The sequence below is a fragment of the Nonomuraea sp. NPDC003201 genome, assembly GCF_053590415.1.
Genome location: NZ_JBSFTC010000049.1, coordinates 1 through 52,601, shown reverse-complemented (window position 1 = coordinate 52,601; position 52,601 = coordinate 1). Strand labels below are relative to the sequence as shown.

Sequence of the window (52,601 nt, the reverse complement as noted above, 5' to 3'; positions counted from 1 at the left end):
CCGACGCGCACGTGGCGCCGCGCACGCCGGTGGAGCGGCGCCTGGCGGAGATCTTCCAGGAGCTCCTCGGCGTCGGCGACGTCGGCGTCCACGACGACTTCTTCGCGCTCGGCGGCTCCTCCATCGTGGCGACCCGGCTGGCCGCTCGGGTCCGCGAGGTGTTCGCGGTGGAGGTGTCGCTGGTGGACGTGCTCGCGGCCTCGACCGTCGACGAGCTGGCGCGGCTCGTGGACGAGGCATGACGAGCTCCCCGGGCGGGTGCGTATGATCCCCGATGAGACCCGGCCGGACGCCCGTCCCGATCTGCCGGAACCCGGCGGCCCCGTCCCGCGCCGTCGCCGCCGGCTGTGGAGGGTGGTGCGGTGGACGGGCGCCGTGGTCGTGGTGCTCGCGCTGGTGGCGTCCGGGCTGGCGGTGTGGTCCGTGCGGCGCGGCTTCCCCCAGTACGACGGCACGCTGTCCTTGCCCGGCCTGACCGCGCCGGTGAAGGTCTTCCGGGACTCGTACGGCGTCGCCCAGATCTATGCGGACTCGGCCACGGACCTGTTCCAGGCCCAGGGCTACGTCACCGCGCAGGACCGCTTCTGGGAGATGGACTACCGGCGGCACCTGACCTCGGGCCGCCTGGCGGAGTTGCTGGGCCCCCCGCTCGTGCGCACCGACGCCTTCCTGCGCACGCTCGGCTGGCGGCGGACCGCGGAGCGGGAATGGCAGCGGATCTCACCCGAGGCGAGAAGCTACCTGCGCGCCTACGCCGACGGCGTCAACGCCTGGATCGCCGTGAACGGCGCCGCCGCGGCCTCCGGAGCGAAAAGCCTGGAGTACACCGTCCTCGGCCTGCAGAACCCCGGCTACACGGTGGAGCCGTGGGACCCGGTGGACTCCCTGGCCTGGCTGAAGGCGCTGGCGTGGGAACTGCTGGGCAACATGGACGCCGAGATCGACCGCTCGCTGCTGCTGGCCCAGGGCCTGAGCAGGAGCCAGATCGAGCAGCTCTACCCGCCCTACCCGTACGCGAGGAACCGCCCCATCGTGGACACGCCGGGCACCCCGTCCCGGCCGGTTCCCGCTCGCGTGTGGCGGGAGGCGGCCCCCGCGCTCGACGCGCTGCGCTCACTCCCGCTCCGCGCTAGCGGGGATACGGCGGGCATCGGCTCGAACTCCTGGGTGGTGAGCGGCGCGCTGACGGCGTCGGGCAAGCCGCTGCTGGCCAACGACCCGCATCTGGCGGCGTCGCTGCCGGGGACGTGGTACCAGATCGGGCTCCGGTGCTCCTGCGCGTACAACGTGCAGGGTTTCACGATGCCCGGCCTGCCCGGCGTGGTCACGGGACGCAACGAGCGGATCGCCTGGGGGCTGACCAACCTGCCCGCCGACGTGTCCGACCTGTACCTGGAGAAAGTCGAAGGCGAGCGGTACTTCGACGGCAAGGCGTGGCGCGCGCTCGACTCGCGGCAGGAGGTCATCAAGGTCGCGGGCGGCGAGCCGGTGACGATCACCGTGCGCGCCACGCGGCACGGTCCCCTGCTGTCGGACCGGCGGGCGGACATGCTCGGAGTGGCGGCCCGGCCTCCCCTGGACCCGTCGGGCGGACCGCTGCCGAGCTTGACGCCGGGGCCGCTGCCCAGCCTGGACACCGGCGAGCCCGGGGTGCCCGCGCCGGCGAAGGCGGAGCCGTACGCGGTGGCGCTGCGCTGGACGGCGTCCGAGCCCGGCCGCACGATGGACGCGCTCTTCGGCATCAACAAGGCGGCGAACTGGACGGAGTTCCGGGCGGCGGCGGCGCTCTTCGACGAGCCCGCGCAGAACCTGGTCTACGCCGACGTGGACGGCCACATCGGCTACCAGGCGCCGGGCCGCATCCCGGTCCGCGGCAAGGGTGACGGATCCTGGCCGGTCCCGGGCTGGGATCCCGCGTACGACTGGACGGGCTTCATCCCGTTCGCCGAGTTGCCGACGCTGTCCGACCCGCCCGGCGGCGTCATCGTGACCGCCAACCAGGCGGTGGCCGGGCCGTCCTACCGGCACGTCATCACCACCGACTGGACGTACGGCTACCGCGGCCGCCGCATCCTCGACCTGATCGCCGAACGCACGGCGCGCGGGAAGCTCGGCGTGGCGGACATGCGGCGGATGCAGTCCGACAACCTCAACGGCGGCGCCGCCGCCGTGGTGCCCGCGCTGCTGGCCGTTCCCCTGAACGACGGCGCCGCCGCCAAGGCGCGGAACCTGCTGAAGGGCTGGGACTTCCAGCAGAGCGCCGACTCGGCCGCGGCGGCCTTCTACAACGCGACCTGGCGGAGCCTGCTCGAGCGGACCTTCGACGAACTCCCGCAGGACCGCAAGGCCGGCAACGGCGACCGCTGGTGGGAGGTCGTGGCCGCGCTGCTGAGGTCGCCCGGGTCGCCGTGGTGGGACGACCGGCGCACCGGCAAGACGGAGTCGATGGCCGACATCCTCGCCGCCGCCATGGACGAGGCCACCGTCGAGCTCACCGCGCGGCTCGGCCCCGACCCGGCCGCCTGGCGCTGGGGCGACCTGCACACGCTGACGTTGCGGGGCTACGGGCCGGGCCAGTCCGGCATCGCGCCGGTGGAGTGGCTGTTCAACCGCGGCCCGGTGCCGATCGCGGGCGGCGGCGACGCGGTCAACTCCACGAGCTGGTCGGCCGCGGGTGGGTACGACGACGTCGTCTTCGTGCCGACGATGCGAATGATCGCCGACCTGTCCGATCCGGACGGGTCGCGATGGGTTCTGCTGGCCGGCACCTCCGGCCACGCCTTCCATCCCAACTTCGACGACCAGCTGGAGCTCTGGCGTACGGGACAGGACACCCCCATGCGCTGGAGGAGGAAGAGCATCGAGGCGGCGGCAGAGCACGTCCTCACCTTCGCACCGACCGGTAAAGGATGACCGTTCATGAAGCTCGCGATCGCGAAACTCGAAGAGTGGATGCGCCTCTACTACCACAACGTCGACCACGACATCGGCAGCAGCGGCGTGCGTGACCTGACCATCGACGAGCTGAGGACGATCTGCGGGTTCGACCTGTCCGAGCTCGGCTCGATGATCTTTCATGACAGCGAGTGCTTCGGCGGCGGCGCGTTGCGGGCGGCGCTGGCCGACCGGTGGACGGGCGGCGACGTGGACGGCGTGATGGTCACCCACGGCTCCAGCGAGGCGATCTACATCGTCATGCACACGCTGCTGGAGCCGGGTGACGAGGTGATCGTGGTCGATCCCGCCTACCAGCAGTTGTACGACATCGCCGCCGGGATGGGCTGCCGGATCACCCCGTGGCCGCTGCGCGCGCAGGAGGGCTTCTCCGCCGACCTGCCGCTGCTGCGGAAGCTGGCTTCCACCGGGCCGAAGATGATCGTGGTCAACTTCCCGCACAACCCGACCGGCGTCTCCATCACGCGCGAGCAACAGCAGGAGCTGATCGACATCGCCGCCGAGGCCGGCGCCTGGCTGGTGTGGGACCACGCCTTCGGCGAGCTGACGTACACGGCCGGCCCGTTGCCGCTGCCCTTCGGCCGCTACGACAGGTGCATCACGTTCGGCACGTTCTCCAAGAGCTACGGGCTGGCCGGACTCCGGGTCGGCTGGTGCCTCGCGCCGCCCGAGCTGCTGTCCCGGATGGCGGTGCTGCGGGACTACATCGCGTTGTACGTCTCGCCGGTCCTGGAGTTCTTCGCCGAGAAGGCGGTCAGGAACGCCGACCGGATCGTCGCGATGCAGCGCGAGCACGCGCACGGCAACCTGCGGTTGCTGCGCGACTGGGCCGCGGAGCTCCCGGACCTGGTGCGGGTGAACCCGCCCGACGGCGGCGTGACCGCGTTCGTGGAGTTCCCCGGCCACCCCGACGCCACCGCCGTGTGCCGCCGGCTCGCCGAGCGGGACAGGGTGCTGCTGGTGCCCGGCGAGTGTTTCGGCGACGCCTTCACCGGCTACGCGCGGCTGGGCTTCGGCGGCACCACCGCGGAGCTGACGGCCGGGCTGTCGAGCGTACGGCGGGCGCTGCTCGAAGGCGTGCCGGTCTCGGAGGCGCGGTGAGCGGCCCCAGGCTCCTGGCGGTCAGCGACCTCCACGTCGGCCACAGGGACAACCGCAGGCTGCTCCTCGACCTGGAGCCCGGGTCCCCGGGCGACTGGCTGATCGTGGCCGGGGACGTCGCGGAGCGGCCCGGCGAGATCGAGTGGGCGCTTCGGCTGCTCACCGAGAGGTTCGCCAAGGTGATCTGGACGCCGGGCAACCACGAGCTGTGGACGCTGCCCGGCGACGTGTACGGCCCGCGTGGCGAGGACCGTTACCGGAGCCTGGTCGAGATGTGCCGCCGGCTGGGCGTCGTCACCCCCGAGGATCCCTACCCGGTCTGGACGGGGCCCGGCGGGCCGGTGACGGTGGTGCCCATGTTCCTGCTGTACGACTACAGCTTCCTGCCCGAGGGGACGACGACCAAGGAGGAGGCGCTCGCGCGGGCGTACGAGTCCGGTGTCGTCTGCACGGACGAGCTGCTGCTGCACCCCGACCCGTACGTGAGCCGCGAAGCCTGGTGCGAGGCGCGCGTCAAGGAGATGGAGGAGCGCCTGGCCGAGCTCGGACCCGGGGTCCGCACGGTGCTGGTGAACCACTTCCCGCTGGTGCGCGATCCCACGCGGGTCCTGCGTCACCCGCTGTTCGCGCAGTGGTGCGGCACGCGGCGTACCGCGGACTGGCACCTGCGCTTCAACGCCGCCGCGGTCGTCTACGGCCACCTGCACATCCGCAGGACCACCTGGCACGACGGCGTGCCGCACATCGAGGTCTCCGTGGGCTATCCGCGGGAGTGGTCCAGGCGCGGCGGGGCCGACGGCACCGGGCCGCGCCAGGTGCTGCCCCTTCCCGTCGAGCCGTCGTGATCGAGCGGCTGCTCCCGCCCGCCGTGGCGGCGGCCGAGGCGTACGGCGACGCGCCGGGGGTGCCGCTGCACCCGGAGGAGGTGGTCTGCGTGACGCGGGCGCTGCGCGGCCGCCGCCAGGAGTTCGCGACCGGGCGCCACCTGGCCCGGTCCGGCCTCGTCCGGCTCGGGTTGCCGCCGGTCGGCATCCCCAAGGGTGAGCGTGGCGCGCCGCGCTGGCCGGAGGGGGTGGTGGGCAGCATCACGCACTGCGCCGGCTACCGGGCCGCCGCGGTGGCGCGAACGGACGACCTGCTCGCGCTCGGCATCGACGCCGAGCCGCATGGGCCGCTGCCTTCCGAGGTGCTGAAGCTCGTGGCCACGCCGGCGGAGGGCGCCAGGCTCGAAAGGCTGGCCGGCGGCAACCCGCGGATCGCCTGGGACCGGGTGCTGTTCAGCGCGAAGGAGTCGGTGTACAAGGCGTGGTATCCGCTGGCCGGGTCGTTCCTCGACTTCGACGCCGTGGAGGTGGTGTTCGAGGAGGCCACGGCGTCCTTCGCGGCTCGCCTGCTGGTGCCGGGGCCTTTCGTGGCCGGTGAGCGGCTGCGGGAGCTCACGGGGCGCTTCGCCGTGCAGGGCGGGCTGGTGGTCACCACGGTCACCATTGACGCGGCCTGACGGGGAGTTCCCCGTCAGGCCGCGTGGGGTGCTCACTTCCGGAGCGCCGAGCTGTCGTGGACCGCCACGAGCTTCTTCACGTGGCCGTTCTCGGCTCATCCGTTCTCGCTACCGACCAGACGGCCCAGCAGGGCCGCGCGGGTGAGCTCGGCCTTGTTGCCCACGCCGAGCTTGGTCCTGATCCGTTTGACGTAGGTGTCGACCGTGTGGGGGCTGATGCCGAGCCGCGTGGCGATCTGCCCGTGCGTCAGGCCCCTGGAGATCTGGCGGAGCACCTGTTCCTCCCGCTCGGAGAGGTGGTAGCCGGGCGCCTCCTGGCGTTCGAGCATGGGCCGTACCTCACACTCGACGGGAACGAAGCGGGAGCCGGACGCCACGGCCCGCACCGCCGAGACCACGCGCTCGGCCGTCGCCCGCTTGCCGATGACACCCGACGCTCCCGCGTGCAGGTAGCTGTCGGTGTCGTCCCCGTCGTTCAGAACCAGTACTTCGGTGCGCTTGGCGACTTCCCTGATGTAGGCGAGATTGTCGGAGAGCGGCAGCGCGTCCACGTCGATTAACGCGGCGTCCGCTATCCAGGAGGGTTCTTCGTCGGGAGAGGACCTCTCCGCGACCACCTGAATACCGGCACTTGTCAGAGCCTGGACGAGCCCAGCGAGGAAGATTGGCGAACTGATAAGGACGTCTATTCTGATCACGGGGCCCCCGTACATCCCGCCGGCCGGGCATCATCATGGATTTCCATTACAAGCGAGGAAATATACTTCTGACTCGCTTTTCACCTTACCAGCCTTTTCTAAGCCGTTTTCTCGTCGATGTCAACCTCTCGGCGTGCCTGTCGAATTTCACATCGAGTGATGATTCCACGCCGGTCGGTAATTCTCCGAGTTGACCTGGAGCTGGCCCGATAAGGCCTATAGGCAGCGCCGCGGGGGAGATGATAAGGTCCCGCGCGGCCTGCGCTTCTGGATGAATTCGGGATCTAGGTAAATGTGATCAATTCGCAGGTATGGTCATGTACGACATTCCCGCGGCAGTCAGGCGACCGGCGAAATCAGTGAACGATTCCTGATCCACATTGCTAAAACTTGCCCGCAGCATCCGACCATCTTCAGGGAGAAATGCCGTACCGGGAATGACGAGCGTGTCATACGTGATCGCCAGGTCCCGGACGACCTCCTCGGTGGGACGCCCGGCGAACGGATGGCGTATCCACCCGTAAAAGCCCCCGGCGGAGACCAGCTCGAAGCCGCCCGGCCGCTCCGCCATCACGGCGGCGAAGCGCCGCCGCTTCTCCTCCATCTCGCGCGCCCGCGCGAGCTTCCACTCCTGGGCCAGCGTCAGGCCCGCCCAGGCGGCCTCCTGCCCGATGCGCGGCGCGCAGATCGCCACGCAGTCGAGCAGCTTCATCACCTCGCGGTTGAGCAGCGGCGAGGCGACCACCGCCCCCACCCGGTAGCCGGGAATGGCGTAGTCCTTCGAGAAACTGTGCAGGCTCACCACCGTCTGCTCCCATCGGGGGTCGGACAGGAGCCGGTGCGCCGGTTCGGCGGTCTCGCGGAAGGAGCGGTAGGTCTCGTCGAGGATCAGCGCCAGGTCATGCCGCCTGGCCACCTCCGCCAGGCGCTCGATCGCCTCGGGGCCGGCCGTCACCCCGCTGGGGTTGCCCGGAGTCACCAGGACGATCGCCCGGGTCCGCGGGGTGATCAGCGCCTCGGCCGTCTCCGGGCTCGGCAGGAGATCCGGGCCGGGCTCCAGGTAGACCGGCCGGATGCCGTTCAGGCGCAGCCACATGTCGTGGTTCGGGTAGTACGGCACCGCCAGCACCACCTCGTCGCCCGCCTCCGCCAGGGCGGACACCACGAGGCAGAAGGCCTGGTTGCAGCCCGCCGTGATGACGATCTGCTCCGCGCGCACGTGGCTCAGATAGCTTCGGGAGAGGTCGGCGGCGAATGCCTCGCGCAGGTGCGGCAACCCGGCGATGTCGGTGTAGTCCCCGCCGTGGGGGTCTCGCGCGATGGCGGCGATGTGCTCGACCACGGCCGGAGCGGCCGGATAACACGGCGCCGCCTGAGAGAGGTCGAGCAGGTCACGTTCCCTGCGGCGCTGATTTTCCAACTCGCGTGCCTCGCCGAACGGCGAGTCGATCTGGCGCACCGTCCTCGGACTCAGTCGCAAGTGAATGCTCCCTTCGTATGGCACTGAGCATCCCGAGCACCGCGTGACAACACCATTCCCTCCTTCAGGGGACATTGATCCCGTATATCAACAAACCTTGTGAATCCAGGCGAAAGGGTCGGGGGTGCGGCCGTACTGGATGTCCATGAGGCTCTGGCGCAACATGAGCGTGACCGGCCCCACTCCGCCGTCGCCGACGAGCCAGTCACCCGAGGTGCTCCTGACCGCGCCGACCGGGATCACGGTGGCCGCCGTGCCGCAGGCGAACACCTCGACGAGCTCGCCGGACGCGCACTGCGCGCGCCACTGGTCGACCGAGATCCGGCCCTCCTCGACGTCGATGCCGAGCGTGGGCGCGAGGTGAAGCAGCGAGTCACGGGTCACCCCCGGCAGCAGCGTCCCGGTCAGCGCGGGCGTCATGATCCGGTGCCGGCCGTCCTCGGTGGCGTAGACGAAGAACAGGTTCATCCCGCCCATCTCCTCGACCCAGACGTGCTCGGCGGCGTCCAGCCAGACCACCTGGTCGCAGCCCCGCGCCACGGCCGACTGCTGGGCGGCGAGCGCGGGAGCGTAATTGCAGGCCGCCTTGACGTCGCCGGTGCCACCGGGAGCGGCGCGCGTGTAGTCCTCCGACAGCCACACCGTGAGCGGCCTCGGCGTGCCTCCGCCGAGATAGCTCGCCGGGGAGGCGATGGCGCACAGCAGGTAGCTGCGCGAGGGCAGCGTGAAGCCGAGACCGCGCTGGGTCGCGATCACGAACGGGCGCAGGTAGAGGCTGTTGCCGTCGCCCGACGGCACCCAGTCCCGCTCCTGGGTGACCAGCAGCTCCAGCATCCTGATGAAGACGTCCTCGGGCAGCTCGGGCGCCGCCAGCCGGCGCGCCGTCCGGTTGAACCGGGCGGCGTTCCGCCACGGCCGGAACATCACGATCGCCCCGCCGTCCTGCCTGTACGCCTTCATCCCCTCGAAGAACTCCTGCGCGTAGTGGAAGACCACGGTCGCCGGATCGAGGCTCAGCGGCGCGTACGGCTCCACGCGGGCGTCATGCCAGCCCTGCTCGGTCGTCCAGCGCAGCGTGGCCATGTGGTCGGTGAAATGCTCGCCGAACCCCGGCGCGGCCAGCACGGCCTGCCGTTCCGCGGCCGGCACGGGGTGGTCGCTGGGACGGATCTCGAAAGAGATCGACATGGGGTGCTCCTCAGGCGGCGGGCGACGGTTTGGGGCGGAGGGTGAGCTCGGAGGGCAGCGAGGCGAACCCGCGCTGGTGCGGCGAGTGGACGCGCCGGGCGGCGGACAGGTCGAGGTCGTAGTCCGACACCACCGCGCCGACCTCCTGCAGCACGACCGCGATCTCGAGCTGGGCCAGCGCCGCGCCGAGGCAGAAGTGCGGGCCGTGGCCGAAGGCGATGTGCCGGCTCGTGTCGCGGTCCAGGTCGAAGGTGTCCGGGTCGGGGAAGACCCGCCCGTCGCGGTTGGCGGAAGCGGGCAGCAACGCGATCCTGGCGCCTTCGGCCAGCCGGACGCCGTGGATGACGCTGTCCTCGGTGAGCGTCCTGCCCGTCATCTGGCTGGGCGAGTCGTAGCGGAGCGTCTCCGCCCCCCAGTCCGTGGCCCGCCCGTTCAGGCCCGCGCGGCCGACGTCGGGAAGGCGCCACCCGTGATACCAGGCGTTGCCGATCAGCTTGCCGGTCGAGTCGTTGCCCGCGCTGACGAGCAGGAAGAGGAAGGCCACGAGCTGCGAGTCGGTCAGAGGCCTCCCGCCGACCCGCGCCTCGATCATCATCGAGGTGAGGTCGTCGCCCGGCCGCTTGCGCCGCTGCGCGATCAGGTTCACGTAGTAGACGGCGAGGCGCAGCCCCGCGCCGATGGTCTCGCCCGACCTCTCGTCGGTGCCGTCCTCGCAGTGGTTGAGCAGGTCGTTGTCGGCGCGGATCCGGTCCCGGTCCGCCGCCGGTATGCCGACGACCTCGCACATGACATCGTTCGGTACGGCTGCCGCGAAGTCCGCGAAGTCGAAGACCCCGCCGTCCCGTACGGGCGCCAGCCTGGCCCGCGTCAGCTCCCGTATCCGGGGCTCCAGCGCCGCCACCCACCGGGGCTTGAACGCGTTGCCCAGCAGGCGGCGCATCGTGCCGTGGTCGGGAGGGTCCATGGCGAGGAAGAAGCTGGTCTTGACCGCGGCCTGCCCCCACAGATCCGGCTCCAGGGAGATGCCGTTACGGCTGGAGAACAGCCCCGGGTTCCGCAGCGCGGGCAGGACGTCCTCGTAGCGGGACAGCGCCCAGAAGTCCCGCTCGGCGTTGTGGTAGAGCGGCGCGTGCTCGCGCATCCAGGCGAACACCGGATACGGGTCCTCGTGGATCCGGTAGGAGAACGGGTCGTAGACGAGCTCACCCGGGGCCAGGTTGCGCATATTCGGAACGTACGGACATGTCGCCCGGGTCGCCTGTCACGCGAACCAGGGGCTACCCCGGAAGCAGCGTGGTCTCCAGGTCGGGAAGCTTCTCCCACCAGCGGTCGTAGCGGCGATAGGGATGCGGCTCGCGCCCGGCCAGCAGCGCCACCAGGGCCTTCGCCTCGGCCGCGAGCCCGTCCCACGCCTCGTCCGGCAGCGGATGGAACGCCGCCGCCTCGATCCCTCCTTCGGCCGGCCGCCACACCCCGGCGACGTAGCCGTCGACGAGCAGCGTGGGCAGCACGTCGCCGTTGGCGCGGATGACGAGCTTGCGGTAGGCCGGCGGGAGCAGGCGGTCGCGCTCCACGTGCGCGAGCAGCGTGTTGTCCCACATGGCCATCAGCCGGGGCGGCGCCGGGACGTCCTCGGGCGGGCGGGACGCGCCCCGCAGGTCCCACATCACCTTGCCGCCGGGGCCTTCGAACTGCTCGACCTCGCCGTCCATGGCACGCAGCGCCCCCTTGACCCGGGCCTGCTGGACGAGCGCGAACTGCGCGACGTCCGCCACCGACGCCGGTCCGAACGCCTCCAGGTAACGCCGCGTCAGCACCCGCAGGGCCTCGGCCGAGGCGTCCAGGTCGAGCGTGGGCCGGGGTGAGGAGGCCACGCACGACACCCGCGTGGTGAACGACCACGACCCGCCGGTCGGCACCCGCAGCAGCGGCGTGTACGAGCGCAGGATCGCCCACACCCCCGCCGCCGACAGCTCGCCGAGGCGTGGCTCCAGCCAGTCCTTCATCTCCTCCACGGTCCGCGGCTCAGCGGCGAACTCCAGCAGGTCCCTGACCAGGATCCGCCCCGCCTCGACGGTGAGGCCGCGCGGCGTGAAGCGGCCGTTCAGATGGGTGGCGTACATGGTCGGCTCGATGGCGTCGCGGAAGGCCGGATAGTCGTCGACGTGCACGGCGTGCAGCGTCATCCGCATCATCGTCCCCCGCACGACCGTGTAGCTCGAGAAGGCGGCGTCGAGGTCGGCGAGGTCCAGGTCGGCGACGCGGTTCCACAGCGCGACATACGGCGAGGCCGCCTGCTGCGCCTGCAACGCCATCACGCGGCGCACCGCCTCGGCCACCTCCAGCGGCTCCCTCCGCAAAAGGAGCTGCCGATCGAGTGTGGCCCGGTTGAGTGCCCGCGCGGTGAGCTTCATGCCCGGATTCTCTCAGTCCCCGCCTCCCGGGCAGATCCCCCGGAGGTCCCCAGTAGAGGGGACAGGTGCGCGACCGTGGCTCGACCTAGGCTGCCGCTGCGGCGGCATATGCCGCGAAGCCCCATGTCATGCCGCTGGGAGGGCCACAGATGATCGAGGTTGGCAACCTCACCACGATGGAAGTCGACGCGCTGACCGACGTCGATGGCGGCCTCAACCTAACCGACGGTCACGCGAGGCTGGTCCTCTCCGAGCAGCAGGCGGCCATCGTCGCCCGGATCCCGGAGATGTTCGCCGAAGCGTCCCGCCGTCCATTCCCCGACATCGAACGCGAGGCGCACGCCACGTTCCTGAAGGCGATCGGGCAGCACAGCGCCCCGGTCGGCACCGGTCGCATCCTGAGCTGCTACTCCTCGACGCTCGCCACCGACATCGTGGCGCGGGCGCTGCCCGCCGGGTCGACCGTCGCCGTGCTGCACCCCACCTTCGACAACATCGCCGACCTGCTCGTCACCCGCGGGCTGAAGCTGGTGCCGCTGGCGGAGGAGGAGCTGCTCGACATGAGCTGGCCGGGGCCGCCGGTCGGCGCCATCGTGGTGACGCACCCGAACAACCCGACGGGGCTGGTCACCCCCGAAGGCCATCTGCGCTCGCTCGCCGAGCACGCCGTACGGCACGGCCAGATCATCATCGTGGACGCCAGCTTCCGCGGGCAGGTGCGCGACGCGCAGTACGACACCTACGCCGTCCTCGACGAGGCGGGCGCCGACTGGATCGTGATCGAGGACACCGGCAAGTTGTGGCCGACGCACGAACTCAAGATCGGGCTGCTGGCCTACAGCGCGCGGACGAAGCTGCCCATCGACCGGGCGTTCTCCGAGTCGCTGCTGTCCGCCTCGCCGGTGGTCCTGCTGCTCATCGCGAACCTCGCCGGCGACTGGGTGAACGGCGGCTACGAGCGCGCCCGCGACCTGGTGACGCGCAACCGGACGGTGCTCAGGGAGACGATCGGCGAGGTCGATCTGCGGCTGGCCGACCCCGCCTCGCAGATCAGCGTCGCGCGGATCGAGCTGCCTTCCCACGGGCCGGACTCGTCGCTGTTGTACAAGGACATGGTCGGGCGCGGGGTGCACGTGCTGCCGTGCGCGCCGTTCCACTGGGCCGACTCCGACAGCGGTCTCCGGTTCATCCGGGTGTCCCTGGCGCGCCCGTACGACACGGTGGAGTCGGCGGCGCGGACACTGGTCCAGTCGTACACGGAGATGTCCGCGCGAAGGCCGTGAACCCCGGTTACTCTCCCGTCTCCCCGTCCACCGACTCCCGGAGGAGGTCGGCGTGACCGTTGTGGCGTGCGTACTCCTCGATCATGTGGACCACGATCCAGCGCAGGCTCGGCGCCTGGCCGTTGGGCCAGGCGCGCTGGGCCGGGCGGTCCAGCCCGCCGTCCTCCAGCGCCTCGGCGACCGCCTCGCGGGAGTGGTCCACGGCCTTCTGCCACAGCGCGAACAGCTCGTCCGGGGTGTCGCCGGCGGCGGAGTGCCACTCCCAGTCCTGGTCGGCGCGCCAGTCCACGGTGTTCCACGGAGCGGAGCGGTCCCGGCCGTGCAGAGCGCGGGAGAACCAGTCGTCCTCCACGTAGGCCAGGTGCTTGAGCAGCCCGCCCAGCGTCATCGACGAGGCGCCGACCGTCGCCGTCAGGCCCGCGGTGTCCAGGCCCCGGCACTTCCAGGCCAGCGTCGCGCGCTGGTAGTCGAGGAAACCCAGGAGGGTCGCGATCTCGTCGCCTGCGACGGGCGGCCAGGGCCGGTCGTGCTCGTCCATGTCTGTCATGGGCAGCGAGTGTAGCCACTGGGGCCCTCCACCGGTCACGACTCGCCAGGCCCCAGGTTCCGGGGACGCGACGAGCGCGTGGCCCCGCCGTACAGTCGCCGTGAGCAGCAGTGGAGTGTTGATGCCGCATTACGATCCGTTCGACTTCAAGGTGCAGGAGGATCCGCATCCCGTCTACGCGTGGATGCGCGAGCACGCGCCGGTCTATCGCAACGAGGAGCGCGACTTCTGGGCGCTGTCACGCCACGCCGACGTCCACGCCGCGCTGCGCGAGCCGCACCTCTTCTCCAACAGCCACGGCATCTCGCTGGAGCCGGAGCTGTGGGGGCCGCAGGCGAAGAAGACGAGCCTGTTCCTGTCCATGGACCCTCCCGAGCACGGCCTCTATCGAGGACTGGTGGCCTCGGCCTTCACCCCCCGCCGCATGGCCGCGCTCGAACCCCGCATCCGCGAGCTGGCCCGCGCCCGGCTGGAGCGGCTGTGGGACGGGCCGACGTTCGACTTCTGCGCCGACTACGCCGCGGCGCTGCCGAACGACGTCCTCTGCGAGATGCTCGGCTTCCCCGCCGACGAGTGGGACGCGGTCCGCGCCGACACCGACCTGCTCAACCACCACGTGGACGGCTCGGACGGACGCAGCCCGAACTCGGCCATGGCCGCCCTGCGCCTGGCGAACCGCTTCGTCGTCCTGGTGACCTCGCTGCGCCGCCGGCCCGGCGACGACCTGACCTCGGCCATGATCGCGGCGGAGGTCAACGGCGCCCGGCTCACCGACGCGCAGATCGTCGCCTTCCTGTTCGTGATGATCGGCGCGGGCAACGAGTCCACCGGCAAGACGCTCGGCAACGCGTGGTACCACGGCTGGCTCCGGCCCGACGTGCAGCGGGCGGGGCTCAACGGGCGGGCCGACGACTGGGCCGCCGAGACGCTTCGCTACGACTCCTCCAGCCAGATGGTGGCGCGCGTGCTGACCGAGGACACCGTCATGCACGGCGTCCGGATGCCCAAGGGCGCCCGGATCGCGCTGCTGCCCGCCTCGGCCAACCGGGACCGGCGGGTGTTCCCCGACCCGGACACCTTCGACCTGGACCGCGAGACCAAACGGATGATCAGCTTCGGGCACGGGCCGCACCACTGCCTCGGGGCCGCGCTGGCCAGGCTGGAGATGCGGATCGCGCTGGAGGAGATCGGGGCGTTGATCTCCTCGTACGAGATCGACCTGGCCAACGCCCGGCGCTCGCACTCGCCGCACCAGTGCGGGTTCACCTCGCTGCCCTGCGTGGTGACCCCTCGTACCTGAGCCGAGCGGTACGGCCCGGCCCGGGCCGTACCGCTCAGGCGAGGTCGTGGCTGATGGTCCTGATCACCTGCTGCTCGCCGGCGGAGTCGAAGAAGTGCCCGCCGGGCACCGGGTCGAGGTCGAAACGCGCCGCGGTCTCCACGCGCCAGCCGTCCATCCGCGGCGGCGGCGACTCGATGTCCTCGGTGCCGGCGAAGGCGCGGATCGGCACCTCCAGCGGCTTGTCCGGGTGGAAGCCGTGCGTGCTGAGCACGGTGAGGTCGGCGCCCAGCGTGGGCAGCAGGCCCGCGAGCAGCTCGGGCTCGGCCAGCACCTCCGCCGGCGTGCCGCCCATCTCGCGCACGTAGCCCTCCAGGCCGTCCTCGCGGTCCTCCCACGCCCAGGTGCCGTCGTCCAGGCAGGGGGCGATGCTGGCCGCCACGAACAGCACGCGTGGCAGCGGCAGCGCGCGTTCCCGCAGCTCGTGCGCGAGCGCCCAGGCCACCCGCGCGCCCATGCTGACGCCGTAGCAGGCGAACGGACGGTCGAGCAAGGGCTTGATCACCGCGATCAGCTCGTCCACGAGCGGCGCCATCCGATCGAACGGCGGCTCGGCGAACCGGTCGGCCCGGCCGGGAAGCTGCACCGCGATCGGCTCGACGTAGCTCGGCACGAGCTGCGGCCAGTGCCGGTACATCGCCGCGCTGCCGCCGGCGTGGTGGAAACAGAGCAACTGGACCTCGGCGGGCGTGCCACGCCCGAAACGTTTGAGCCAGCGGGGGTCGCCGTGCCGCACCTGCCCGTCCTTCCTACCCGTTCTTACGCTGCGCTCAGCCCTGAGCACATCACGTCCAGCAGATCCTCGGGCGCCTCGATGAAGCGGTGGTGGCGGCCGTCGAGGAGCACGGAGGTCGTCTCGCCGCACTCCCCCCATCCGCCCATGGTGGAGAACGGGATCTCGTCGTCCTCGGTCCAGCCGATCGCCGTGATCGGGCATGACAGCCGGTACGGCTCCGGCATCACGTACCGTTTGTTGGTCTCGACGTCGGCCCGTAACACCTCCAGGTAGAGTTCGATGAGCTCCGCGCTGGGCTTCCCCCCGAGCTGGGTGATCAACTTCTCCAGCTCGGCGCCGAGCCCGGCGTCGTCCATGGACAGGAACCGCCCGGCGGGCCCGTCCTGCGGGGCCACCTCCGAGGAGACGTAGACCCGGGCGGGCGCGGGCATGCCGCTCCTGATCAGCTCGGCCGACACCTCGTAGGCCGCCAGAGCGGATCCGCAGTGGCCGAAGAAGCCGAACGGCACGTCGAGATGGTCCTCGAGCCCGAGCGCCATGCTCTTGGCGAGCTCCTGGTAGGTCTCGAAGTTCGGCTCGGCGAAGCGGGTCTCGTGGCCGGGCAGTTCGACGGGCAGGAACTCGACACCGCCGCGCCGCCGCGGCCACTGGCGGTACATGCTGGCGCCACAGCCCGAGTACGGGATCAGGAAGACCCGGCCGGTCGCCGTGGCCAACGGCTCGTGCGGCAGCCATGGATTGCGGCGCTTCGGGCGGTTTGCCATGAGCGGCCCTCCGGGAGTCAGAGCGTCTTAGCGGTGATCGGCAGGTGCTTGAAGCCGGAGATGAAGTTGGAGTGCAGGCGGACGGGCTCGCCGGCCGGCTCGAAGGCGGTGAAGCGCGACAGCAGCTGGTTGAACAGGATGCGCAGGGTGACCCGGGCGACGGTGTGGCCGACGCAGTAATGCGGGCCGATCCCGAAGGCGAGGTGCTTGTTGGGCTTGCGGCGCAGGTCGAACGTCTCGGCGTCCGGGAAGACCTCCGGGTCGCGGTTGGCCGCGCCGAGCCAGGAGACCACCGCCTGACCGGCCTTGATCCTGGTGCCGCGCACCTCGGTGTCCTGGACGGCGTACCTCATGAAGTGGCTGACCGGGGAGCCCAGGCGCAGGCCCTCCTCGACCGCGGTGGGGGTGACGCTCAGATCGGCCGCCCACCGGTCCAGCAGGCCGTCGCCGATGTGCTCGGTCATCATGTAGTTCGGCGAGTGCGGGGTGGTGACCACGGCGCCCAGCAGCACGCTGTAGCAGTTGGACATGACCTCGCCGGGCGACATGGTGCGCCCGTCGACCTCGGTGGTGATGAGGATGCTGATGAGGTCGTCGCCGAGGTTGCGGCGGCGCTCCTTGTAGATGTCCTGGAAATAGGCGAACAACTCGCGGTGCGCCTGGTCCAGGGTGGCCTGCGCGCCGCCGGGCACCCGGTACTCCGGATCCTCGGCGGCGATCGAGGCGTTGAGCAGCCGGCCGAGCCAGGGCCAGTCGGCCCGGGGGAGGCCCATGGACTCGCCGCCCACCGCGACCGGCAGCGCCAGCATGGCCTGGGCGAAGTCGAACGGGCCGCCGTCGGCGAGCGGGGAGATCACCTCCAGGACCAGGTCGCGGATCAGGTCCTGCTGCGCCTCGATGGACTTGATGGCCAGCGCCTTCTGCAGGCGGGCCCGCATGATCGTGTGCCGGGGCGGGTCGGTCGCGGCGATCTGCCTGCCGCCCGCCGGGTCCTCGACGCCGAGGATGTTCAGCAGCGTGCCGCGTTCGGAGGTGAACGTCTGGGCGTCGCGCAGCACCCGGTCGACGTCGTGGTATTTCACCACCGACCAGAACCCGTTCCGCTCGTCGATCTGCTCCCAGTCCAGGTGGTCATGGTTCCGCAGGTCCGCCCACTTCTCGCGGAAGCGGAAGTCGAGATCGGCGTAGAGCATCGGGTCGGCCAGCCCTCGCGCGGCGGTGCTGACCGGGCAGCCGGGCGCGGCCTGCTCGCCGGTGCTACTGGGTCCCTGCATCCGCGCTCTCCTTCCTGGTCGTGCCGGGCTCCTGCCTCAGGAGCAGTTCCTCGGCGAGGGCGGCGATCGTCGGCCGCAGGTAGAGGATGCGGGCCGGCAGGTTGACGTCGAACTCGGCCTGGAGCGCGGACAGCAGTTCGGCGGCGAGCAGCGAGTGCCCGCCCAGGTCGAAGAAGTTGTCGTCCACCCCGATCGGCTCGACGTCCAGCGCGTCGCTCCAGATCTCGGCCAGGCGGCGCTCGACCGGGCGCTCCGGCTCGATGTAGTCGTTCCAGACGTTGCGGGGGATCTTCTCGGTGGGCAGCGCCGAGCGGTTCACCTTGCCGTTCGGGTTGAGCGGGATGTCCCTCACCACGATCACCGCCCACGGCACCAGGTGGGCGGCGACGGTCGCGATGAGTTTCTCCCGCAGCGCCGTACCGAAGGAGGTCCACTCGGCCGGATCCATGTCACCCACGGCCACGTAGGCGATCAGGCGGGTGTCACCGGCCCCGTTGGTACGGGTGAGGACGGCGGCCTGCTCGACGCCCGGCTGCCTGAGCAGCTCCATCTCCACCGTGCTCAGCTCGACCCGGTAGCCGCGGATCTTGACCTGCCGGTCGGAGCGGCCCAGGAAGTCCAGCACGCCGTCCTCGGTCCAGCGCGACAGGTCGCCGGTGCGGTACATGCGGCTGCCCGGCGGCCTGGACGGGTCGGGGTCGGCGACGAAGCGCTCGGCCGTCGCGCCTGGCCGGTTGAGGTAGCCGGTGGCGACGCCGTCGCCGCCGACCCACAACTCGCCGACGTCCCCGTGGGGGACCTCCTGCAGCCGTTCGTCCAGGACCCTGCCCGTGCTGCCGTCGATGGGCACGCCGATCGGCACGCGCGTCGCGTCGCCGCTGTCGCGGGTGGTCCAGCACGTGCTGAACGTGGTGTTCTCCGTCGGGCCGTAGCCGTTGGTGAAGATCAGATCCGGGTAGGCGGCCATCACCCGCTGGACGTGCGCGGGAGACAGCACGTCGCCTCCGGCCAGCAGGTGGCGGATGCCGGACAGCCCGTCGAGGTGATGGGTGACGATCTTGTGGAACAGGCCGGTCGTCAGCCACAACACGCTGACGCCTTCGTCGCGGAGCGTCGCCACGATCTCTTCGAGGTCGGCGTGCCCGGTCGGCGCGAGCGCCAGCCTGCACCCCTTCACCAGCGGCATCCACATCTCGAAGGTGGAGACGTCGAAGCCGACCCGGGTCAGCTGCAGGAAGACGTCGTCGTCGCGGACGTCGATCCAGCCGGGAGCGTTGATCAGCCGCCAGACCGCGCGGTGGGGGACGACGACGCCCTTGGGCTCGCCGGTGGAGCCGGAGGTGTAGCAGACGTAGACGGGGGTGTCGGGGTGAAGCGGCCGCGCCGGTTCGGCCGGCTCAGGTGCGCTCGCCTCGGTCATCTCGGGCTCGACGTAGAGGATGTGCTCCACGTCCGGCGCCTGCTCGCCGAAACGCGAGCCGACGACGGCGAACCGGGCCCGCGCGTCGCACACGATCTGCTCCCGCTGGCCGGACGGCTCCGCCGGGTCGAGATAGAGGTAGGCGCCGCCCGCCTTGAGGATCGCGTACAAGGTGACGATGAGCTCGGGCGTGCGGCCCAGGACCACCGCGACCACCGACCCGCTGCCGACCCCGGCCGCTCGCAGGCGCGACGCCAGAGCCTCCGCGGCCTCGTCGAGCCGGCGGAAGGTCAGGGTGCTGCCGCGGAAACTGACCGCGATCCGGTCAGGCGTGCGTGCGACCTGCTCGGCCACCATCTCGTGGATGCATCGCGGTGCTCCTGCGTCGGTCATCGCCACTCCTACTCGTGAGCGGTACTCGCGAGGTGCTCGCGACGGGCGCTGCGCGGGCGCAGGTCCGTCCAGTTGGCCTCGATGTAGTCCAGGCACGCCTGCCGCGTGTCCTCGCCGTGCACGACCCGCCACCCGGCGGGGACGTCCAGCGCCGCCGGCCACAGCGAGTGCTGGTCCTCGTCGTTGACGAGCACCGTGAAGCTGCCATCGGGGTCATCGAACGGGTTCATGAAGTCCTCTCCTTACGCTCCACCAGCAAAGCTAACGAGGACGCCGCCCGCCCGGATGTCCCCTCTAACGGGGACCCATGCGGGACGCGGATGGCTCCTACACTCCGGAATGTCACCGACATGGAAGGGAACCGCGGTGCGCCGTTTGACGCTGACACCGGAGGACAACGCGGAGCTGTCCCCGATGATCGCCGAGATCGCCAAGGCCTACGACACGGTCGAGAACCCCGAGCTGATCCGCCGGGCGCCGGTGCTCGCCCGGTCCTTGCCGGTCCACGTGCTGGAGTTCCTGGAGGAGTACCGGATCGGGGAACCCTCGGCCCTGTGCGTGATCTCCGGGCTCGACGTCGACGAGGCGCAGCTCGGGCCCACCCCCGAGCACTGGCGCGACAGCCAGTACGACTCCCCGGCCTTCCCCCAGGAGGTGTTCTTCCTCCTGTGCGGCTCCGTGCTCGGCGACGTGTTCGGCTGGGCCACCCAGCAGGACGGCCGGATCATGCACGACGTGCTCCCCATCAAGGGCCACGAGCACTACGAGATCGGCTCCAACAGCCTGCAGCACCTGTCCTGGCACACCGAGGACGCCTTCCACCCCTGCCGGGGCGACTACGTGGCGCTCATGTGCCTGAAGAACCCCGACGCCGTCGAGACCATGGTCTGCGACGCCGCCGACCTCGACTGGCCGGCCATCGACGTCGAGACGTTGTTCGCCGCCGAGTTCACGCAGATGCCCGACAACTCGCACCTGCCGCAGAACGCCACCGAGTCCACCGGTGACCCGACCATCGACCGGCTGCGGGCCAGGAGCTTCGCGCTCATCCAGTCCTGGAACGAGCATCCGGTCAGGCGGCCCGTCCTGTTCGGCGACCGCGCTCAGCCGTACATGGCGCTCGATCCGTACCACATGAAGACCGAGGGCTGGTCCGAGGCGTCGCTGCGCGCCTTCCAGGGGTTGTGCGACCAGATCGAAGCCAACATGAAGGATGTCAGCCTGCGTCCCGGCGACTGCGTGTTCATCGACAACTTCCGGGCCGTGCACGGCCGCAAGTCCTTCCGTCCCCGCTACGACGGGTCCGACCGCTGGCTGAAACGCCTCAACATCACCCGCAATCTTCGCGGCTCTCGCGCATGGCGGCCGGCTGCCGACAACCGCATCATCTACTGAACCCGCGCCGCGGAGGTAAGAGGGCCAGTGACCAGAGGAGACTTCCCCAACGTTCGCACGGTCGCCGAGGTGGAGACGCTGGCGTGGCTGCTCCGGTGGCGGGCTGCCCGCCGTCCCGAGCAGGTCGGTCACGTCTTCCTCGCCGAGGACGGTGCCGAAACCCCCCTCACCTACGGCGAGCTGGACCTCCGGGCCCGCGCGATCGCGGTCCGGCTGCGGCGGGCGGGCCTGGCCGAGGGTGATCGGGCGCTGCTGCTCTACCCGCCCGGCGCGGACTTCCTCTCGGCGTTCTTCGGCTGCCTGTACGCCGGTGTGGTCGCCGTCCCCACGTTCCCTCCCGACCCGCTGCGGCTGGACCGCACGCTGCCGCGCCTGCTCGCCACCGTCACGGACGCCGACCCTCGCGCGGCGCTCACGGTCACTCCGCTGCTGCCCCTGGCCGGCAGCCTGCCCGGGCAACTGGCCTGGATCGCCACCGACGCACCCGCCTCGGACGCCGCCGAATGGCGGCCGCCCGAGGCGACCGCCTCCTCCACCGCCGTGCTCCAGTACACCTCCGGCTCCACCGCCGAGCCCAAAGGCGTGATCCTCTCCCACGGCAACCTGCTGCACAACTCCCGGCTCATCCACGAGTTCTTCGGCACCACCGAGGACAGCCGCGGCATGAGCTGGCTGCCTCCCTACCACGACATGGGCCTGATCGGCGGTCTCCTCCAGCCGCTCTACGCGGGCTTCCCCGTCTGGCTCATGTCTCCCCTCGACTTCCTGCGGCGGCCGCTGAGCTGGCTGGAGACGCTGTCGCGGGTGGGCGTGACGGTCAGCGGCGGCCCCAACTTCGCCTACGACCTGTGCGTGCGCAAGACCACGGCGAGCGAGCGGGACCGCCTGGACCTCAGCTCATGGCGGGTCGCCTTCAACGGCGCCGAACCCGTCCGCCGCGCCACCCTCGAACGCTTCGCCGACGCCTTCGCACCCGCCGGCTTCGCCAAGGAGTCCTTCTTCCCCTGTTACGGCCTCGCCGAGGCCACGCTCATCGTCACCGGCGGCTTCGCCTCCTCCGTGAACGACCCCGTGAACGACCCCGTGGACGACTGCGTGGACGACTCCGTGGACGACCGGGTCAGCAGCGGCCGAAGCGCGCCCGACCAGAGCGTCGAGATCGTCGACCCCGGCACCTGCCGCCCCTGCCCGCCCGGTCAGGTCGGCGAGATCTGGGTACGCGGCCCCAGCGTGGCAGGAGGCTACTGGGGCCGTCCCGACCTGAGCCGCGAGGTCTTCCAGGCGCGGCTCGCCTCTGGTCCGGGCTACCTCCGGAGCGGCGACCTCGGCTTCCTGCGCGACGGCGAGCTCGTGGTCACCGGCCGGATCAAGGACCTGATCATCATCCGGGGCCGTAACCACTACCCCCAGGACCTCGAGGCCACCGCCGAGCGGGCCCATCCGGCCGTGCGTCCCGGCGGGGTCGCCGCCTTCCTCGTCGAGGACCGGCTCGCTCTGGTGTACGAGCTCGCCAGGGACGCCGGTGACGTGGACATCGCCGCCGTCTCCCGCTCGATCCGCCACCGGGTGGCGGAGGAGCACGGGGTGAGCGCCGGCCTGGTCGTGGCCATCCCCGCCGGCGCCCTGCCCAAGACCACCAGCGGCAAGGTACGGCGTGACGCCTGCCGTCAGCGACTGCTGGCAGGCGACCTGCCCGAGATCGGCAGGAGCGAAAGCGACCCCGACGCGACGGACGTGTCCGCCGCCGGTCTCACCCGGGAGGCGCTGCTCGCCATGCCCGGCGACCGGCGTGCCGGGGCCGTCCAGGACTACCTGCGTGCCCGGCTCGCCGCCCTCTGCGCCGTGCCCGCCGACGACCTGACGCCGGACCTGCCGCTGCTGGCCGCCGGGCTGGACTCGCTGGGCGCGCAGCAACTCCGGCAGGACGTCGAGACCGAGCTGGGGTTGCGCCTGCCTCTCGCCGACATCCTCAGCGGCGCCGCGCTGTCCGAGGTCGCCACCCGGATCGCCGCGTCCGCGGACGGCGAGGCCGTACCCGACCCGCACACCACGGCACCGGCGGCACCCGAGACGACGACGCGGCTCACCCCCGGCCAGCGCACCCTGTGGTTCCTGCAGCAGCTGGCGCCGGAGAGCACCGCGCACACCACGGTGGCGGCGTTCCGGCTGAGCGGCCCGCTCGACCCGCTCGCGCTGCGGGCGGCCTTCGACGCGCTCGTGTCCCGGCACGACGCGCTGCGGGCGGCCTTCACCGGCAAGGACGGCGAGCCCGTACGGGTGACCCTGCCGAACCTGCCGGGAGCCTTCGAGCACGTCGAGGTGGACGGGCTCGACGACGAGGCGCTGCGGGCGCGGCTGGCCGAGGACGCCCACCGGCCGTTCGACCTCGCCTCCGGCCCGCTCGTGCGGCTGCGCCTGTACCGGCGCGCGAGCGACGAGCACGTGGTCCTGGTGACGGCGCACCATATCGTGACGGACTTCTGGTCGACGATGATCCTCGGCCGTGAGCTCGCGGCGCTGTACACGGAACGGGCGGGCGGCCCGCCCGCCGAGCTCGCACCGCCCGGCGCGGACGTCATGGACGTGCTCGCGTGGCAGGACGCGCTGCTCTCCGGCCCGGCCGGACGTGAGCTGGAGCGCTACTGGAGCCGGCGGATCGGCGAAGGCGCTCCTCCGCTGGAGCTCGCGTCGTGGAACGCGGACAACGCATCGGACCGCGGTCAGGCCCGGCATTTCACGATCGACAGCGCGCTGATCGGCAGGCTGAAGCGATGCGCGGCGGCAGAAGGCGTCACGCTGAACGTGCTGCTGCTCGCCGGTTTCCAGGCACTGCTGCACCGGCTGACGGGCCAGGACGACATCGTGGTCGGCACGCCGGTGGCCGCCCGCAGCAGACCGGGTTTCGCGGAGATCGTCGGCTACCTCATGAACCCGGTGCCGATCAGAAGCCGCGCCGACGGACGGCTCACCTTCCGGCACCTGCTGAAGGAGACCAGAAGCCAGGTCATCGGCGCGATCGAGCACCAGAGCCTGCCCAGCGCGCTCCTGGCCGAGCGGCACGCGCGCCGTGGGCTGTTCCAGACGATGTTCGTGTTCAACCAGCCGAACGCCGCCGACCTGGCGCGCTTCCCCGCGGTGCTGCTCGGCCACGCGGGGGTGCGCAGAGCGTTCGGCGGCGGTCTGGTGGCCGAGTCGCTGCCGGTCGAACCCCGGGAGAGCGTGTTCGACGTGGAGGTGTCGCTGTCCGAGATCGACGGCGAGGTCCGCGGCCTGCTCCGATACCGGACCAGCGTGTTCGACGGCCCGGGGGCGGAGCGGTTCGCGGAGACCTTCCTGACGCTGCTGGAGGCGGCCGCCGGCGATCCGGAGACCCGGCTCGGCACGCTGCTGCCCGCGACGGGGGCCGAGCGCGTGCGGGTCCTGCGGGAGTGGAACGCCACGGATCGCGCCGTGGACACGAGCACGACCGTGGCCGAGCTGTTCGAACGGCAGGCCGCCCGGACGCCGGACGCGCCGGCCGTCGTGGCGGGCGGCGAGCGGGTCTCCTATCGGGAGCTGGACGAGCGCGCCAACCAGCTCGCGCACCTGCTCGGCGAGAGGGGGGTCACCCCAGGATCATATGTGGGGATATATCTGGACAAGGGCCCGGCCATGATCGAGGCGCTGCTCGCGGTCGTCAAGGCGGGTGCGACCTATGTCCCGCTCGATCCCCTCAACCCCCCGGAGCGGGTCGCCACCGCCTTCGCCGACGCCTCCGTGACGGGCGTGCTGAGCGAGCGCGCCCTGAGAGACAAGCTGCCGGAAGCTCCGGTGATCCTGCTCGACGCGGACCGGCCGGAGATCCGGCGGCAGCCGACGACGCCGCCCCGGGTGAAGCCCTCCGACACGGCCTACGTGATCTACACCTCGGGCTCGACGGGGACGCCGAAGGGGGTGGCGGTTCCGCACGCGGCCCTGACCAACCACACGCTGCACGCCGCCGGGATGTACGGGATCAGCCCGGCCGACCGGATCCTCCAGTTCGCCTCGATCGGGTTCGACGCCAGCGCCGAGGAGATCTACCCCGCCCTGGCTCAAGGCGCCTGCCTGGTCCTGCGCACGGACCGCATGCTGGCCGACCCGGCCGGGTTCCTGCGGGCCTGCGCGGCGGAGGCGGTGACCGTGCTCGATCTGCCGACCGCGTTCTGGCACGACCTGGTGGGAGCGCTGGAGGACGGCGCAGCCGTACTGCCGGAAACCCTGAGGCTCGTCGTCATCGGTGGCGAGCGCGCGCTGCCGGACCGGGTCGCGGCCTGGCGGGGACGGGCCGGCGACCGGGTGCGGCTGGTCAACACCTACGGGCCCACGGAGGCCACGATCGTGGCCACGTCCGGCGAGCTGACGGGCGCCGCGGCCCCCATCGGCCGTCCGATCGCGAACACCCGCGCCTACGTGCTCGACGAGGCGTGCCGGCCGGTGCGGGCCGGAGTGGTGGGTGAGCTGTATCTGGGTGGCATCGGGCTGGCCCACGGCTACCTCAACCGGCCGGCGCTGACGGCGGAGAGGTTCGTGGCCGACCCGTTCGGCCCCGCGGGCGGGCGGCTGTATCGGACGGGCGACCTGGTCAGGCACCTGCCGGACGGCTCGCTGGCGTTCGTGGCCCGCGCCGACCGCCAGATCAAGCTGAACGGCTACCGCGTCGAGCTCGGCGAGATCGAGTCGGCGCTGCGCCGCCTGCCCGGCGTCGCCGACGCGGCGGTGACCCTGCGGGACCACCTGATCGCCTACGTGACGCCTGCCCTGCCCGCCGAGGAACTGCGCGCGTCTCTGCGCGCCGTGCTCCCCGGGTACATGGTCCCAGCGCACTACGTCCCCTTGGCCGCGCTTCCCCGGACCGTCAACGGCAAGATCGACTACGCCGGGCTGCCCATGGCCGATCCCGCCCCCGTGCGGGAGGGCCCGGCCGAGTCACCGCGGACGCCGGAGGAGCGCGCGCTGGCGGAGATCTGGCGCGAGGTGCTGGGAGTGCCGGAGGTGGGTCGGCACGACGACTTCTTCGCGCTCGGCGGCCACTCGCTGCAGGCCACCAAGGTGCTGGCCCGCGTGGCCGACACCCTCGGGCTGGACCTCCCGTTGCGCGCGGTCTTCGAGTCGCCCACGCTCGCCGCCCTCGCGGCCCGCCTTCCCGGCGCCGCACCCACCCGGTCCGGCCCGGTGCCGCCCGCCCCGCGGGACCAGCCGCTGCCCCTGTCGTTCGTCCAGGAACGCATCTGGTTCCTGCAGCAGGTCGAGCCGGACAGCACCAATTACAACGTCCCCCGGGCCATGCGCCTGTACGGCAAGGTGAACCTGGAGACGGTCACCCGGGCGCTGGCCGACCTGGAGGTCAGGCACGAGATCCTCCGCACGACCTTCCCCGACTTCGACGGCGAGCCGGTGCAGCACGTGCACGAGCCACGCGGCATCCCGGTGACCACGCTCGACCGGACCGGGCTGCCCGAGCACGAGCGCGACGCCTGGATCCGCGACTACATCCTGGCCGCGGGACAGGAGCCGTTCGACCTGGCGGAAGGCCCGCTGCTGCGCGTGTCCCTGGTCCGGCTGGCGGCCGAGGAGTACGTGCTGGTCGTCGTGGAGCACCACATGATCCACGACGGATGGGCACAAGGGGTGTTCCTGCGCGACTTCCTGGAGCTGTACGAGGCGCACGCCACCGGCCGCGAGCCACGCCTGCCCGAGCTGCCCGTCCAGTACGCCGACTTCGCGCTCTGGCAGCGCCGCGCGATCGCGGGGGAGAGGCTGACGACCCTGCTGGACTTCTGGCGCGGCCGGCTCGACGGCGCGCCGCCCCTGCTGCGACTCACCACCGACCGGCCCAGGCCCGCCGAGCCGACGTTGCGCGGCGGTGAGGAGGTCCTGGTCATCGAGGACGGCCTCGCGCGGCGACTGCGCGAGCTCGGGCGGGACCACGACGCCACCCTGTTCATGACCATGTTCGCGGTGTTCGCGATGCTGTTGTACGGCGACAGCCGCCAGCAGGACATCGTCGTCGGCAGCGGTATCGCCAACCGGCAGCGGGCCGAGCTGGAGAACCTGCTCGGCATGATGATCAACACCGTCCTGCTGCGGGTGGACCTGTCCGGGGACCCGGCGTTCCCGGAGCTGCTGGAGCGGGTCCGTGACACCTGCCTGGAGGCGTACGCGCACCAGGACATGCCGTTCGAGAAGCTCGTCCAGCACCTGCGGCCGGCGCGGAGCCTGAGCCACACGCCGTTGTTCCAGGTGATGTTCAGCTTCCTCGACACGCCGATGCCGCGGCTGCGGCTGCCCGACGTGCGCTTGGAGGTGCTGAACGCGCACAACCGCTCGGCCAAGTTCGACCTGAACGCGGTGATCATCCCGCATGCCGAGGACCGCTTCCAGGACGCGGGCTCCGGGCCGCGTGAGGAGACGATCACGGTGCTGCTGGAGTACAGCACGGATCTGTTCGACGCGGCGACCGTGCGCGGGATGCTGGATCGCTACCTCACGCTGCTGCGGGCGGTCGTCGCGCGGCCGGGGACGTCGGTGGCGGAGCTGGTGACGGGTGACGGGGTGCTCCTGTGAACGACTCGCTTCCCGCGTTGTTCGCTGAGGTGTGCGCGCGGCAGCCGTACCGGATCGCGGTCGTCTGCGGCGCGGAGCGCCTGACCTACGCGGAGCTGGACGCCGCGGCCCGGGGGCTCGCCGCCGAGCTCGTGCGCCGGGGTGTGCGGCGCGGGGAGCTGGTGGGGCTGCGGGTGAGCCGCTCGGCCGACGTTCCGGTGGCGGTGCTCGGGATCATGCTGGCGGGCGCGGCGTACGTGCCGCTCGATCCGGGGTATCCGGCCGAGCGGCTGCGGCTCATGGTGGACGAATCCGGGATTCGGTACACGGTGGGCGGCGATGTGCCGGTCTGGGGTCACGAACCGGCTCCGGCGGACGGGCTGCCCGCGCTGACCCCCGGCGACCTCGCCTACGTGATCTACACCTCCGGCTCCACCGGGCGGCCGAAGGGCTGCGTGCTCACCCACGCGAACGTGCTGAGCCTGCTCGACGGCGCGCTGCCGCTGTTCGACGTCGGGGCCGACGACCGGTGGACGCTGTTCCACTCGATCAACTTCGACTTCTCGGTGTGGGAGCTGTGGGGTGCGCTGGCCACGGGCGCGACCCTGGTGATCGTGGACGCCGAGACCTCCGTGGACCCGGTGGAGTTCCTGGACCTGCTGATCCGGGAGGGGGTGAGCGTGCTCAACCAGGTGCCGCCGGTGTTCCGCGTGCTGGTGGAGACGCACGCCGACGCGGGAGGGCCGCCGCTGCCGCTGCGCTATGTGATCTTCGGCGGGGACGCCGTGGACCTGGACGTCACCGCCGCCTTCCTGGACGCGCTGCCCGAGGACGGCAGGCCGGTCGTGGTCAACATGTACGGGATCACCGAGACCACCGTGCACGTCACCTTCAAGGAGCTCGACCAGGCCGCGTTGCGGGGCCCCGGCCGCTCGCCGATCGGCCGCCCGCTCCCGCATCTGGACGTCGTGCTCCGCGACGCGCACGGCGCGGCGGTGCCGGACGGCGAGGCCGGCGAGATGTGGGTGTCCGGCGGCGGGGTCGGCGTGGGGTACCTGGGCCGTGACGATCTGACGGCCGAGCGGTTCGTCGTCGCGGACGGCGTGCGCTGGTACCGGTCGGGGGATCTGGCCCGCCGTACAGGTGACGGCGAGTTGCAGTACCTCGGGCGGGCCGACCGGCAGGTGAAGCTGCGCGGGCTGCGCGTCGAGCTCGGGGAGATCGAGACGGTGTTGCGCGGGTGCACGGGGGTCCGGGACGCGGTGGTGCGGTTGGTCGCCGATCGCACGCTCGGGGATCTCCTGATCGCCTATGTGGTCGCGGGCGACGGCTATGACGCCAAGCTGGTGCGGGACGAGTGCGGGACGGTGTTGCCCGCCTACATGGTGCCCGCCCGGTACGAGACCCTGCCGGCGATTCCGCTGTCCACCACCGGCAAGGTCGACCGGGCTGCCCTGCCGTACCCCTAAGGGCGCTTCATCGCGACGATGCGCAGCTCGGCGGTGTAACGGGCGCCTCGGGCGTCGCGCAGCCACAGGCGGTCGATGTCCGGCAGCATCTCCGAGATCGTGACCGTACCGGACCCGGTTTCGGCGCTGCGGCGGATGGACTTGCCGAGCAGGTTCACCAGCGACAGGCTCCTGAAGTCCACGGCCATCGGCTTGCGCTCGGTCGGCACCCTGACGAAGCCGCGTTCCGGCAGGCCGCACTGAGCGCGCCAGCGTCGTCCCTGCACGTAACGCCGCCGCTCGTCCTTGACGAAGGCCCAGGCCACGTCGGCGGCCGGGAACGTCCACGTCTCGCGGTTGACGACCAGCCGGTCGACGGTGATGCGCGGGCTGTGCGCCGCGCCGCCGAACGGCTTGAACGCGTCGACGACCAGCGAGCTGAACAGGTCGCCGGCGGCCTCCGTGAACGTGTGCTCGCGGCCGTGCCCGGAGCGATGCCGCACGACGAGGTCCTCCCCGCGCCGCTCCACCACCAGGTCCAGCACGGAGACCAGCGGAGACTCCGGTGGCGGCTCGAACGACTCGGCGCCGATGCACAGGTAGGTGTAGCCGGACAGCATCATCTCGTCGGCCCGCGACATCCGCGTGGTGGCCAGCGGCGAGTCGGCGCGCGGGACGACCACGACGCGCTCGTCCAGGCCGCTGGCGACGGCGGCCTCGTGCAGGCGGCGCGGGTCCGGGTGCTGGTTGACGAACACCTTGTTCTCCAGCGTGTTGGCCGAGCAGTGCAGCTCGCCGAGCACGAAGTCCACGTCGCCGCGGGCCAGCGCGTCCTCGTCGGCGGTGAGGAGCATGAGGTCCGGCGAGAACCAGTGCGCGGCGCTCCAGCGCGGCGCGCCCGTGGCGAACTCCGCGGCCACCCGGCCGGCGAGCTCCCCGGCGGTGAACCGGAGCTCCCGCGTCGAGCCGAACTCCTCCGGCGGCAGCCCGATCACCCGCCGCCAGCGCCGCCGGAACTCCTCCACGACCTCGTCCACGATCTCCGACCCCGGCGTCAGCGTGAGCCTGCCCAGCTCCGGCATGACCGAGGTCAGCAGTTGCAGCAGCGGCATCGTGGCAGAGCCCGTGCGGGCCGTCTCGCGGTCGAACGACTCGCGCGCTCTCGCCTCGTAGCGCTCGGCGACGGCATTGGTCAGCCACCTCGCGCTGTCCAGCACCAGTCCGAGCGGCGCGGCCAGCGCGTCGGTCACCCTCCGTCCCAGCCGCACGTCGAGGTCGCGGACGGTGTCCTCATAGACGAGGGTACGGCCGGCGTACACGCCACCGGAGCGGCGGGTGGCCGGCCGGCCGGTGATCCGCTCGAACGTCTCGGCCAGCTCAGCCTGAGCCGCCATGAGCCGCTCCGGGTCCCCCGCCGCGGCCGACACGGCGTCACGCGCGCCGACCAGCTCGTCCAGCGAGGACCGGGCGCGGGCGCGTACCGCGGCGTCGGCGATCAGGTCGATGCGCTCGGCCAGCTCCCGCTCGGGCCAGGTGACCAGCTTGCCGTTCAGGTCGACGCGCACCGCGCCGAGCTCGCACAGCCGCAGCAGGACGGCGACGATCGCCGGATCCGGCGGGTCGCCCGCGAGGTCGCGCACGGTGCGGCGGCCGTCGCAGCGTCCGAGGACACGCAGCTCGGCGGCCCGCAGCGGGACCGGCTTGCGGAACGGCAGCCGAAGCACCCCTCCGGTGAGCGTCGCCGCCGCGTCCGTCTTGGGACGCAGCCACGGCCACACCTCGGGACGCGCCGCGAGCGTCTCCGCCACGGCGTCGATCGCCCAGCCCTCGAAGTAGGCGGTGCGCCGGGACAGCAGCCCGGGTCCGGGAGTCAGTTCCAGGCCGGTGTCATCCGCGCCGATCCGGGCCCAGCCGAGCGGGCCGAAGAAGCCGACGGTGTCGTTCTTGAGGGAGTAGCGCTGCAGGTACGTCGTGATGGTGAGCTCGTGGCGGCGGCCCTCGCGGTGCGAGCGCGGCTCACCGGCGGCCACCTTGTCCAGGCAGACCCGGACGACCTGCGGGTTCTGCCAGGCCACCGCCTCGCGGAACAGGGGATCGGCGGACGCCCGGCGCATGACGGCGGTCAGCCGGTCGGTGGCGGCGGCCCAGACCTTCTCCCACTGCTGCTGGGTGGCCGGAGCGCGCTCATCCAGGTGGTCCGCCGCGGCGGCCAGCTCGGCGTCGCACAGCTCGGCGAACCACGCGGCCGGCAACCCCGTGCTGCGCAGCGCGCATTCGCGCCACAGCAGCCAGCCCGTCGCGCCCAGCGGCGTGTGGTGCTCGGTTTCCTGGGTCATCGTCCTCAAGCTCCCGGTCCGGCCGACTCGATCTCGTTCAGCAGCGCTTCGAGGTCGTCGGCGCCGTACAGCTCTCCCTGAGCGCGGACGATCAACTGGGCCAGGCTCTCCACCGTCGGCGAGCCGAAGACGTCCCGCAGCGACAGCTCGATGCCGAACGTGTCACGGATGCGCGAGGCGAGCTGGGTGGCCAGCAGCGAGAAGCCGCTCAGCTCGAAGAACGTGTCGTGGACGCCGACCCGCTCCACGCTGAGCAGCTCCTCGAAGATCGCGACGAGACGGTGTTCGATCGGCGTGCTCGGCGGCGCATAGTCGTCGACCGGGTCGCTGTCGTCGTCAGGGACGGGGAGCGCGTCGAGGTCGTAGTCGCCGTCGCGGGTGCGGGGCAGCTCATCCAGGATGAACAGGTGCTCGGGCATCAAGGCGTCGGACAGCACCGTGAGGAGGTACTGGCGGATCTTGACGGTGCCGAGCGCCGGGTCGGGGCCGGTGAGGTAGCAGACCAGCACGATCCTGCCGTCCGCCGCGACATGCTCGGTCACCAGCGCGTCCCGGATGTCCGGACCGTCGCGCAGCGCGGCCAGCGTCTCGACGGGATCGGCGTCCGCCCGGCCGACGAACTCCAGCGTGCCGTCGATCCAGCGGCGGGCCAGGTCGCCGAAGTGCTGGGAGCCGGAGCAGAGCTCGGCCACCTCGCCCACGGCGGCGAGCTGATCGCCGGCGTGGCGCAGCTCGGCCCGGTCGTCGGCCGGACCGCCGCTCAGCGGCACCCGCACGCCTGCGTTCTGCGGCTGCCAGTCGGCCGGGACCGGATAGACGGCGACGGGCCGCCCGTCGCGGCCCACCCGGTAGACGCCGACACCCCGGCACCCGGGCGACAGGCGGCGCAGCGCCACCAGGTCGTGGGAGATCAGGTCGCCGGAGTTCTCCACGAACGCGTGGCGGAGCGCCGGGAGCGTCTCGCGGGCGGCGTCCAGACCGCGCAGGATCGCCGGGGTCAGGTAGGCGACCGTGGCCGCGTGTTCCCTCAGCAGGGACAGGTCGCCGCGCTCCGGCAGCAGCAGCGCCGCTCCGGCGCCGAACGCGCTGGACATCGCCGACACCAGGTGACCGGGCAGGGCGGACAACACCGCGAACCGGTCATCCTCCTCCAGCCCGAACCTCCGCACCGCCCAGTCAGCCTCCGGCCGTGCGCCCGGCCCTTCCTGACCCGGCTTCCCGTCCACCGGCCGCTCCGGATCCGGCCCCTCCGTGGCTCCGGTCACTCTTTCGCCATCGTTGTCGGATATTTCGGCGAAGATCGGGCTCAGATCGACATCCGCCCCGCTGCCCGGGAGCACGTCCACCACCGTGGAAACCCCGAGATACCGTGCCGCGACCGGCCCCGCCTCCTCGATCACCGAGAAGGTCACGCCTGCCTTCCCGCATCCGAGGACAGCCGCCACGAAGGCCGCCGAGTCCCGCCGTACCACCCCGAAGTGCTCCATCTGCGACGCCGCACGCTCCGACACCACGCGAGCCACCCGATCGGCCGCGCGGCTGATCCACCGGTAGCTCCGCTCGCCGTCCCGGTCGATCACCGCGACCCGATCCCGCCCCTGCGCGAACCAGTCCACCGCCAGATGCGGCGCCACGGCAGGCCAGTCACCGGCGGCCGTCTTCCCGGCCGCGTCCGGCGGGTAGTCCAGCAACCCCCGGCCGGCATCCTCCACCACGGCGTGCAGGAACACCCGCAGCTGCTCCATCAACACCTGCATCATCGCCGACCGGTACCGCTCGGCGTTGAACTCGAGGTGGATCTGCAGCGCCTCCCCGACCTCCTGCGCGCTGATCATGAGATCGAACTTGCTGTCCAGCGCGGGCATCTCCATCGGCTCGACCGCGACGCCGGTGATCTCCTCCGCCACCGGACTCCCGATCACGTTGAGCAGCACCTGGAACAGCGGTGTCCGGCCCGGGTCCCGTGGCACCCGCAGCTCCTTCACCAGCACGTCGAACGGCGCGTCGGAGTGCGCGTACCCGTCCAGCGCGACCTGGCGCACCCGGGTCAGCAGGTCGGCGAACGTCGGCTCGCCCGACAGGTCCACCCGGAACGGCAGCGTGTTGACGAAGAACCCGATCAACCGATCGGTGCCCTCGTCCGTACGCCCGGCGACCGGCACGCCGATCACCACGTCCCGCTGCCCGGACCAGCGGCCCAGCGTGGTGGCCAGGCTCGCCAGCAGCACCATGAACGGCGTCACACCGTGCTTGCGGCACAACTCGTGCAGCTCACCGGTCTCCTGCGGCGACAGATCGAACCGCAGCCGCTCACCCCGCGCTCCCCTGGCCGGCGAGAACCGCCGCGCCAGCGGCAACGCCAGCGGCGGTGGCGCGTCGGCCAGATGGTCGCGCCAGTAGCCCACCTCCCGCTGGAGCGCCTCGCCCGCCAGCGCCGCCCGCTGCCACACCGCGTAGTCCCGGTACTGGATCGGCAGCTCGGCCAGCTCCGCCCGCTCCACGTCGCCGCCGGCCTCGTACAGCGCCGACAACTCACGCACGAACAGCCCGACCGACCAGGCGTCGGAGACGATGTGGTGCATCGTGACGGCCAGCACGTGCTCGGTGTCGCTCAGCTTGACCAGCAGGCACCGGAACAACGGCCCCCGCGCCAGGTCGAACGGAGTGGTCGCCTGCTCGTCCGCCAGCCGGCGCGCCTCGTCGAGATCGGCGCCCTCGGCGACCTCCAGCCTCCAGCCGGCGCCGAGATCGTCCACCACCTGGACCGGCCGCCCGTCCACGGTCGGAAAGCGGGTACGCAACGTCTCGTGCCGGACCAGGATCGCGCGGATGCTCGCCTCCATAGCCGCCACGTCGAGCGGCCCCACCAGCCGCCGCCGCCCGTGCACGTTGTAGGCGGTACCCGGCCGGAGCTGGTTCTCCAGCCACAACCGCTCCTGGTCGAACGACAACACCGGCTCGGCCTCAGCCGTACGCGGCTCGACGGCGGAACCCTCCGACGACGAGCGCGCGGCCACCACCGCCGCCAGCCCGGCCACGGTGGGGGTGGCGAAGAACTCCTTCACCGAGACCCGCACACCCAGGATCTTCCTGATCCGCGCCACCACCTTGGGCGCCAGCAGCGAGTGCCCGCCCAGCTCGAAGAAGTCGTCGAACACGCTCAGGTGCGAAGAGCCGAGGATGTCGCGCCAGATGTCCGCGACCACCTCCTCATAGGGGGTACGCGGGGCCATGCGCCGGCTCGGAGCCCAGGAAGGGTGTGCCATAGCCGAACCGTACGTGTCGCCCCCGGGCGTCCGGATGTCACACAAAAGGGGGATCGCAGCCCGTCCGGGCGCTACCGCCGGATCACGTGCTCCGGGCCGGGCAGCGCCGCCGACTCGGGGCTGCGCAGATATCCCATGACGAGATCGGCCAACCCGGCCCGCCGCGCCTGCCCGCGCGGGTCGGGGGCGGGCTCGCCCCTGACGAGGAGCTCGGCCTGCCTCCCGGCATGGCTCGCGCTCACGACCGCGGCCCCGGCCGCCATCGGCCCGGCCGGCTCGGTGGACCCGGTGAGGACGTAATGGCCGGCCAGTAACTCCTCGATGTCGCCGCTCACCTGCACCTGCCCGTCGTTCAGCATGACCAGCCAGTCACAGGTCTCCTCGATGTCGGCGACCACGTGCGAGGACAGCAGCACGGTCAGCTCCCGCTCGGCCACCTCCGCCATGATCGAGCGCATCACATCATGCCTGGCGAGAGGGTCGAGATTGGCCAGCGGCTCGTCCAGCACGAGAAGGTCGGGCCGCCGGGCCATCGCCAGCGTGATCGCCACCTGCGCCCGCTGCCCGCCCGACAGGACGCCCACCTTCCGGTCCAGCGGCACGCCCAGCCGGCCGAGCCGGTCACGGGCGGCGCCGTCGTCGAATCGGGAGTTCACCCGGCGGCCGAAGGCGAGCATCTCGGCGGCGGTGAACCTCTCGGTCAGCGGCCTGTCCTGGGCCACGAACGCCACCTCACCGTGCACCACGACGCTGCCGCACGTGGGCTTGAGCATGCCGACGGCGGCGTGCATGAGCGTGGTCTTGCCCGCGCCGTTCGGTCCCACGAGCGCGGCCACGCGCCCGGCCGGGATCGACAACGAACAGTCACGCAACGCCCAGGAGCGGCGGTACCGCACACCCAGCCCGTTCGTCTCCAGCGCCGGCCTCACGCCGCCCCTTCCTTCGCGCCCTTCCCTGGGCCGCCCTTCTGGGAGTCCGCGAGGACAACGGTGACCAGCGCCCTCAGGTCCTCCTGGTCGAGCCCGGCCTCGCGTGCCTCGCGTACCCACCTCTCCAGGTCGCGCCGCAATCGGGTGTGAGCGACGAGCGTCGCGCCCGCGACGCTCTGCAGCACGAATGTCCCCATGCCCGGCCGCCCTTCGACCAGCCCGTCCCGCTCCAGCTCGCGGTAGGCCTTGAGCACGGTGTTGGGGTTGATGGCCAGGCTCTCGACCACCTCGCGGGCGGTGGGCAGCTGGTCGCCCGGCCGCAGCGTGCCGAGCCTGAGAGCCTGCTTGACCTGGTGGACGAGCTGGAGGTACGTCGACACTCCCGAGCCGCGGTCGAGGTGGAACTCGATCACCGCAACACCCTTTCTCTAATCGAATAGTGAAAGAGTGTTGCAGGAGATCACCTGTTGTCAACTCCGAGCCGCGTCATGGGGTGAAGCGGTAGCCCATGCCCGGCTCGGTGATCAGGTGGACCGGGTGGGCCGGGTCGCGTTCGAGCTTCTTGCGCAACTGGGCCATGTACTGGCGCAGGTAGTGGGTCTCCTTGACGTGCTTGCTGCCCCACACCTCCGTCAGCAGGTAGCGCTGGGGGATGAGCTTGCCGGGGTTGCGCAGCAGGATCTCCAGGATGTGCCATTCGGTGGGGGTGAGCCGCTGGCCACCCGAGATGGTCTTGCCGACGAGGTCCACCGTGTGGTCGCCGATCTGGATGCTGGCCAGCTCGGCCTCGTGGATGGCGGCGCGGCGGGAGACGGCCCGGACGCGGGCCAGGAACTCCTCGATGCTGAACGGTTTCGTCACGTAGTCGTCGGCGCCGGCGTCCAGAGCATCGATCTTGTCCTGGTTCCCGGCCCGGCCGGACAGCACCACGATCGGGATCCGGGTCCAGCCGCGCAGGCCGTGGATGACGTCGACGCCGTCGATGTCGGGCAGGCCGAGGTCGAGCACGACGAGGTCGGGATGCCATTCGGCGGCTTCGCGCAGCGCGGAGGAGCCGTTCTCGGCGACGGCGACCTCGTACTGGCGGGCGGCCAGGTTGATGCGCAGGGCCCGCAGGATCTGCGGTTCGTCGTCGACGACGAGGATCTTGGTCATACTGTCACCGCCTGGGATGAGATGGGCATCTGGACGGTCATGGTGAGACCTCCCCCTGGTGTCTCTTCCGGTATGAGCGTGCCGCCCATGGCCTCGGTCAGGCCGCGGGAGAGCGCGAGCCCGAGGCCGACGCCCGTGCCGTTGTCGCGGTCGCCGAGCCGCTGGAACGGCTGGAAGACCCGGTCGCGGGCCTCGGGCGGGATGCCGGGACCGCGGTCGATGACGCGGATCTCCACCTGCTCGTCGTGCCAGCTGGCGGTGATGAGCACCTTCCGGCCGGCGGGGCTGTAGCGGACGGCGTTGGTCATCAGGTTGACCAGGACGCGCTCCAGCAGGGCGGGGTCGGCGACGATCTCGGGGAGTTCGATGGAGATGTCGCCCTCGACGCGGTCGCGCAGCGATCCGAGGTCGTCGATCGCCCGGGGCACGACCTCTTCCAGGGCGACCGGCTGGAGCGACAGGCCGAGCACTCCGGCCTGCAGCCGGCTCATGTCGAGCAGGTTCTCCACCAGCCGGTCGAGGCGGCCCAGCGATTCATGGGCGGTGTCGAGCAGTTCGTCGCGGTCCTGGGGAGACCAGTCGATGTCGGAGCTGCGCAGGCTGTCGACGGAGGCCTTGGCGGCGGCCAGCGGGGTGCGCAGGTCGTGGCTGACGGCGGCCAGCAGGGCGGTGCGCATCTTGTCGGCCTCGGCCAGCGGCTTGGCCTGCTCGGCCTCCTCCTCCAGGCGTTCCTGCCGCAGCGCGACGGCGGCTTCGGCGGCGAACGCCTCCAGCACCCGCCGGTCGCTGGCGTCCAGCAGCCGGCCGCGGGCGGCGAGCACGAGCCGGTCGCTGATCTGCACGTCGGTGTCGGCCGCGCCGGGGTTGGTGCACGGGGTCTGGCCGGTGGTGGCGATGATGCGCCAGGCGGCGGGCTCGGACTGGTCGTCCGGGGTGGGCTCGCCGAGGCGTTCGAGCAGGGTGACCGAGTCCAGCCCGAACGTCTCGCGCAGGCGGCCGAGCAGCGACGGCAGCGCCGCCTCGCCGCGCAGCACGTGCCCGGCCAGCGTGGACAGCGCCTCGGCGTCCGCGCTCGCGCGGGCGGCCTGTCTGGTACGGCGGGCGGCGAGGTCCACGATCGAGCTGACCGCCGCCGCGACCAGCACGAACACGACCAGCGCGAACAGGTTCTCCGGATCGTTGATGGTGAACTCGCCGAGCGGCGGCGTGAAGTACCAGTTGAGCAGCAGCGATCCGCCGACGGCCGCGGTGACGGCCGGCCACATGCCACCGGCCAGCGCGACCCCGACGGTCAGGCAGAGGAAGAACAGGATCTCGCTGGGCAGCGACAGCACGTCCCTGAACGGCGCGAGCAGGGCCGTGAGCAGCGGCATCCCGGCCACCGCCAGCGCCCAGCCGGTCAGGCGGCGCTTCCTGGTCAACGCGGCCCGGGAGCGTTCGGGACGCCTGCGCCCCTGCTTGGCCTCCTCGTGGGTGATCATGTGGACGTCGATGGAGCCGGACAGGGCCGTGGTCTCCACTCCGACGCCCCGCGAGAAGATCTGCGCGAAGCGGCCTCTCCGCGACGCTCCGAGGACGAGCTGGGTGGCGTTGACGCCGCGGGCGAAGTCGAGCAGCGCCTGGGGGATGTCGTCGCCGACGACCTGGTGGTAGGTGCCGCCCATGCTCTCGACCAGCGTGCGCTGGCGGGCCAGGTTGGCCGGGTCGCCGCCGGCCAGCCCGTCGGCGCTGGTGACGTGGACGGCCAGCAGGTCGGCGCCCTTGGTGCGGGCGGCGATGCGGGCCGCCCGGCGCACCAGCGTGTCGCCTTCCGGGCCGCCGGTCAGCGCGACCACGACGCGTTCCCGGGTCTCCCAGGTGGTGGCGATGCCGTGCTCGGCGCGGTAGCGGTCGAGCTGGTCGTCGACCTTTCCCGCGACCCAGAGAAGGGCGAGCTCACGGAGGGCCGTGAGGTTGCCGACGCGGAAGTAGTTCGACAGGGCGGCGTCGACCTTCTCGGGCATGTACACGTTGCCGTGGGCCATGCGGCGGCGCAGCGCCTCCGGCGACATGTCGACCAGCTCGACCTGGTCGGCGCGGCGCACCACCTCGTCGGGGACGGTCTCGCGCTGCGGGATTCCGGTGATCTCCTGGACGACGTCGTTGACGGACTCCAGGTGCTGGATGTTCACCGTCGAGATGACGTCGATCCCGGCGTCCAGGATGTCGTCGATGTCCTGCCAGCGCTTGACGTTCCCGGAGCCGGGCACGTTGGTGTGGGCCAGCTCGTCGATCAGCGCGATCTTCGGCTTGCGCTCGATGACGGCGTCCACGTCCAGTTCGGTGAAGGTGGCCCCGCGATAGACCAGCGTCCTGCGCGGGATCACCTCCATGCCCTCCAGGAGGGCCGCGGTGCGGGCGCGGCCGTGGGTCTCGACGAAGCCCACGACCACGTCCCGGCCGCGTTCCATGCCGCGACGGCCCTCGCAGAGCATCGCGTACGTCTTGCCGACCCCGGGCGCCGCCCCGAGGTAGACCCGCAGGCGGCCCCGGCTCACGACCGATCCAGCGCCAGGTTGAGCTCGAGGACGTTGACGGCGGGTTCGCCCATGAAGCCGAGCACCCGGCCGGTCGTGTTCTCGTCGATGAGCGCCTTGACCCTGTCCAGGGCCAGGCCGCGTTCCCTGGCCACCCGGGGAGCCTGGAGCTCGGCGTAGGCGACGGAGATGTGCGGGTCCAGGCCCGATCCGCTCGCGGTCACCGCGTCCGCGGGCACCGGCACCCGGTTCACCTCACCGCGCACGGGCACGGTCCGGCCGGCGGCGTAGTCCTCGCCGGGCTTGGCGCACTCCACCTTCAGCCCCTGGTAGGCGGCGACGAAGGGGGCGGCCGGGCAGGCCTGGTTGACACTGACGGCCCGGTCGGGGAAGACCTTCAGCACCGCGCCGACCCCGTTGGAGGTGCAGTACGGGCGGGCGCCGCTGACGCCCTCCAGCTCGCCGACCGCCTTGGACCGGGCGCACACCCGGGTCAGCAGCGACTGCCTGCCCTCGGCGCCCGGCACCGGCAGCACGTCGACGACGTCCTCGGGGCCGAGGTTGCTGGCCCCGGTCGAGGTCGGGTCGTAGCCGTCGCCGGCGGCCGACGGGCGGGACTGGAAGTACTTCTTGACCGCCTTGCCGTCGGCGTCGGTGAAGGACTGGCCGATGATCGCGCTGCCCACGTCCTTGCCGCCGGCCCGCACGATCGAGCCGTTGGCCTTGCCGTTGAACAGCGCCTGCGCGATCCCGGTGGTGGCCAGCGGATAGATCAGGCCGAGCAGCACGGTCAGGACGGCCACGGCCCTGATCGCGGCCAGATGCCGGCGCAGCCAGCTGGGTAGACGGTCCATTACGACATCCCCGGAAGAAACTGGATGAACAGGTCGATGATCTTGATGCCGGCGAACGGCGCGACGATGCCGCCCAGGCCGTAGACATAGAGGTTGCGGGAGAGCAGCTTGGAGGCGCTGGAGGGCCGGTGCCGGACGCCGCGCAGCGCCAGCGGGATCAGCGCGATGATGACCAGCGCGTTGAACACGACCGCGGACAGGATCGCCGACTGCGGGCTGGCCAGGCGCATGACGTTCAGGGCGTCCAGGCCCGGGTAGACGGCCGCGAACATGGCCGGGATGATCGCGAAGTACTTCGCGATGTCGTTGGCGATGGAGAACGTGGTCAGCGCGCCGCGGGTGATGAGCAGCTGCTTGCCGATCTCGACGATCTCGATCAGCTTGGTCGGGTTGGAGTCGAGGTCCACCATGTTCCCGGCCTCCTTGGCGGCCGAGGTGCCGGTGTTCATCGCCACGCCGACGTCCGACTGGGCCAGGGCGGGGGCGTCGTTGGTGCCGTCGCCGGTCATCGCGACCAGCCGTCCGCCCTGCTGCTCCTTCCTGATCAGGGCCAGCTTGTCCTCGGGGGTGGCCTCGGCCAGGAAGTCGTCCACGCCGGCCTCGTCCGCGATGGCCTTGGCGGTCAGCGGGTTGTCGCCGGTGATCATGACGGTGCGGATGCCCATGCGGCGCATCTCGTCGAAGCGTTCGCGCATGCCCTGCTTGACCACGTCCTTGAGGTGGATGACCCCGAGCACGCGGCCCTTCTCCGCGACGACCAGCGGAGTCCCGCCGGAGCCGGAGATGCCGTCCACGATGTGCCCGACCTCGTCGGTGGGGTGGCCGCCCCGGTCGCGGACCCACTTCATCACCGCGGTCGCCGCGCCCTTGCGGACCTGCCGCTCGCCCAGGTTGACCCCGGACATGCGGGTCTGGGCGGTGAACTGCACCCACTCGGCGCCGTGGATCTCCCGCTCGCGCAGGCCGTAGCGCTGCTTGGCGAAGACCACGATTGAGCGGCCCTCCGGGGTCTCGTCGGCCAGGCTGGACAGCTGCGCCGCCTCCGCGAGTTCGGCCTCGGTGACGCCGTTCACGGGGACGAACTCCGACGCCTGCCGGTTGCCCAGGGTGATCGTGCCGGTCTTGTCCAGCAGCAGCGTGGACACGTCCCCGGCGGCCTCGACCGCGCGGCCGGACATGGCGAGGACGTTGCGCTGGACGAGGCGGTCCATGCCCGCGATGCCGATCGCCGACAGTAGCGCGCCGATCGTGGTCGGGATCAGGCACACCAGCAGCGAGACCAGCACCACGCCGGTGACGCCGTCGGCGTTCAGCGCGAGCGAGTCCGGCACGCCCGGGTTGGTGAGCTTGGAGTAGATGGCCAGCGGCTGCATGGTGACGGTGGCCACCAGGAAGATGATCGTCAGCGCGGCCAGCAGGATGTTGAGGGCGATCTCGTTCGGCGTCTTCTGCCGGTTCGCCCCCTCGACCAGGGCGATCATGCGGTCGATGAAGCTCTCGCCGGGCTTCTGGGTGATCTGGACGACGATCCGGTCGGACAGCACCTTGGTGCCGCCGGTGACCGCCGAGCGGTCGCCGCCGGACTCGCGGATCACCGGGGCGGACTCGCCGGTGATGGCCGACTCGTCCACCGACGCGATGCCCTCGACCACGTCGCCGTCGCCGGGGATGGTCTCCCCGGCCTCGACGATCACGAAGTCGCCCTGCCGCAGCTCGGGCGCGCCGACCACGTCCCAGTCCGTGGACGTGCGGCTCTTGAGACGGCGGGCCTGGGTGTCGGTCTTGGCCTTGCGCAACGTGGCCGCCTGCGCCTTGCCGCGCCCCTCGGCGACGGCCTCGGCCAGGTTGGCGAAGACGGCGGTCAGCCAGAGCCAGACCACGATGGCCCAGGCGAAGAACGACGGGTCGAGGATCGCCAGCACGGTGGTGAACGCGGCGCCGACCTCGACGATGAGCATCACCGGGTTGCGCCACAGCGTGGCCGGGTTGAGCTTCTTCAGCGCGTCTGGCAGCGACCTCAGCAGCTGCTTCGGATCGAGCAGACCGCCGCCCACGCGGCCGTTCCGCTCCGCTGTCTTGAGCGCGGGGGATGACATGTCAGGACAGTCCTTCTGCGATGGGGCCGAGCGCGAGCGCCGGGAGGTAGGTGAGGGCGACCAGGATGATCGTCACGCCGACGACCATGCCGACGAACTGCGGCCGGTGCGTCGGCAGCGTGCCGGCGCTCTCGGGGACCGGCGACTGCGCGGCCAGCGATCCGGCCAGCGCCAGCACCAGGATGATCGGCAGGAACCGGCCGAACGCCATGCACAGGCCGAGCGCCACGTCGTACCAGGGTGTGTTGACGGTGATCCCGGCGAAGGCGGAGCCGTTGTTGTTGGAGGCGCTGGTGAACGCGTACAGCACTTCGGACAGGCCGTGCGGGCCCGCGTTCAGCATGCTGGCCCGCTGCTGCGCCGAGCCCATCGCGAACGCCGTGCCGACCAGCACCAGCACCGGCGTGACCAGGAAGTACAGGGAGGCCAGCTTGATCTCGCGCGAGCTGATCTTCTTGCCCAGGTATTCGGGGGTGCGGCCGACCATCAGCCCGGCCACGAACACCGTGATCACGGCCAGGATCAGCATGCCGTACAGGCCGGAGCCGACCCCGCCGGGCGCGACCTCGCCCAGCATCATGTTGAACAGCGTCATCATGCCGCCGAACGGCGTGTAGGAGTCGTGGAAGGAGTTGACCGCGCCGGTGCTGGTCAGCGTGGTGGCGGCGGCGAAGGTGGCCGAGTCGGAGACGCCGAAGCGGACCTCCTTGCCCTCCATCGCCGCCCCGACGGCCTGCGGCACGGTCGCGTGCCCGCCCAGCTCGAAGACGTTGGTGAGCAGCACGCTGGCCAGCGCGATCACGCCCATCACGGCGAGGATCGCGTACCCCTGCCTGACCTGCCCGACCATCTTGCCGAAGGTGCGCGTCAGCGTGAACGGGATGACCAGGATCAGGAAGATCTCCAGCCAGTTCGTCCAGGTGGTGGCGTTCTCGAACGGGTGGGCCGAGTTGGCGTTGTAGAAGCCGCCGCCGTTGGTGCCCAGCTCCTTGATGACCTCCTGCGAGGCGACCGGGCCGCCGGTGATCGGCTGGGTGCCGCCGGTCAGCGTGGTGATCTCGTGCGGGCCGGAGAAGTTCTGGATCAGCCCGCCGGCCACCAGCACCAGAGCGCCGACGAAGGCGATCGGCAGCAGGATCCGGAGCGAACCGCGGACCAGGTCCACCCAGAAGTTGCCGATCGTGTCGGAGGTGCGCCGGGCGAACCCGCGCACCAGGGCGATGGCCACGGCCATGCCCACCGACGCCGAGACGAAGTTCTGCACCGCCAGCGCGGCCATCTGGGTCAGGTGGCCCATCGTGGACTCGCCGGAGTAGGCCTGCCAGTTGGTGTTGGTGACGAAGCTGATCGCTGTGTTCCAGGCGATGTGGTCGGTGACCGGCTTCATCCCGACGCTGAGCGGCAGCTTGTCCTGCAGCCGCTGGATCGCGTACACGAACAGGATCGAGACCAGCGAGAACGCCAGCAGGCTGCGGGCGTAGACACCCCAGCTCTGCTCGGCGTCCGCGCGCACCCCGAGCAGCCGGTAGATCACGCGCTCGACGGCGTTGTGCTTGGCGCTCGTGTAGACCCGGTGCATGTAGTCGCCGAACGGCTTGTGCACCAGGGCCAGAGCGGCGATCAGGGAGACGATGAAGATCATCCCTGCGAGGGCCGTGCTCATCAGAAGCGCTCCGGGAACAGCAGGGCCACGACCATGAAGATCACCAGACCGGCGACCACGATCAGGCCGGCGGCATTGACGGCACTCACAGCCGCTCCACCGCCTTCACCACGAGCCCGAAGATCACGAAGATCGCGATCGTCAGGGCGACGAAGATGACGTCAGCCATCCCCACTCCTCAATCTGGACATGTTTGTTCGGTCGCGCCCATCTCGGGCGGCGCCAAGGCAAGCAAACTCCGAGATTTGGGGCGTTTTTCCTTTCTTGACGGGTTCCATACGGCTGGAGCCTGATTTTTGACGGCATCTCTACGCGCCGCTCCGAGCGCGCCTCGGAGTTCCCCGGTCTTCGGCGGAGGTGGCGTCCCGCCGCTGACCCGGGAGGTGCTGCCCGGCCTCGTAGGTTTCACATAGGTATTGGGGCGTTTTGCGTCTTAAATGCGTATATATGGACGCCCCTGGGAGTGCATCGGGATCAGCATGTTCTCCATGTCCATCGTGAAAACTCCCACCGCCAAGGAGCCTGCCGATACCGGCGAACGGCATCGCCTGTCCGTCGTCGGCGGCCTGGCCGCGCTTTCCCTGGACGCGATGGCGTCGGTGGCGTACGGGCCCGAGGCGATCGTGCTGGTGCTCGCCCTCGCGGGCGGCGCCGGGCTCGGCTTCACCCTCCCGGTCACGCTGACCATCGCGGGCCTGCTGGCCGTGCTCACCCTCTCCTACCGGCAGGTCATCGCCGCCTTCCCCGACGGCGGCGGCGCGTACGGGGTGGCCAGGACGTACCTCACGCCTTGCGCTGCAGGTTTCAGCCTGACGGCGCCGACAATGGGATCCGGTGCCCAGCCGGGCAGGTCACGGTGCTGTCAGCGGTGTAGATGGCATGGAGGGGTCGAACCTGCCGGGCCCGGGTCCGGCACAGCGGTGCGGGTTTACTCGAGGCGCGATGCCCGGCGGCGGGCGTCGGCCAGGGGAGCTGCGCAGCCCCGTCAGGCGGCGTCGAGGGCTGCGGTGATCTTGCGGATCATGTCGGCCAGGGTGGAGCCCTCGGTAGCGATCTTGTGGGGATTGCCGGTGGCGTCGGCGGCGGCCAGCAGCGAGACGGCGCCGTAGGCGGCGGTGCGCAGGGTGAGCTTGTCCTGGTCGGTAAGCGTGATGGACATGGTGGTGCGCTCCTTTCGCGGCACGGGGACAGGTGCTGGTCAGCGCCGGGCGGTCACGCGTCCCAGGTGACCGGGAGGCTCTTGACGCCGTAGATGTCGGCGGTCTCCGGGCGCAGGGCGACCTCGTCGGCCGGTACGGCCAGGCGCAGCGTGGGGAAGCGGTTGAGCAGCGCGGGGAGCGCTACGCGCAGCTCGACGCGGGCCAGCTGCTGGCCCAGGCACTGGTGGATGCCGTGGCTGAAGGCCAGGTGCCCGCCGTCCTGCCTGCTGATGTCGAGCACATGGGGGTCGGTGAAGCGCTCGGGGTCGCGGTTGGCGGTGGCGTACGACAGGATGACCGTCGAGCCGGCCTTGACGGTCTGGCCGCCCAGCTCGACGTCCTCCAGCGCGACCCTGGCGAACTGCTTGGCGACGCTCAGATACCGCAGCAGCTCCTCCACGGCCGGTTCGGCGAGCGCGGGCTCGGCGCGCAACGCCGCCAGCTGCTCCGGGTTCTGCAGCAGCGCGAAGGTGCCCAGCGCCAGCATGTTCGCGGTGGTGTCGAAGCCGGCCGACAGCAGGATCAGGGCCATGCCCTGCAACTCCTCATCGGTCAGATCGCCGTCCATGAGGTCGCTGAGCACGTCGTCGGTGGGGTTGGCGCGCTTGGCGGCCACGAGCTGCGCGAGGTACTGCTGGGTGGCGGTGTAGGCGGCGATCAGTTCCTCGTCGCTGACCTCTCCGCCGAGGAACTTGTCGATGTTGTCCTGGAAGGAGCCCCGGTCCTCGTACGGCACGCCCAGCAGCTCGCAGATGATGACGGCGGGGATGGGCTTGGCGAAGGCGGTCACCAGGTCCGCCGACGGTCCGGCCTTCTCCATGGCGTCCAGGTGCTCGGCGGTGACCTGCTCGACCCGCTCGGTGAGCAGGCGCATCCGCCGGACCGTGAACTTGCCGACCAGCGGTTTGCGGTAACGGCTGTGCTGCGGGTCGTCCATGAGCAGGAACTCGCCGGGCGGCGCCGGAGGGACCTCGATGTCGCCGTACTCGCTGTAGTCGATCAGCGGGTGGTGGCGCATGAGCTCCTTGCGCGAGCTGAACCGCGCGTCGGCCAGGACCGACCTGGCCAGGTCGTAGCCGGTGATCAGCCAGCCCTCGTGCCCGTCGGGGAACGGGAAGCGGCTGATCGGGCCGTGCTCGCGCGCCTGGATCAGCTCCTTGGGCGGGTCGAAGGGGCAGCCGGGCTGACGCGCCGTCGGCATCGTGGTGAGGGTGTGGAGGGATTCAGTCATGACCGTTCCTTCGTTGCAATGAATGGCGGCGTGAGCCGAGCCGAGGTAGTCAGGAGATCTTGCGGCGGTAGGCGTTCATGGCGAAGACGTACGCGACGGCGAGGATGCCGACACACCAGGCCAGGGCGACCCAGACGTCGGTGCCGACCGGCTGCTGGCTGAACAGGGCGCGGATGGCGTTGACGATGGAGGTCACCGGCTGGTGCTCGGCGAAGAAGCGCACCGGGCCGGGCATGGTGGCGGTGGGTACGAAGGCCGAGCTGAGGAACGGCAGGAAGATGAGCGGGTAGGAGAACGCGCTCGCGCCTTCCATGGTCTTCGCGGTCAGGCCGGGGATGATGGCGATCCACGTCAATGCCAGGGTGAACAGGATCAGGACGCCGGCGACGGCGAGCCATGCCTGCACTCCCGCCGCCGAGCGGAAGCCCATGAGCAGGGCGACGAGCACGACGACCACGAGCGAGATCAGGTTGGCGACCAGCGAGGTCAGCACGTGCGCCCACAGCACGGACGAGCGCGCGGTCGGCATGGACTGGAATCGCTCGAAGATGCCGCTCTTCATGTCCATGAACAGCCGGAACGCGGTGTAGGCGACGCCCGAGGCGACCGTGATGAGCAGGATGCCGGGAAGCTGGTAGTTCACGTACGAGTCCGACCCGGTGTTGATCGCGCCGCCGAACACGTAGACGAACATCAGCATCATGGCGATCGGCATGACCGCGGTCGTGATGATGGTGTCCGGGCTGCGCGTGATGTGGCGCAGGGATCGTCCCAGCAGGACGGTGGTGTCGCCGAAGAAGTGCTTGGTCATCGTGGTTCCCCTAGGTGTTGTTGGTGGCGACGAGGGAGAGGAAGACGTCCTCGAGGGTGGGCTGCTTTTCCACGTATTCGACCTTGGCGGGCGGGAGCAGCTGCTTGAGCTCGTCCAGGGTGCCGTTCACGATGATCCGGCCCTCGTGCAGGATCGCGATCCGGTCGGCGAGTTGTTCGGCCTCGTCCAGGTACTGCGTCGTCAGCAGCACCGTCGTACCCCGGCGGGCGAGTTCCTTGACGGCCTGCCACACCTCGATGCGCGCCTGGGGGTCGAGCCCGGTGGTCGGCTCGTCGAGGAAGATGACCGGCGGGTTTCCGATGAGGCTCATGGCGATGTCGAGGCGGCGGCGCATGCCGCCCGAATAGGTGGCCACCTTCCGCGCGCCGGCGTCGGTCAGCGAGAAACGGGCGAGCAGGTCATCGGCGACCTTGCCCGGGTTCTTGAGGTGCCGTAGCCGGGCGACCAGTACGAGGTTCTCCCGCCCGCTGAGGATCTCGTCGACGGCGGCGAACTGTCCGGTGAGGCTGATGGACTCCCGCACGTCGCCGGCCTGCGTGGCGACATCGAAGCCGTTCACGCTCGCCGTGCCCGCGTCGGCCTTGAGCAGTGTGGACAGGATTTTCACGGCGGTGGTCTTGCCTGCCCCGTTCGAGCCGAGCAGGGCGAAGATGCTGCCGGGCGCCACCTCGAAGTCCACGCCGCGCAGCACGTGTAGTTCCTTGTACGACTTCTCCAGGCCTCGCACCTGGATCGCCTGGGCTTGCTGTTTCGTCATCAGCTGGTCCTGTCTTCTGTGTCTTCGCCGGCGGCGCGCGCGACGGCGCTGTTGAGGCGGTTTCGCTCCCGGGCTCGCCACTGCCCGATGGGGTAGTTCTGTGCGAACGCCTCGACGAACTCCACGGGGTCCTCCCCGAAGATGTCGCGGATCGGGGTTCCGTCCGCCGCGCTCCGTTCGAACAGGTCGGCGAGGTCCTCGTACATCGCGATCGAGCCTTCCACCGGCCCGGTGTGGATCAGGTACCGATCCAGCGCTTCTACCGCCGTGCGGTAGTTCTCGGGAAGCTGCTTGATGCGCGCCTTGTACTGCCGGTAGCGCCGCTTCTCCTCGAGCGACCCTGTGACCACCTCCAGGTACTGCAGGTAGCGGCTCTTCTGCTCGTTCGGCTCTGTGGCCATGCCTACTTACCTCCTTCATGGAGCTGTTCGAGCCGTTCTGCGAGGAAGCTCCAAGTCCTCCAGAACTCCTCGAGATACGCCTGTCCCTGAGCGTTGAGGGAGTACACCTTGCGCGGCGGCCCCTTCTCGGACGGGACCTTCTCCACGTCTACGAAGCCGCGCTGCTCGATCCTGACCAGCAGGGCGTAGATGGTGCCCTCGGCGATGTCGGAGAAGCCCTGATCCCGCAGCCACGCCGTGATCTCGTAGCCGTACGCGGGCCGACCGGACAGGATCGCGAGGACGATGCCCTCCAGCACGCCCTTGAGCATCTCCGTCATCTGCTTGCCCATGGAACATCCTTCAGCTACTCGGTAATGCTAGCTACTGGTACATAGTAACGCTGAATAGCTGAAAGGCAAGCCGGGATGTCGACCCTCGGCTTCGCCGTGGCGGATGTTCATGGCACCCACCATCGCCTGCCGCGCTGATATGGGGCCGTTGCCGTGCTGACATGGAACCTGGGGCGATGACGTTCGTGAGTTCAATGGCGGGCTGGATGCGGCTGCTCAGATCCGGGGGCCGAGGAAGCAGCGCGGTCGAACGCCTCCGGGGTGATCGTCTCGATCGAGCCGGCGGATGCATGGTGTCGACGTGACCGGTGCGGGTGATCTGGGCTACCGGCGGTTATGTTGAAGCATCGGTACCGCGATGGGGGAGCGTTGTGAGCGATCGTCGGCACGTGCCCGCGCCGCAGGCGGCTCGTGGTCCGGGCGCGCACGACGCGGTGCGGCTCGCGTCGGTGGTCGGTGCTCTCGGTGTGGTGTTCGGTGACATCGGGACCAGCCCCATCTACACCCTGCAGACGGTGTTCAACCCGAGCGACCCGCATCCCGTCCCGGTGAGCACGGAGAACGTGTTCGGGGTGGTGTCGCTGGTGTTCTGGTCAGTGATGATCATCGTCACGGTCACGTACGTGTTGCTGGCGATGCGCGCCGACAACGACGGTGAGGGCGGCATCATGGCGCTGATCACGCTGGTGCGGCGGTGGAGCACGCAGCGGGGCCGGCGGGCCGTCTCCGTGCTGGCGGCGCTGGGCATCTTCGGCGCTTCACTGTTCTTCGGGGACAGCATGATCACCCCGGCGATCTCGGTGCTGTCCGCGGTCGAAGGACTCAAGGTCGTCCAGCCGTCACTGGAAGAGCTCGTCGTGCCGATCACCGCGTTGATCATCGTACTGCTGTTCCTGGTGCAGCGCCGGGGGACCGCGGCCGTCGGCCGGGTGTTCGGGCCCGTGATGATCGCCTGGTTCGTGACCATCGGCGCGTGCGGCGTGGCCGGCATCGCCGAGCACCCGGACATCCTCAAGGCGCTGTCGCCGACGTACGCGATCGGCTTCCTGGCCGGTCATTTCGGCGTCGCCTTCTTCTCCCTGGCGGCGGTCGTGCTCGCCGTGACCGGTGCCGAGGCGTTGTACGCCGACATGGGCCACTTCGGCCGCCGGTCGATCAACCGCGCCTGGCTGATCCTCGTGTTCCCCGCCTGCGTTCTCAGCTATCTCGGCCAGGGCGCGCTGATCCTCGCCGATCCGGCCAACATCAGCAGCCCGTTCTTCCTGCTCGTCCCCGTCTGGGGGCGGCTGCCGATGGTCCTGCTGGCCACGGCGGCGACCGTGATCGCGTCCCAGGCGGTGATCACGGGCGCGTACTCGGTCGCCTCCCAGGCCGCGCAGCTCGGCTACCTGCCGCGGCTGCGGATCGCGCACACCTCCGAGTCCACCATGGGCCAGGTCTACGTCCCCTGGATCAACTGGCTGCTGATGGTCTCGGTGCTCACCCTGGTCTTCGCCTTCCGCAGCTCCACGGCGCTGGCCTTCGCGTTCGGCATGGCGGTGACCGGGACGATCACCATCACCACCCTGCTGTTCTTCTACGTGGCCCGCGCGAAGTGGGGCACACCGGTCTGGATCATCGGCCTCGGCGCGACCGTGCTGCTGTCGGTGGACCTGCTGTTCGTCGCGGCCAACCTGACCAAGCTCGTCCACGGCGCGTGGCTGCCGCTGCTGATCGGCCTCACCGCGTTCACCGTCATGACCACCTGGCAACGGGGCCGCGAGATCATCACCGCGGAGCGCGAACGGCGTGAAGGCTCGCTGCGCGAGTTCGTCGCCCGGCTGCGCACCGGGAAGGCGACGACGCTGCGGGTCCCGGGCACGGCCGTCTTCCTCAACCGGGGCAAGGAGACCGCGCCGCTGGCCATGCGCGCCAACGTCGAGCACAACCACGTGCGGCACGACCACGTCCTGATCATGTCCATCGAGACGGAGCCCGTGCCCCGCGTTCCGGCCGACCGGCGCATCGCCGTCGACGACCTCGGCTACGCCGACGACGGGATCTTCCACGTCACCGCCCGCTTCGGCTACATGGAGACCCCGGACGTCCTCGGCGCGCTGGCGCTGCTCGACCCGGCCATGACCGAGGGGCGGCTGCGGCTCGACCAGGCGTCCTACTTCCTGTCGAAGGTCGAGCTTCGGCGTGGCACGGCTCCGACGATGGCGCCGTGGCGCAAGCGGCTGTTCATCGCCACCTCGTACATCACCGCCGACGCCGCCGAGTACTTCGGCCTGCCCCGCGACCGCACGGTCATCATGGGCTCGCAGATCGAGGTCTAGCCCGACGGGGGTGATCTGGCGGGGGATGCGCCCGGACCTCGGGCGCGGATCGCCCGGCTACTGGGGCTTGTAGTGGGAGAACACGTCCCGCACCTCCCGCGGCGAACAGGCGAGCGCGACCTCGTCGGGGTCGGCGCCCGTGACGTGAGGCAGGTGCACGACGATGTCGTACGCGTCCAGCGCGCTCACAGGGGAGTAGTACGCGCCGACACCGGCGCGTTGCACGGTGGCACCCCGGACGGCCTCGGCGTCGGCCGGCGACAGTCGCCGCAGATCGGTGGCGAAGGGGCCGTCGTGGCCGGCGTGCATGAGGGCGTCGAGGCTGCCGGGCTCCGGTGCCTCCATCGGCGCGAAGAGGACACCGGCCTGGAAGGCCGCGAAGTCGGAGTTGAGCATGTGACCGGTTCCCGAGGTGGCGCCGATGACCAGGTAATCCTCGCCCAGCCGGTCGGCCAGGTGCATCCCCATCGGCGTCACCGGGTCCATGCCGGGGAGTGCGGCGGGCCCGCGCTGGACGTGGCCGTTGTGGGCGGCCAGGACGATCCGGTCCTGTCGGCGCAGGATCCATTCGACCGTGTCGGCGATCTCGGCATCTCGGTTGTACATCACGCTCTGCTGGTCGCCGCCGGTCATACCGCGGATGACGGACTCCAGGGTGAGCACGTGGCGCATGGATCGCAGCGCGCGCTCGTACTCCTCGGCGGTGGTGCGCCGGACGTACTCCAGGCGCCGGCCCTTCATGCGCGCGGCGAGGCCGGTGAGGCCCGCCGTCAGCGCGTCCTTCGTCTCGGGCGGGAGCTGGGCGTAGACGGCCATGGTCGCGGGAGCGGCGAACGCGGACGTCGCCGCGAAGGCCGAGGCCGTCTCCCGGATGGCCGGGTCGAGCTGGAAGCCGGGATCGGCCTGCGCGAGGTAGGCGAGCACGGCGTCCAGGGCGGGGATCAGGGAGGCGTTCTGGCCTCCTAGATCTATGCCGTAGAAGCCGACGGGGCGCTCGGCGGTGGCGTTGTGCCGGCGCATCCACTCCAGGTGGGCGCCCATCTGCCGCCAAAGGCCCGTCAGTGAGGTCAGGCCGCTCGCCATGATCTCGCCGAGCCGGTCCTCGCCGCCCCGGACCCAGGCGTCGGTACGCCGGCCCTCCGTGAATCCGGTCTCCATCGCGTACGCGCCGAACCCGTGCCGCTCGGTCAGGTAGCGCAGCAGTCGGTGGCGCAGCTCGTAGAACTCCCGGTTGTAGTGCGCGCTCTCGCCGATCGCCACCACCCGCGCGTCACCGATCGCGTCGTCCAGCCATTCCAGGTCGTCCAGCGCGGCGCCCGGGTCCAGCGTGCGCAGGGGGATCACCGCCTCGTCGCTGAGCAGTGCCATCGTTGCCCCTCTCGAATAGTTCCAACTTTGGGAACAGTACCAGTTATGGAAATATAGGAGAATGGACACGCTTGAATTGATCTTGCATCCCGTCAGGCTGCGCATCATGTGGGCACTGTCGGGCGGGCGCACCCGCACCACGTCCGACCTGTGCGAGAGCCTGCCCGACGTGCCCAAGACCACCCTGTACCGGCACGTCGGCCTGCTCGCCGACGCCGGGCTGCTGGAAGTCGCCGACGAGCAGCGGGTACGGGGGATGGTCGAGCGCTACTACCGGCTGCGGCAGCACGCCACCCACATCGATCTCGACACGGCCAAGGCGATGTCACTTCAGGACCACCGCCACGGGTTCGCGGCGGCCATGGCGGCGCTGCTCGCGGAGTTCAACGCCTATCTTGATCGGCCGGGCGCCGACCCGGTCGCGGATCGGGTGGGGTATCGGCAGGGGACGTTGTGGCTCACCTCGGAGGAGATGGAGGAAATCGCGGTTGAGCTGCGGGAGGTGCTCAGGGCGCGGACGGGGAACGGGCCCGGACCGGAGCGGCGACCGCATGTGATCAGCGCGATCTTCTTTCCGACGGAGGAGTGGGGGCAGGATGACGGAAGCCCGTGAACTCGTTCCGGACGGCAAATGCCCAGCCCGGCGAGGTCGGTCGTCGATTGCCTGGTAGAGGGCGGTCCAGAAGTCGTTGCGGTCGATCCGGAGTTCCTGGCTGAGCGCCTGCTGGGAGCAGGGGCCGACGGCGTCGAGCAGCTGGAGCACGAGGTGTCGCCGCCGTGGGGTTGTGGGCGGCCCGCGCCCCGAACTGGGCTCGTGTAGGGTCCCGATCTCAGAGACGCGTGTTCGG

The 52,601-nt window shown here is 70.8% G+C and carries 40 protein-coding genes; 12 read left to right on the top strand and 28 right to left on the bottom strand.

The genetic code is table 11. The annotated features are described in order from the left end of the window. The 5 genes from ACWDX9_RS20030 to ACWDX9_RS20010 all read left to right on the top strand — a co-directional run. Nucleotides 1-242, top strand: a 242-nt coding sequence (locus ACWDX9_RS20030) for a phosphopantetheine-binding protein (RefSeq protein WP_449955888.1), incomplete at its 5' end; no start/stop codon positions are given. Between the two features lie 22 nt (nucleotides 243-264). Beyond that, a complete protein-coding gene (locus tag ACWDX9_RS20025) occupies nucleotides 265-2,913 on the top strand; it encodes a penicillin acylase family protein (RefSeq protein ID WP_449955886.1) in 2,649 nt (882 codons plus the stop codon). A 6-nt stretch (nucleotides 2,914-2,919) separates the two neighbouring features. Continuing rightward, nucleotides 2,920-4,056, top strand: coding sequence for a capreomycidine synthase (gene vioD, locus ACWDX9_RS20020; RefSeq protein ID WP_449955883.1), 1,137 nt, complete (start codon nucleotides 2,920-2,922; stop codon nucleotides 4,054-4,056). Beyond that, nucleotides 4,053-4,901, top strand: coding sequence for a metallophosphoesterase family protein (locus ACWDX9_RS20015; protein ID WP_449955880.1), 849 nt, complete (start codon nucleotides 4,053-4,055; stop codon nucleotides 4,899-4,901). The genes vioD and ACWDX9_RS20015 overlap by 4 nt, the downstream gene beginning before the upstream one ends. Then, nucleotides 4,898-5,557, top strand: coding sequence for a 4'-phosphopantetheinyl transferase family protein (locus ACWDX9_RS20010; protein ID WP_449955877.1), 660 nt, complete (start codon nucleotides 4,898-4,900; stop codon nucleotides 5,555-5,557). The genes ACWDX9_RS20015 and ACWDX9_RS20010 overlap by 4 nt, the downstream gene beginning before the upstream one ends. A 95-nt stretch (nucleotides 5,558-5,652) precedes the next feature. Here the strand turns inward: ACWDX9_RS20010 and ACWDX9_RS20005 are convergent, their stop codons facing one another. The 5 genes from ACWDX9_RS20005 to ACWDX9_RS19985 form a co-directional block, all read right to left on the bottom strand. After that, nucleotides 5,653-6,108, bottom strand: a complete 456-nt coding sequence (locus tag ACWDX9_RS20005; protein ID WP_364260783.1) for a response regulator transcription factor — start codon at nucleotides 6,106-6,108, stop codon at nucleotides 5,653-5,655. Nucleotides 6,109-6,553: 445 nt separating this feature from the next. Further along, entirely contained in the window at nucleotides 6,554-7,735 is a 1,182-nt protein-coding gene (locus ACWDX9_RS20000; RefSeq protein ID WP_449955874.1) for an aminotransferase, read from the bottom strand. 87 nt (nucleotides 7,736-7,822) lie between these two features. Next, entirely contained in the window at nucleotides 7,823-8,923 is a 1,101-nt protein-coding gene (locus ACWDX9_RS19995; protein ID WP_449955871.1) for a branched-chain amino acid aminotransferase, read from the bottom strand. Nucleotides 8,924-8,933: 10 nt separating this feature from the next. Then, nucleotides 8,934-10,148 carry a cytochrome P450 gene (locus ACWDX9_RS19990; protein WP_449955869.1) on the bottom strand — a complete coding sequence of 405 codons (1,215 nt, stop codon included), beginning with the start codon at nucleotides 10,146-10,148 and terminating at the stop codon, nucleotides 8,934-8,936. Nucleotides 10,149-10,200: 52 nt separating this feature from the next. Beyond that, nucleotides 10,201-11,337 carry a winged helix DNA-binding domain-containing protein gene (locus tag ACWDX9_RS19985; RefSeq protein WP_364260772.1) on the bottom strand — a complete coding sequence of 379 codons (1,137 nt, stop codon included), beginning with the start codon at nucleotides 11,335-11,337 and terminating at the stop codon, nucleotides 10,201-10,203. Between the two features lie 149 nt (nucleotides 11,338-11,486). Here ACWDX9_RS19985 and ACWDX9_RS19980 point away from each other — a divergent pair, with 149 nt between their 5' ends. Beyond that, nucleotides 11,487-12,620, top strand: coding sequence for an aminotransferase class I/II-fold pyridoxal phosphate-dependent enzyme (locus tag ACWDX9_RS19980; protein WP_364260769.1), 1,134 nt, complete (start codon nucleotides 11,487-11,489; stop codon nucleotides 12,618-12,620). Nucleotides 12,621-12,627: 7 nt separating this feature from the next. Here ACWDX9_RS19980 and ACWDX9_RS19975 read toward each other — a convergent pair whose 3' ends face one another. After that, nucleotides 12,628-13,167 (bottom strand): DinB family protein, encoded by a 540-nt coding sequence (locus ACWDX9_RS19975; RefSeq protein WP_449955866.1) that lies wholly within the window; start codon nucleotides 13,165-13,167, stop codon nucleotides 12,628-12,630. A gap of 121 nt (nucleotides 13,168-13,288) precedes the next feature. Between ACWDX9_RS19975 and ACWDX9_RS19970 the strand changes: the two genes are divergently transcribed. After that, complete coding sequence (locus ACWDX9_RS19970; RefSeq protein ID WP_449955863.1) at nucleotides 13,289-14,467, top strand: cytochrome P450; 1,179 nt, start codon at nucleotides 13,289-13,291, stop codon at nucleotides 14,465-14,467. Between the two features lie 34 nt (nucleotides 14,468-14,501). Here the strand turns inward: ACWDX9_RS19970 and ACWDX9_RS19965 are convergent, their stop codons facing one another. Genes ACWDX9_RS19965 through ACWDX9_RS19945 form a run of 5 tightly spaced genes read right to left on the bottom strand, consistent with a single transcriptional unit; the run spans nucleotide 14,502 to nucleotide 19,323 of the window. After that, a complete protein-coding gene (locus tag ACWDX9_RS19965; protein WP_355205820.1) occupies nucleotides 14,502-15,242 on the bottom strand; it encodes a thioesterase II family protein in 741 nt (246 codons plus the stop codon). 23 nt (nucleotides 15,243-15,265) lie between these two features. Beyond that, on the bottom strand, nucleotides 15,266-16,006 hold the full coding sequence (locus tag ACWDX9_RS19960; protein ID WP_449955859.1) for a thioesterase II family protein: 741 nt from the start codon (nucleotides 16,004-16,006) through the stop codon (nucleotides 15,266-15,268). 17 nt (nucleotides 16,007-16,023) lie between these two features. Further along, nucleotides 16,024-17,280: a cytochrome P450 gene (locus ACWDX9_RS19955; RefSeq protein WP_449904365.1), complete on the bottom strand. Its 1,257-nt coding sequence runs from the start codon at nucleotides 17,278-17,280 to the stop codon at nucleotides 16,024-16,026. Further along, on the bottom strand, nucleotides 17,264-19,093 hold the full coding sequence (locus tag ACWDX9_RS19950; RefSeq protein WP_449955856.1) for an amino acid adenylation domain-containing protein: 1,830 nt from the start codon (nucleotides 19,091-19,093) through the stop codon (nucleotides 17,264-17,266). Before ACWDX9_RS19950 ends, ACWDX9_RS19955 begins: the two co-directional genes overlap by 17 nt. 8 nt (nucleotides 19,094-19,101) lie before the next feature. Next, entirely contained in the window at nucleotides 19,102-19,323 is a 222-nt protein-coding gene (locus tag ACWDX9_RS19945; RefSeq protein ID WP_355205830.1) for an MbtH family protein, read from the bottom strand. A gap of 136 nt (nucleotides 19,324-19,459) precedes the next feature. Between ACWDX9_RS19945 and vioC the strand changes: the two genes are divergently transcribed. Genes vioC through ACWDX9_RS19930 form a run of 3 tightly spaced genes read left to right on the top strand, consistent with a single transcriptional unit; the run spans nucleotide 19,460 to nucleotide 28,521 of the window. Then, nucleotides 19,460-20,488 carry an arginine beta-hydroxylase, Fe(II)/alpha-ketoglutarate-dependent gene (gene vioC / locus ACWDX9_RS19940; protein ID WP_449955853.1) on the top strand — a complete coding sequence of 343 codons (1,029 nt, stop codon included), beginning with the start codon at nucleotides 19,460-19,462 and terminating at the stop codon, nucleotides 20,486-20,488. Nucleotides 20,489-20,515: 27 nt separating this feature from the next. Next, entirely contained in the window at nucleotides 20,516-27,073 is a 6,558-nt protein-coding gene (locus tag ACWDX9_RS19935; RefSeq protein WP_449955851.1) for an amino acid adenylation domain-containing protein, read from the top strand. Next, nucleotides 27,070-28,521, top strand: coding sequence for an amino acid adenylation domain-containing protein (locus tag ACWDX9_RS19930; RefSeq protein ID WP_449955849.1), 1,452 nt, complete (start codon nucleotides 27,070-27,072; stop codon nucleotides 28,519-28,521). The genes ACWDX9_RS19935 and ACWDX9_RS19930 overlap by 4 nt, the downstream gene beginning before the upstream one ends. Here ACWDX9_RS19930 and ACWDX9_RS19925 read toward each other — a convergent pair. The 16 genes from ACWDX9_RS19925 to ACWDX9_RS19850 all read right to left on the bottom strand — a co-directional run bounded on the left by ACWDX9_RS19925 (nucleotide 28,518) and on the right by ACWDX9_RS19850 (nucleotide 48,067). After that, nucleotides 28,518-30,836: a lantibiotic dehydratase gene (locus ACWDX9_RS19925; RefSeq protein WP_449955847.1), complete on the bottom strand. Its 2,319-nt coding sequence runs from the start codon at nucleotides 30,834-30,836 to the stop codon at nucleotides 28,518-28,520. The two genes, ACWDX9_RS19930 and ACWDX9_RS19925, sit on opposite strands and share 4 nt — an antisense overlap. Nucleotides 30,837-30,841: 5 nt before the next feature. After that, nucleotides 30,842-34,102 (bottom strand): condensation domain-containing protein, encoded by a 3,261-nt coding sequence (locus tag ACWDX9_RS19920; RefSeq protein WP_449955845.1) that lies wholly within the window; start codon nucleotides 34,100-34,102, stop codon nucleotides 30,842-30,844. A 71-nt stretch (nucleotides 34,103-34,173) separates the two neighbouring features. Next, nucleotides 34,174-35,031, bottom strand: a complete 858-nt coding sequence (locus ACWDX9_RS19915; RefSeq protein WP_449955843.1) for an ABC transporter ATP-binding protein — start codon at nucleotides 35,029-35,031, stop codon at nucleotides 34,174-34,176. After that, the gene (locus ACWDX9_RS19910; RefSeq protein ID WP_449955841.1) at nucleotides 35,028-35,444 is read right to left on the bottom strand and encodes a GntR family transcriptional regulator; all 417 of its coding nucleotides are present in this window, start codon (nucleotides 35,442-35,444) and stop codon (nucleotides 35,028-35,030) included. The genes ACWDX9_RS19915 and ACWDX9_RS19910 overlap by 4 nt, the downstream gene beginning before the upstream one ends. 73 nt (nucleotides 35,445-35,517) lie before the next feature. Continuing rightward, entirely contained in the window at nucleotides 35,518-36,186 is a 669-nt protein-coding gene (locus ACWDX9_RS19905; protein ID WP_449955840.1) for a response regulator, read from the bottom strand. Next, a complete protein-coding gene (locus tag ACWDX9_RS19900) occupies nucleotides 36,183-38,723 on the bottom strand; it encodes a DUF4118 domain-containing protein (RefSeq protein ID WP_449955837.1) in 2,541 nt (846 codons plus the stop codon). Before ACWDX9_RS19900 ends, ACWDX9_RS19905 begins: the two co-directional genes overlap by 4 nt. Then, complete coding sequence (locus tag ACWDX9_RS19895) at nucleotides 38,720-39,556, bottom strand: potassium-transporting ATPase subunit C (protein WP_449955835.1); 837 nt, start codon at nucleotides 39,554-39,556, stop codon at nucleotides 38,720-38,722. The genes ACWDX9_RS19900 and ACWDX9_RS19895 overlap by 4 nt, the downstream gene beginning before the upstream one ends. Continuing rightward, a complete protein-coding gene (gene kdpB / locus ACWDX9_RS19890; RefSeq protein ID WP_449955833.1) occupies nucleotides 39,556-41,652 on the bottom strand; it encodes a potassium-transporting ATPase subunit KdpB in 2,097 nt (698 codons plus the stop codon). Before kdpB ends, ACWDX9_RS19895 begins: the two co-directional genes overlap by 1 nt. Before the next feature lies 1 nt (nucleotide 41,653). Further along, entirely contained in the window at nucleotides 41,654-43,315 is a 1,662-nt protein-coding gene (kdpA, locus tag ACWDX9_RS19885) for a potassium-transporting ATPase subunit KdpA (RefSeq protein WP_449955831.1), read from the bottom strand. Next, entirely contained in the window at nucleotides 43,315-43,404 is a 90-nt protein-coding gene (gene kdpF, locus ACWDX9_RS19880; protein WP_350737184.1) for a K(+)-transporting ATPase subunit F, read from the bottom strand. Before kdpF ends, kdpA begins: the two co-directional genes overlap by 1 nt. Before the next feature lie 896 nt (nucleotides 43,405-44,300). Then, entirely contained in the window at nucleotides 44,301-44,474 is a 174-nt protein-coding gene (locus tag ACWDX9_RS19875; protein WP_449955828.1) for a hypothetical protein, read from the bottom strand. Nucleotides 44,475-44,527: 53 nt separating this feature from the next. Beyond that, nucleotides 44,528-45,745, bottom strand: a complete 1,218-nt coding sequence (locus ACWDX9_RS19870) for a cytochrome P450 (RefSeq protein WP_449955825.1) — start codon at nucleotides 45,743-45,745, stop codon at nucleotides 44,528-44,530. A gap of 49 nt (nucleotides 45,746-45,794) precedes the next feature. Beyond that, on the bottom strand, nucleotides 45,795-46,556 hold the full coding sequence (locus ACWDX9_RS19865; RefSeq protein WP_449955822.1) for an ABC transporter permease: 762 nt from the start codon (nucleotides 46,554-46,556) through the stop codon (nucleotides 45,795-45,797). A gap of 10 nt (nucleotides 46,557-46,566) precedes the next feature. After that, on the bottom strand, nucleotides 46,567-47,334 hold the full coding sequence (locus tag ACWDX9_RS19860) for an ABC transporter ATP-binding protein (RefSeq protein ID WP_449955819.1): 768 nt from the start codon (nucleotides 47,332-47,334) through the stop codon (nucleotides 46,567-46,569). Beyond that, nucleotides 47,334-47,735, bottom strand: coding sequence for a DUF1048 domain-containing protein (locus ACWDX9_RS19855; RefSeq protein ID WP_449955817.1), 402 nt, complete (start codon nucleotides 47,733-47,735; stop codon nucleotides 47,334-47,336). Before ACWDX9_RS19855 ends, ACWDX9_RS19860 begins: the two co-directional genes overlap by 1 nt. A 2-nt stretch (nucleotides 47,736-47,737) precedes the next feature. Then, nucleotides 47,738-48,067: a PadR family transcriptional regulator gene (locus ACWDX9_RS19850; protein WP_350737154.1), complete on the bottom strand. Its 330-nt coding sequence runs from the start codon at nucleotides 48,065-48,067 to the stop codon at nucleotides 47,738-47,740. Nucleotides 48,068-48,438: 371 nt separating this feature from the next. Here ACWDX9_RS19850 and ACWDX9_RS19845 point away from each other — a divergent pair, with 371 nt between their 5' ends. Then, entirely contained in the window at nucleotides 48,439-50,385 is a 1,947-nt protein-coding gene (locus ACWDX9_RS19845; protein ID WP_449955814.1) for a potassium transporter Kup, read from the top strand. Between the two features lie 57 nt (nucleotides 50,386-50,442). Here the strand turns inward: ACWDX9_RS19845 and ACWDX9_RS19840 are convergent, their stop codons facing one another. After that, nucleotides 50,443-51,753, bottom strand: a complete 1,311-nt coding sequence (locus tag ACWDX9_RS19840) for an erythromycin esterase family protein (protein ID WP_449955811.1) — start codon at nucleotides 51,751-51,753, stop codon at nucleotides 50,443-50,445. A gap of 61 nt (nucleotides 51,754-51,814) precedes the next feature. On the opposite strand from ACWDX9_RS19840, the gene ACWDX9_RS19835 reads away from it, so the two are divergent. After that, complete coding sequence (locus ACWDX9_RS19835) at nucleotides 51,815-52,366, top strand: helix-turn-helix domain-containing protein (RefSeq protein ID WP_449955808.1); 552 nt, start codon at nucleotides 51,815-51,817, stop codon at nucleotides 52,364-52,366. The last annotated feature ends 235 nt before the right edge of the window (nucleotides 52,367-52,601 follow it).

Coding starts and splice junctions, on each gene's coding strand:
- ACWDX9_RS19835 (WP_449955808.1), top strand. CDS start 51,815: ATGGACACGCTTGAATTGATCTTGCATCCCGTCAGGCTGCGCATCATG.
- ACWDX9_RS19975 (WP_449955866.1), bottom strand. CDS start 13,167: ATGACAGACATGGACGAGCACGACCGGCCCTGGCCGCCCGTCGCAGGC.
- ACWDX9_RS19995 (WP_449955871.1), bottom strand. CDS start 8,923: ATGTCGATCTCTTTCGAGATCCGTCCCAGCGACCACCCCGTGCCGGCC.
- ACWDX9_RS19960 (WP_449955859.1), bottom strand. CDS start 16,006: ATGGCAAACCGCCCGAAGCGCCGCAATCCATGGCTGCCGCACGAGCCG.
- ACWDX9_RS19925 (WP_449955847.1), bottom strand. CDS start 30,836: ATGACCCAGGAAACCGAGCACCACACGCCGCTGGGCGCGACGGGCTGG.
- ACWDX9_RS19860 (WP_449955819.1), bottom strand. CDS start 47,334: ATGACGAAACAGCAAGCCCAGGCGATCCAGGTGCGAGGCCTGGAGAAG.
- ACWDX9_RS19920 (WP_449955845.1), bottom strand. CDS start 34,102: ATGGCACACCCTTCCTGGGCTCCGAGCCGGCGCATGGCCCCGCGTACC.
- ACWDX9_RS19945 (WP_355205830.1), bottom strand. CDS start 19,323: ATGAACCCGTTCGATGACCCCGATGGCAGCTTCACGGTGCTCGTCAAC.
- kdpB (WP_449955833.1), bottom strand. CDS start 41,652: ATGTCATCCCCCGCGCTCAAGACAGCGGAGCGGAACGGCCGCGTGGGC.
- kdpA (WP_449955831.1), bottom strand. CDS start 43,315: ATGAGCACGGCCCTCGCAGGGATGATCTTCATCGTCTCCCTGATCGCC.
- ACWDX9_RS19895 (WP_449955835.1), bottom strand. CDS start 39,556: ATGGACCGTCTACCCAGCTGGCTGCGCCGGCATCTGGCCGCGATCAGG.
- ACWDX9_RS20025 (WP_449955886.1), top strand. CDS start 265: ATGATCCCCGATGAGACCCGGCCGGACGCCCGTCCCGATCTGCCGGAA.
- ACWDX9_RS19855 (WP_449955817.1), bottom strand. CDS start 47,735: ATGGCCACAGAGCCGAACGAGCAGAAGAGCCGCTACCTGCAGTACCTG.
- ACWDX9_RS19985 (WP_364260772.1), bottom strand. CDS start 11,337: ATGAAGCTCACCGCGCGGGCACTCAACCGGGCCACACTCGATCGGCAG.
- ACWDX9_RS19955 (WP_449904365.1), bottom strand. CDS start 17,280: ATGCAGGGACCCAGTAGCACCGGCGAGCAGGCCGCGCCCGGCTGCCCG.
- ACWDX9_RS19990 (WP_449955869.1), bottom strand. CDS start 10,148: ATGCGCAACCTGGCCCCGGGTGAGCTCGTCTACGACCCGTTCTCCTAC.
- ACWDX9_RS19840 (WP_449955811.1), bottom strand. CDS start 51,753: ATGGCACTGCTCAGCGACGAGGCGGTGATCCCCCTGCGCACGCTGGAC.
- ACWDX9_RS19970 (WP_449955863.1), top strand. CDS start 13,289: ATGCCGCATTACGATCCGTTCGACTTCAAGGTGCAGGAGGATCCGCAT.
- ACWDX9_RS19865 (WP_449955822.1), bottom strand. CDS start 46,556: ATGACCAAGCACTTCTTCGGCGACACCACCGTCCTGCTGGGACGATCC.
- ACWDX9_RS19870 (WP_449955825.1), bottom strand. CDS start 45,745: ATGACTGAATCCCTCCACACCCTCACCACGATGCCGACGGCGCGTCAG.
- ACWDX9_RS19950 (WP_449955856.1), bottom strand. CDS start 19,093: ATGACCGACGCAGGAGCACCGCGATGCATCCACGAGATGGTGGCCGAG.
- ACWDX9_RS19875 (WP_449955828.1), bottom strand. CDS start 44,474: ATGTCCATCACGCTTACCGACCAGGACAAGCTCACCCTGCGCACCGCC.
- ACWDX9_RS19980 (WP_364260769.1), top strand. CDS start 11,487: ATGATCGAGGTTGGCAACCTCACCACGATGGAAGTCGACGCGCTGACC.
- ACWDX9_RS19850 (WP_350737154.1), bottom strand. CDS start 48,067: ATGGGCAAGCAGATGACGGAGATGCTCAAGGGCGTGCTGGAGGGCATC.
- vioD (WP_449955883.1), top strand. CDS start 2,920: ATGAAGCTCGCGATCGCGAAACTCGAAGAGTGGATGCGCCTCTACTAC.
- ACWDX9_RS19905 (WP_449955840.1), bottom strand. CDS start 36,186: ATGACCAAGATCCTCGTCGTCGACGACGAACCGCAGATCCTGCGGGCC.